The sequence below is a fragment of the Microvirga sp. Mcv34 genome, assembly GCF_024519725.1.
Classification (GTDB): domain Bacteria; phylum Pseudomonadota; class Alphaproteobacteria; order Rhizobiales; family Beijerinckiaceae; genus Microvirga.
Map to the genome: position 1 here is coordinate 1 of NZ_JALJRK010000019.1, position 52,500 is coordinate 52,500.

Consider the following 52,500-nt stretch of genomic DNA (forward strand, 5'->3'; position numbering starts at 1 on the left):
GGGTGCTGTGCATCGCCGCAACTCACGACTGGATCAAGATCTAACAGGGCCTAGAGCATTTTTCGGTGAAGTGGGTCCGGTTCACCGTCAAAAAATGCGGTCAGACAAAGAAGAGAGGTGTTTCCACGTCAGTGGAAACAGCTCTAGCGCATCGGACGGAAAAGTGGACCCGGTTTTCCGGTCCATCCGATGCGCCAGTCAAGAGAAAGAGCATCGGATGAATCCCAAAAGTGGAAGCCACTTTTGGGTCCGAGGTTCTAGCCGTTGCGGCCAACCCGTCCGGCGGCACCAGCGGCGCTCTTGCCCGCCCTGCCTCTCATGGCATCGACAAATTCTGCCCTCCGAGCCTGCTCGGAGGGTTTTCGTTCAGGGGAAAGGGGGTTCGGAAAACGAAAAGCCCGCCTTGCGGCGGGCCTTCGTACAACTCTCGTTTCCGAGAGAAATTGGAGCGGGCGAAGGGATTCGAACCCTCGACCCCAACCTTGGCAAGGTTGTGCTCTACCCCTGAGCTACACCCGCGCTCCGCGATGCCGTGGCATCGTTGCGAGGCCCGTGATGTGCCCCAAAACGCGACGTATTGCAAGAGGGACCTGCCGATCTTTTCGCGGTAGCCCTTGAGCCTGCTTCATCCGGTCGCTAGAACGCGGGCCGGTACGGAGGTTGCAAGCTTGGCCCATCTGTCTCCCCGGGAACTCCTGGATCGCCTATCCTCCCTCGGCATCGCGGCCGAGACGGTGGAGCACGAACCCGTCTTCACGGTGGCCGAATCGGCTTCCGTCAAGGAGCGGATCCCGGGAGCCCATTCCAAGAACCTGTTCGTGAAGGACAAGAAGGGCCGCTTCTTCCTGATTTCCGCCAAGCACGACACCGCCATCGACCTCAAGCGCACCCATGAGGCCATCGGGGCCTCCGGCCGCCTCTCCTTCGGCTCGGCCGAGCAGCTGCGCGCGCTTCTCGGGGTCGAGCCCGGCTCGGTCACCGTCTTCGCGGTGGTGAACGATACGGACGGCAGGGTCACGATGGTGCTCGACGCGAATCTCATGGAGCACGAGCGGGTGAATTTTCACCCGCTGGTCAATTCCATGACCACCGGCATATCCCGGGAGGATCTGGTGACCTTCCTGCGGGCCACGGGGCACGATCCCCTCATCCTGCGCCTGCCGGAACCGCCGGTGGAATTGTCAGACGACGCCTGAGCTCCCATGTAAGGAGCGTTCTTCTCACCTTTCGAGGATCGCATGCTGTCCGATACCCCCGTCCCCTCCTCCGACGACCTCGTGAAGGACACCACCACGGCGAATTTCCGCCAGGACGTTCTGGCCGAGTCCATGCAGCAGCCGGTGCTGGTCGATTTCTGGGCCCCCTGGTGCGGCCCCTGCAAGCAGCTCACCCCGATCCTGGAAAAGGCCGTGCGGGCCGCCGGCGGCAAGGTGAAGCTCGTCAAGATGAACATCGACGAGCATCCGCAGATCGCCGGTCAGCTCGGCGTGCAGTCGATTCCGGCCGTCTTCGCCTTCCAGCGCGGCCAGCCGGTGGACGGCTTCATGGGTGCCCTGCCCGAGAGCCAGATCAAGAGCTTCATCGAGCGCCTCGTCGGACCGCTCGGGCCTGGCGCCGCCGAGGAGATCCTGGCCGAGGCTGACCGCCTGGCGGCGGAGGGCGATATCGGCGGCGCGGCCGAACTCTACTCCGCCGTGCTGGCCCAGGACCCGGAGAACGTCGCGGCCCTCGCGGCTCTCGTGAAGCTGCATGTGGAGGTGAGCGACTTGGAAGGCGCCAAGCGCTTCCTCGCCATGGCGCCGGCCGCGAAAGCCAACGATCCGGCCCTGGCCGGCGCGCGGGCGGCCATCGAGCTCGCCGAGCAGGCGGGCTCCCTCGGCGATCTGGCGGAGCTCCAGCGCAGGGTCGAGGCCGACCCGGTGGACCATCAGGCCCGTTTCGATCTGGCCGTGGGCCTGAACGCCCTCGGGCGGCGCGAAGAAGCTGCCAATCACCTCCTTGAAATCGTCCGCCGCGACCGCAATTGGAACGAGGACGGCGCACGCAAGCAGCTCGTCCAGTTCTTTGAGGCCTGGGGCCCGATGGACGCGATGACGCTGGCAGGGCGGCGGAGGCTCTCCTCGCTCCTGTTCTCTTGACGCTGTCCAACGCGGTTTAGGAGATCGGAATGGGAATGAACGCGGTATACCGAGGGCCGGAGGATTGCCCGTCGGTCATTCCCGTCTTCCCGCTTCCCGGCGCCCTTCTCCTGCCGCGCGGGCAGATGCCGCTCAACATCTTCGAGCCGCGCTACCTCGCGATGGTCGACGAGGCGCTGAAGACCGACCGGATCGTCGGCATGGTGCAGCCGGATGCGGACAACGACCCGCAGGCGAGCGTGCCGAAGCTCTACCGGGTCGGCTGCGCCGGCCGCATCACGCAGCTCGCCGAAACCGGCGACGGGCGGTATCTCATCACGCTCATCGGCATCGCGCGCTTCCGCATCGAGGAGGAACTGCCGGCGGTGAACCTGTTCCGCCAGTGTCGGGTGTCGTTCGATCCCTTCGCCAGCGATTTCACCGCCCGCTCCGGTGAGAACCAGGTGGACCGGGCCGGCGTGGTCAAGGCCCTACGCGACTTCGTCAACGCGGTGCATGTGAAGGTCGATTGGCGCGGCATCGAGGAGGCGCCCAACGAGGCTCTCGTGAATGCTCTGTGCATGATGAGCCCCTTCGGCGTGCGCGAGAAGCAGGCGCTGCTCGAAGCCCCCGACCTGAAGAGCCGGGCGGAGGTGCTCATCGCCCTGACGGAGATAGAGCTCGCCCGCGGCGGCGCCGGCTCCGACTCGACCCTGCAATAGGAAGGACCGCAATGGTTCCGGATACCCCTCAGCCCGAAACGCCCGCGCCCGTCGAGGCGACGCGGATCGACCCCAAGCTCCTGGAGCTTCTCGTCTGCCCGCTCACCAAGGAAACGCTCGAATACGACGCCGCCCGCCAGGAGCTGATCAGTCGCCGCGCCAGGCTCGCCTACCCGATCCGCGACGGCATTCCGATCATGCTGCCGGAAGAGGCCCGGCAACTGACGGATTGAGCGAAGCGCTCCGCTGTCATCCCTGACGCACGCAGTGCGGGAAGGGGATCCAGGATGCGGAGCGTGCCGGTAAATTCCCTTCCCCTCCGCTACGCATCCTCCCGGGAATGACGCTTAAGTGGTTTGCTTCGATATCGCCTCCGCCAGCGCCAATGTCCGCCTCGCCATTTCCGCATGAAGCCGCTCGACCATGCGGCCGTTGAGGCTGATGGCGCCCTTAGCCCTGTTCTCCGGCTGCTCGAAGGCCGCAACGATGGCGCGGGCGCTCTCGATCTCGTCCTCGGACGGAGCGAAGATCCCGTTGGCGGCCGCGATCTGGTCGGGATGGATCAGCGTCTTGCCGTCGAAGCCGCAATCGCGGCCCTGCTCGCATTCGGCGCGAAAGCCGCTTTCATCGGACAGGGTGTTGTAGACCCCGTCGAGAATGTCGATGCCGTGCGCCCGCGCGGCGGCGAGCGCGGTCATGAGCCAGGGCAGCATCGCGGCGCGCCCGGGCAGCAGGCGGGTGCGGGTATCCTTGGCGAGATCGTTGGTGCCCAGGACGAAGCAGGACAGCCGCGTGTCGACGTCATGCGCCGCGCTCGCGATGGATTCCGCCCGCAGGATCGCCTGCGGCGTCTCGATCATGGCCCAGATCCGGGTGCATTCCGCGGCCCCGAGCTTGCGCAGGCGCAGGCCCACCGCCGCGAGCGTTTCGGCCGAGGACACTTTCGGAACGAGGATCGCGTCGGGCGCGGCCGCGACGGCCGCCGCCAAATCGACCGCGCCCCAGGGGGATTCGAGGGCGTTGATGCGAATCACCAATTCCCGTCGGCCGTAGCCTCCGGCCTGAACGGCGGCGCAGACCTGATCGCGCGCCTGCTCCTTCAAATCGGGCGCGACTGCGTCCTCCAGATCGAAGATCACCACGTCGGCGGCCAGCGTCTTCGCCTTCTCGATCGCGCGGGCGTTCGATCCGGGCATGTAGAGGGCGCTGCGGCGCGGGCGAATCGGGATCATGGCTTGCTCCTCCTGCGGCCCACCGGTTTTAGGGGCGCAGCCCCGGGAAGAACAGGGTCGTTTCCGACGCTGGAGCAGCGGTGTACGAAAGAAGACGAGGAGACAACGGGCCATGTGGGTTGCAGGTTTGGACGGCTGCCGGGCCGGATGGATCGCGGTTCTGATGCGGCTGGACGATCCGGACAGCCACCGCATCATGATCGCCCCGTCCTTCGAGGCCGTCGCCGATGCGCCGGAGCAGCCCTCTTTGATCGCCGTCGACATGCCTGTCGGCCTGCCGGACCGAACGGCAGGATCGGGCCGCCTGCCGGAGCAGCTGATTCGCCCCTTGCTCGGTGAGCGGCAATCCTCCGTCTTCGCGATCCCCTCCCGCCGCTCCGTGGAGGCGACCGATTATGGAGAGGCCTGCGCAATCGCCGCCGCCACCTCCGATCCGTCGCGGAAGGTGTCGCGGCAGGGCTTTGCCATCTTCCCGAAGATCCGCGAGATCGACGCGCTGCTGCGGGCCCGGCCCGACCTGGTCCCCCGCGTCCATGAGGTGCATCCCGAGCTCGCCTTCTGGGCCCTGAACGGAGGCCGGGCACTCGACCGGCCGAAGAAGGTGAAGGGAGTACCCTACGGGCCCGGCATGGCGCTGCGCCGCGATCTGCTGAGGCGATCCGCGCTTTGTCCCGACAGCCTGATCGATGCGCCGCCGCCCCGCGGCGCCGCCCAGGACGACCTGCTCGATGCGCTTGCGGGGTTGACCGTGGCGCTGGATCTCGCGAGAGGTGGAGGACAATCCTTCCCCGACCCGCCGGGCCGTGACGCGCACGGCCTGCCGGTCGCCATCTGGACGCTCCGCAAGCAGCCCCAAGGTCGAGCCATGCCCATCACCCGCGCCGAGATCGAAGCGGCCCATGCCCGCATCGCCCCCCATATCCGCCGGACGCCCGTCCTGAACATGGCCAGCGCCTTCGGCCATGACGGGCCGGTGAGCCTGAAGCTCGAGTTCCTCCAGCATGCGGGCTCGTTCAAGACCCGCGGCGCCTTCAACACCCTGTTGTCGATGGACGTGCCGGCAGGCGGCGTCGCGGCCGCATCCGGCGGCAATCACGGGGCAGCCGTAGCCTATGCGGCGAAGCAGCTGGGCGTGAAGGCGCGCATCTTCGTGCCGGAGATCTCGAGCCCCGCCAAGATTGCCGTCATCCGCTCGCATGGGGCCGAGGTGGTGATCGGCGGCGCGCGCTACGCGGACGCGCAGGCCGCCTGCGATCTCTACGTGGCGGAGAGCGGTGCGTTGCGTGTCCACCCCTTCGGAGCCGAAAGCACAATGATCGGCCAGGGCACGGCGGCCCTCGAATGGGAGCAGGATGCACCCGCCCTCGATACAGTTCTCGTGGCGGTCGGCGGCGGCGGTCTCATCAGCGGGGTCGCCAGTTGGTGGGCCGGGCGCGTGAAAGTGGTGGGCGTCGAACCGGAGGGCTCTCGGGCGCTCCACGCCTCGCTCGAAGCCGGGCGGCCCGTCGACGTGGACGTGGATTCGGTGGCGGCCGATTCGCTCGGCGCGAAGAACACCGGCGATCTGGTCTATTCCATCTGCCGGGACACGGTCGATCACGTGGCTCTCGTCACCGATGCGGCGATCCGCGACGCGCAGCGGATGCTGTGGCGCGACTATCGTATCGCGTCCGAACCCGGCGGTGCGGCCGCACTGGCGGCTCTCGTTTCGGGGGCTTATAAACCCCGCTCGGGCGAGCGCGTCGGCGTGCTCCTGTGCGGGGCCAATGTCGAGCTCGCCAAGCTGGCCGAAATTACCCATCCTTGAAGGGAAGGACGCCCATGTTTCCCCAACGTCTGACCGAAGGTTACCGCGCGTTCCTCGATGACCGCCTTCCGCGTGAGAAGAACCGCTATGAGGCACTGGCCGAGAGGGGACAGTCGCCCGAGGTCATGATCATCGGCTGCTGCGACAGCCGCGTCTCGCCGGAAGTGATCTTCGATGCCAGTCCCGGAGAGATGTTCGTCGTCCGAAACGTGGCGAACCTGGTGCCGCCCTTCGAAACCGGCGGCGATTACCACGGCACCTCGGCGGCCCTCGAATTCGCCGTGCAGGCGCTGCGCGTGAAGCACATCGTGGTGCTCGGCCATGCCCGCTGCGGCGGCATCCGGGCCTTTGCCGACGACACGGCCCCCCTGTCGCCGGGTGATTTCATCGGCCGCTGGATGACCCTGATCAAGCCTGCCGGCGACCGCCTGGGCCCTCATGGCGGCAATCTCGACGAATATCTGCCCCGCCTGGAACGCGCCGCCATCGAGAACAGCCTGCAGAACCTGATGACGTTCCCCTGCGTCAGGATCCTCGTGGAGCGCGGCAAGCTGCAGCTCCACGGCGCTTATTTCGGCGTTGCGACCGGCGTCCTGCTCGTGCGCGATCCGGAGACGGGAGAATTCAAGCCGGCCGTCGAGGACGCACCAGGACGCATCTCGGCGTTCCGTGCGGATCCGGTCCGGGAATAAAGCCCGCGGGAACGCGCGGCCGTTCGCACGAAGGCCGATTGTCGCGTCGCATCCGACCTCTATATTCCCATGGGTGGCTCGGCTGTCCTGAGAACTATTCCTGGTTTGGCGCCGTTACCAAGGCAGGATGACCTGATGTCGATGATCCTTCGGACGGCGCAACTGAACCTTCTCGACCTTCTTCTGCGGGATCTTCCTCGAAGGTCCCGGATCGCCCCCCGTGCACGGTAACCTGAGAACGGCACCGGCCGATTTCCTGGCGGGCGGCGAGGAGATGTCGACCCTGATGGAAACGTTCGACTGGGCCGGCACGTCCATCGGGTCCATGGAGATGTGGCCCCAGAGCCTGCGCACCACCATCAGCATCATGCTGCGTTCGCCGATCCCGATGGTCCTTCTCTGGGGGCCGGACGGGATCATGATCTACAACGACGCTTACACGGTCTTCGCTGCCGGCCGGCATCCCCGGCTTCTCGGCTCCAAGGTCCTGGAGGGCTGGGCCGAGGTGGCGGATTTCAACGCCCATGTGATGCGGGTGGGGATGGCGGGCGGCACGCTCTCCTACCGCGACCAGGAGCTCACGCTCCACCGCAACAACGTCCCCGAACAGGTCTGGATGAATCTGGACTACAGTCCCGTCATCGACGAGACCGGCAAGCCCGGCGGCGTCCTTGCCATCGTGGTCGAGACGACCGAGCGCGTACAAGCCGAGCGCCGGATCATGGCCGAGAAGGACCGTCTGAGCGAACTGTTTCACCAGGCGCCCGGATTCATGGTCATCTACCGGGGGCCGGACCATGTCTTCGAGCTCGTGAACGAGGCCTATTACCAGTTGGTCGGCCGTCGTGAGATCATCGGCAAACCGCTTCTGGAAGCCTTGCCAGAGGTGGCCGATCAGGGCTTCGTGGAACTCCTCGACAATGTCTACCGGACCCGGGAGCCGTTCGTCGGCCATGGCATTTCGGTCTATCTGCAGCGCCATGCTGCGAAGGACCCGGAGGAGCGCTTCGTCGATTTCGTCTACCAGCCGATCCGCGATGGCGACGGGCAGATCACCGGCATCTTCGCGGAGGGCAGCGATGTGACCGAGCGCGTCCGCTCCGAAGAACACCAGCGGCTTCTGCTCAACGAGTTGAACCATCGCGTCAAGAACACCCTGGCGACGGTGCAATCGATCACCTCGCAGACCTTGCGCATGGCGGGCTCGACGAGAGCCGCCCAGGAGGCGATCGAATCGCGCCTGTTCGCACTCTCCCGCGCCCATGACGTGCTCACCCGCGAGAACTGGGACGGGGCGTGGATCAAGGAGGTCGTCAAGCACGCGATGCAGCCCTTCCAGACAGCCGGTCACAGCCGCATTCACTGTCACGGGCACGAGGTCAGGCTGCCGCCCAACACGACCCTGGCTCTCGCCATGGCGCTCCAGGAACTCGCGACCAACGCGGTCAAATACGGCTCCCTGTCCAACGAGACGGGCGAGGTCCGGATCAGCTGGCACGTGGACCGCTCCCGGGAACGGCCGCACCTGCTGCTGACCTGGGAGGAGAAGGGCGGACCGCCCGTCGCTCCGCCCTCTCGTCGGGGATTCGGCACGCGGCTCGTCGAGCGCAGCCTGGCGCAAGGCCATCTTGCCGGAGAGGCCAAGATCAATTTCGCTCAGAGCGGTGTCGTATGCACCATCGATGCGCCGCTCCTGGCCGCCCATGAGGAGCTGGCATCACTCACGTCCGAAGAGGCTGGCTTGTAAAAGGCTCACGCGTGTTTCCCTCTCCCTTGAGGGGAGGAATGCACCCGCCCGCTGTGGCCGCCACTCAGGCTGGGACAGCCCAAACAAAAAGGCCGCCCGGAGGCGGCCTTTCGTAACGGCTGGAGCGCTTAGGCCGCCTGCTTCTTCGGCTTCAGCAGGCCGCGATTGGCCATGGCCTCGGCGATCTGCACGGCGTTCAGTGCCGCGCCCTTGCGCAGGTTGTCCGACACGCACCAGAAGGACAGGCCGTTCTCGACCGTGATGTCCTCGCGGATGCGGGAGATGTAGGTGGCGTCTTCTCCGGCCGCCTCGTGGGGCGTGATGTAGCCGCCGGGCTCGCGCTTATCGACCACCATGATGCCGGGCGACGAGCGCAGGATGTCGCGCGCTTCGTCGGCCGTGATCGGGTTCTCGAATTCCACGTTGACGGCTTCCGAGTGGCTGATGAAGACCGGGACGCGCACGCAGGTGGCGGTGAGCTTGATCTTGGGGTCGAGAATCTTCTTCGTCTCGGCCATCATCTTCCACTCTTCCTTCGTGTATCCGTCCTCCATGAACACGTCGATGTGCGGGATCAGGTTGAAGGCGATGCGCTTGGGAAACTTCTTCTCCTGCACATCCTGCAGGGAATAGAGCGCCTTGGTCTGGCGGTCGAGTTCGTCCATGCCGTCCTTGCCGGCGCCGGAGACGGACTGGTAGGTAGCGACGACCACGCGCTTGATGGTTGCGCGGTCATGGAGCGGCTTCAGGGCCACGACGAGCTGGGCGGTGGAGCAGTTCGGGTTGGCGACGATGCCCTTCTTGACCTCGCGCAGCGCCTCGGCATTCACCTCCGGCACCACCAGGGGCACCTCCGGGTCGTAGCGCCAGGCCGAGGAATTGTCGATCACGACCGCGCCCTGGGCGGCGATCTTGGGCGACCATTCCTTGGAGACCTCACCGCCGGCGGACATGAGGCAGAGATCGACGTCGGAGAAGTCGTAGGTGTCGAGCGTCTTCGTCTTCAGGGTCTTGTCGCCGTAGGAAACCTCCGACCCCTGGCTGCGGCGGGAGGCCAAAGCCACCACCTCGTCGGCCGGGAAGGCCCGCTCGGCAAGGATGCTCAGCATCTCGCGGCCCACATTGCCGGTCGCACCGACGACGGCGATCTTGAAACCCATTGATCTTCTCCTGTTGTGGCTCTCCCCGGATGTGTGAAAACCCTATTCGGGTGCTGCCTCTCGCCCCGACGGGAGAGAGGACCGGGGACGACGAGGCTTATTCGGCCGTCGTTTTCACGGCCGTCGTGGCGGTTTTCGTTTTGCTCGTCGTCAGAGTGAGCAGCGCCATTGCCATCGTCCATCCAGAAGCCCGGACAGGGCTTCGATACGCTGCCAGCAACACACCAAAGACACGCTTTCGTCAAGCGTTTCCTCGGCCCCGCAGGCCTTCAATCGTCCGACAGCACGTCGGCCGAGAGATTGAAGCGGTAGAAGACCTTGTCCATCCGCTCGGCTCCCAGGCGCTCGTAGAACATCTGGGCCCGCGTGTTGGTGCCCTCGGTCGTCAGGTCGATGCGGGACAGGCCCTGCGCTCGGGCATGATCGGCAAGCCAGCGCATGAGCACGGCGCCCACAGCCTGTCCTCGGGCCTGATCCTCGACGAAAAGCTCCTTGACGAAGAGCAGGCCCGAGAGCCTGAAGCCGGGCCGCAACACCGCGAAGCAGGCGAGGCCCACCGGGTGGCCGTCCCGGAAGGCCAGGGCATAGCGCGTGCCTTCCGCCTCCCGCATGGAACGCTCGACCATGGCCAAGGTCGAAGCGAGGGACTGGGCGGCCTCCGGGCCCCCGTAATGCAGGTCCAGGGCCTGGACCAAGGCCGCGACCTCGGGGGCGTCGTCCAGGGTGGCGAGGCGAATGACGGTTGGAGGCATGCGGTCCTGGAGCGATTAAGCTTTGGTTTACCTTGCTTAGCAAAACCTTTCGGACCCTGGCCAGTGTCACGGTAGAACATGTTGATGACGTGATCAGCAGGGTTGATTGGTTCAAGCGATGCCGCGGGCGGTTTATGCCGAATGGGATGAGGAGGACGTCGCCGACTGGGTCGACGAACGCCCGGCCCGTCGCCCGCGCCGGAAGCCGCTCGGCTGGCTCCGCGTCATCCTGATGTCGACCTGCAGCATCGCCGGGCTGGTCTATTTCGCCCTGGAGCAGGAGCAGACGGCCGGCCCGCCGGGGCGTCGGACGGAGGTCCCCTCCTCGGTCCTGGTCGCGCCCGCGCCCGCCTGGAGGCCCCTGCCGCCTTCGTCGGCGCCCTACACGCTCGCTGGCGCGTCCAGCGCTGTTGCGTCGGAAGCGCGCGAACATGCGAATGGCGCCCGGGAGGATACCCTGGTCCTCGGGCGCTTCGGCGACTTCCGCTATGCGCAGGTGAGCCTGGTGCAGGGCACGGCCGAGACGGCCGGAAGCTTTTATATCGATATCGTCCGCCGGGCGGCACGCTCCGGCCTCGCGGTGGCGCATCAGGGCCAGAGCCGCATGGTCGAGACCAAGTTCGGCCCCGTGGAGGCGGCCCCCCTCCTCCTGGCGAACAAGGGCGAGCAGGCCTGTCAGGCCTTCCGCCTGCCGGATGCCTCCGCCGAGTTCAGCTTCCAGGGCTGGCTGTGCGGAGCCTCGGCGCCGGACGAGGCGCAGCTCGCCTGCTTCATCGACGGCATCGCCCTTTCGGGAGGCACGAACCCCTCCCTGAAAGCCGTTTTCGCCCGAGCGGAGCGCAGCCGCACGGAGGCCTGCGGGCCGGTTGCCCGCACCGCCGCGGCGCCGGTCAAGCCTCCGGCCCGACCGTGATCGCCACCCGGTGCATGACGTTGCAGCCGTAACCGTTCGGGTTCCAGTTGGCCGCACGGAAGGGCTGGGCGCGGCCCCGTGAATCGGTTGCCCGGGCAAAGATCTCGTAAACACCGTCGCCGGCCAGAGGCAGGGATACGTGCCAGCGCGCCCAGTCGTAGCGATTACGCGGCGGTGTCATCGCGGCTTCCACCCAGGTCGCTCCGCCGTCGATGGTCACGTCGACTCGAGCGACCGTGTCGTCACCCGCCCAGGCGGCGCCCCGGACCTCGATGGAACGTGTGCCGTCCCGGTACCGCGCGCCATCGGCCGGTGCGGTGACGATGCTGCGCACGGGCATCGATTCGAGGACCCGGGTCTCCACGCTCCGTCCATCCGCACCTGGGGCCAGGGGATGGACGGGCAGCCGGTAGGACAGACCCGTCATGCCCGGCCCATCGTGCTCCCGGTCGCGGATCCAGATCCGCGTGAGCCATTTCTGGCTCAAGGAGCCCGGCCAGCCCGGCACGATGAGACGCAGAGGACCGCCATGAATGAACGGCAAGGGCTCGCCATTCATCGCCCAGACCAGGAGCGTGTGCTCCTCCAGGGCCTTGGCGATGGGCATGCCGCGCGACATGGCCTGTTGCTCGTGGCTTCCGTGCTTGTCCGGATCGGCGCCGAAATGCCCGGTGAACAGACCCGTGTCCTTCAGGCCCGCCGCGCGCAGTACGTCGCCCAGGGAGACACCCGTCCATTCGGCGCAGCCGGCGCCGCCATTCGTCCAGGCATTACCCTCGGCCTTGGGCTCGAAGAAGGAGCGCCCGTTGCCCCCGCATTCGAGCACCATGCGGAAGGTCTTGTGCGCAAATCGGCTCTTCAGCTCCGCCACGGACAGGCGCAGCGGATGCTCGACCTCGCCGTCGATCGTGAAGGTCCAGGCCTCGGAATCGCCCACCAGCCGGGGCAGAAGGCCGTTGTTGCGCACGAAGAACCGCGCGATCGGAGTCGTCTCGTCATCGAGAAACTCTTCGGGCGTCTCCGCCACCAGCGGGGTCTCGCCCAGAAGGCTCAGACCCTTTTTTGCCGATAGTGCGAAACCAACCTTGGGTTTATCCTGCATCGGCTGTCGTCCTCCTCACCTCGCGGTGAACGTCACGCTTCGAAGGAACCATTTTATCGGCGTCGCCTTGTTCTGACAGTATTTGCTTGTGTTGACGGCGCACAACAGAAGGTCAATGCGCCATTCTTGGAGGTTTACCCATGCGCCGCATCGCACTTTTGGGTTTGGCTTCAGTGGCTGCGCTCACATCCCTTTCGGTGGTGGCTGATGCGCAGACCCGGGATCGCCCCCTTGTCCTCAGGGTTCAGCCTCGCAGCTTCCTGGACCCGGGACCGGCGGTTCCCGTGGGATCGATCAATCCGGGGATCAGCGGCTACGGGCAAACGCAGTCCTATCTGCTCAGCCCGGATTACGCTCCCAATCGCGATCGCTTCGGCCTCAATCTTCTGCCCGATCCGATCACCAACGGACCCTTCGTCGGCTCGCGCAATCCATTCCCGAGCTACAGCACTCCCACCGTCGAATCGACCGGTTCGATCCGCTGACCCTGTCACGAATGAGCCCCGGACCACGTCCGGGGCTTCTTTCATGGCTTAGGAGAGAGCCTCGAGTTCCTTGACGATGGCATCGCCCACGTCCTGGGTGCCGACCGCATTCGCGCCGGGAGCCGCGATGTCCTTCGTGCGGGTGCCGGAGGCGAGGACGTTGGCGATGGCCTTGTCCAGGCGATCCGCCTCGTCCAGCAGGCCAAAGGAATAGCGCAGGGCCATGCCGAAGGAGCCGATCATGGCGATGGGATTGGCCAGTCCCTTGCCGGCGATGTCCGGCGCGGAGCCGTGCACGGGCTCGTAGAGCGCCTTGCGCTGGCCGGTGACCGGATCCTCCGCGCCGAGCGAGGCGGAAGGCAGCATGCCGAGGGAGCCGGTGAGCATCGCGGCGATGTCGGACAGGATGTCGCCGAAGAGGTTGTCGGTGACGATCACGTCGAACTGCTTTGGCCAACGCACGAGCTGCATGGCACAGTTGTCGGCGAGCACGTGCTCGAGCTCGACGTCCGAGAACTCGCCCTTGTGGATGCGGGTGACGACCTGGCGCCAGAACACCCCGGTCTTCATCACGTTGAACTTCTCGGCCGAAGAGACCTTGTTGCGGCGTTTGCGGGCAAGATCGAAGGCGACACGCGCGATGCGCTCCACCTCGTGCGTGTGGTAAATCTGCGTGTCGACGGCGCGCTGGGAGCCGTCCTCCAGGGTCACGATCTCCTTCGGCTCGCCGAAATAGACGCCGCCCGTGAGCTCGCGCACGATCATGATGTCGAGGCCTTCCACCACCTCGCGCTTGAGCGAGGAGGCATCGGCCAGAGCGGGATAGCAGATCGCCGGACGCAGGTTGGCGAAGAGGCCGAGATCCTTGCGCAGGCGCAGCAGGCCGGCTTCGGGGCGAACCGCATAAGGCACGCTGTCCCATTTCGCGCCGCCGACGGCGCCGAAGAGCACCGCATCGGCCTGCTGAGCGCGATCCATGGCGGCTTCGGAGATCGACGCGCCGTGCGCGTCATAGGCGGCGCCGCCGACGAGATCCGTCTCGGTCTCGAAGCCGACGCCGCGCTTGCGGAACCAGCCCACGATCTTCTCGACCTCTCGCATGACCTCCGGACCGATGCCGTCGCCGGGGAGAAGGAGAAGCTTGTGCGTTGCCATGGGAGGGCCCCTGTTCTGTCGTGATCGAATGCAGGGTTCTTAAAAGACCGAATGCGCGCCTTGGCAAGCTTTTGTCGCGTCGTCCCTTAGGCGGAGACATCCCGGCCGTTTTCCTCACGCCGGTCCTTGGGCGTCCTGACGACCGTTACGGAGCACGGCGCCTCGGCGACCACCTGCGACGAGACGCTGCCGAGATAGCGCCTGAGCGCCGAGGAGGCCCGCGCGCCGATCACGATGTGGTCGACATTGTTGCGGCAGGCGTAGTCGACGAGGGCGGCGGCCGGGTCGGGCGCCTCCAGCACGCTGCAGGTGATCCGCTCCTGCGGAATGTCCAGGGACGCGCCCCAGTGGCGGAGCTGGACGAGCCGCTGGACATGGAGGCTGTTGCCGTCCTGGTCCTCCAGGATGTCCACGGCGATGCGCGACGTCTTCAGGATGTTGACGCAGGCGATGCGCGCTTCGCCCTCGATCGACAGGATGCGGCCGACCATCCTGCGCAGGGCTTCGGCGAGATCCTCGTTACCCGGGGAGAGGTCGATGGCGGCCAGGATGATGGGCGCCCGCGACAGATGACCGGCGATGTCGGGCGTCTCGAGCGGCTGCGCCTTGCGCGCCTTCAGCCAGCGCCGGAAGGTTTTGACGCCACCGTCCCGCTCCATTCGCTCGGCCCGCCCGGTGAGCCGAACTTGGTCCGGGTTCTCCAGGTCGAGGGCGAGCAAGGCCGCCGTTGCGTAACGGTCATCCGGATCAACCTCCAGGCAGCGCAGGATCACCTCCTGCAGCCAGCGCGGGCAATCGGGATTGAGCGCCCGGGGCGGCACCGGATCGCGCCACAGGCGGCGGCGGATCTCGCCGCCGCGCGGGTTGCCGAAGGGGCGCTCGCCCGTGGCGAAAAAGTACATCATCACGCCGAGCGCGAAGAGATCGCTGCGCGGATCGGCCCGGTCCTGCAGCACCTGCTCGGGCGCCATGTAGGGCGTGGTTCCGAAGGGCTCGCGGAACTCCTCGGCCAGGAGGTCGGGCAGATATTCGTGCCGGGCGAAGCCGTAATCGATCAGAACCGCCTCGCCGGTGTCCCGGATCATCACGTTGCTCGGCTTGATGTCGAGATGGATCACGTGCTGGCGATGCAGGTCGTGCAGGGCATGCGCCACCTTGGCCCCGATGGCGGCGACCTCGGACCAGGGCAGAGGCGCCTCATCGAGGCGGCTTTTGAGCGATGCGCCGGGGATACGCTCCATGACGATGTAGGGCATCGGATCGAGCGGGCCCGTGGCGACGAAGCGGGGCACGTGCGGACCCGAGAGGCGCGGCATGATCATCTGCTCGGTTTCGAAGCACACGATGGGCAGCGGGTCGTCGCTGTCGATCAGCATCGGGATCTTCATGATCAGCGGCGTCGGATCGCCTTCGTGGCTCACCGCCCAGAGTTGCGCCATGCCGCCGGTGCCGAGATTCTCCCGCAGCTCGAACCCGTCGATCACCATGCCGGGATTCAGACGCCAGCGCATGCGTCAGCGGCCCTGTTCGAGGCGAAGCGCCAGCTTCTCCGGCAGGCCCGCCTCGCGCACCTTCCGGGCCGCCGTCGCCGTGTCGTAGGGCACGCGCAGGTAGCGCAGGGTCTGGCGGGCGGTGTCGAAGACCGCGTAATTCGCCGCCGCGACCCCGTCCCGCGGCTGCCCGACGGCGCCGATCACCGCCAGCCAGGTGCGGGTCGGCAGGAGCGGGATGTCATTGTTGGCCACCGGCGCGAAGGCCCCGACCTTGGCCGTGGTGCTCATGTGGTAGAGCATCGGCACATGCACATGCCCGCAGAAGGTGATGTGGGCGTCCACCCGGCTGAAATGCCGGACCGCCTCCATGAGACCCGACATGTAGTCCCAGCCGCGGGGGGCATAGCCGTTGGCATGGACGTAGAGGACGTTGCCCTCCTCGTGGGTGAGGGGAAGGCCGGCCAGGAACCGGCGCTGCTCCGACCCGAGCTGCGTGCGGGTCCAGCGGATCGCCTCCTGGGCGATGCTGTTCATGTCCTGGTCGGAGCCGTCGATGGCCGCGTCGTGGTTGCCGAGAAGCGCCACGGCGCCCTGGGCTACGAGCCCCCTGACCGTATCGACCACCCAGGCCGGATCGGCCCCGTACCCGACGTAGTCGCCGAGAAGGACGAAACGGTCGACCTGGAGCAGGCGCGCATGGGCGAGACAGGCCGACAGGGCCTCACGGTTGCCGTGGATGTCGGTAAGGAGGGCGATGAGCATGGTGTCAGTACAATCCCAAACTCATCGTCCCGCAACTAACCTATAGGGCCATGGGAGTCCGCGGGTTTACCCCCGCAGCGCTTCCAGCACCTTTCCGCCGGGCCGTCCGCGCGGCTCGAGGCCGATGCGGCGCTCGACGTCCTTGATGGCCTCGCGGGTCTTCGACCCGATTTTCCCGTCCACTTCGCCGACATCATAACCGCGCGCGGCGAGGAGGCTCTGCAGCTCGCGGCGCTGGGCGCGCGACAGGGGCGGATCGTCGGTCGGCCAGGCGGCCTGGATGCCGGGCAGACCCTTCAGGCGGTCCCCCAGCAGCGCGATGGCGAGACCGTAGGACTCGGCCGCGTTGTAGGAATAGACCGCGTCGAAGTTCTTGGTCACGAGGAAGGCCGGGCCGTTGATGCCGGCCGGGATGATGATGCCGGCCGCGTAATTGCCCGACAGGGGACGCCCGTCGACACGCTGCACGCCCATGGCGGCCCAGGTGGCGAGCGGCTTCTTGTTCTTGCGCCCGGCGAGACCCTGGTTGAAGTTCTGCGGCAGGCGCACCTCGTAGCCCCAGGGCAGGCCGTTCACCCAGCCGGCCTTCTTGAGGAAGTTCGCCGTCGAGTGAACCGCGTCGGGGACCGAATTCATGATGTCGCGACGCCCGTCCCCGTCCCCATCGACGGCGAGGCGCTGGAAGGTCGAGGGCATGAACTGGGTATGACCGAAGGCGCCGGCCCAGGAGCCGCGCAGGTTGGCCGGGTTGATGTCCCCGTCCTGCACGATCTTCAGGGTCGCCATCAGCTCGCCCTTGAAATAGTCGTTGCGGCGCGGCGCATAGCAGACGAGGGTCGACAGCGACTGGATCAGCGGACGCCCGCCGATATCCTTGCCGAAATTGGATTCCACGCCCCACACGCCCGCGATGGCATGGCGGTCGACGCCGAAGCGCGCCTCGGCGGAGGCGAGCGCCTGCCCCCATTGGCGCATGGCCGCGCGGCCGTCCTGCACCCGCTCCTCGTCGACGAGCGCCGAAAGATAGTCCCAGATCGGCGTCTTGAACTCGGGCTGGTTGTTCATGAGGTCGAGGATCGTCAGATCCGGCGTGACCCCGCGGGTGGCGACATCGAAGGCCTGGCCGGAAATGCCCTTGGCGGCCGCCTGCGAGCGCAGGCTGGACAGGCATGAGCTGAAATTCGCCTGGGCCGAGGCCGGGGCGGCCATCGTCACGGAGGCGAGACCGAGGAGCGCGGGAACAATGATGCGTTTCATGCCCGCGACCTTGCAGGCAATTTGGTTAATCTTATGGAAACGGAGCGGCGGCTCACGGATTCGTTAGTACCCGTCGCTCGCTTCCCTTAACCGAGGTCGGGATCGGGCAAGTCCGTCTGGATCCAGCGGTCGCTGACATGGATGTCGGTGGTTTCGAGACGCCCGGGGCCGAGATTGACGAATTTGTGCGGGATGCCGGCCGGTCCGAACACGATCTGTCCGGCCTCGCATTCGAAGCGCTCGTCGCCGACCGTGAAGAGGGCTCGTCCCTCGCGGATGATGAAGATCTCATCATAGGGGTGGACGTGCCATTTCGGCCCGACGCCCACCTCCTCGGTCGCATAGAAGAGCACGGTGGCGCCGGTGCCGAGGGTATGGCCCTCGACCCGGCCCTTCCAGAGCTCGGGATGCGAGGCCCAGTCGCGGCGATCAAGGATGCGTGGCTTTTTGTCGGCCATTGGCTGTCCGTCCGTAGCGCTTCCCCGGTGTCCGTCCCAGCGCGTCGGCAGCCGGGGTGACGTACCAGAGACTTTAAGCCCAGGCGCGCTCGGCGAGCTTCTTCTCGAAGCTGTCGATGGCGGTGCCCTTTTCCATGGTCAGGCCGATGCCGTCGAGGCCGTTGAGCATGCAGTGCTTCTTGAACGGGTCGATGTCGAACTTGACCGTGCCGCCGTCGGGACCGCGGATCTCCTGGTTCTCCAGGTCGATGGTCAGAGTCGCGTTGGCCCCGCGCTCCGCATCGTCAAAGAGCTTCTCCAGGTCTTCCGGAGAGACCTTGATCGGCAGGATGCCGTTCTGGAAGCAGTTGTTGTAGAAGATGTCGGCGAAGCTGGTGGAGATTACGCAGCGGATGCCGAAATCGAGCAGCGCCCAGGGGGCGTGCTCGCGGGACGAGCCGCAGCCGAAATTGTCGCCCGCCACCAGGATCTGGGCATTGCGATAGGCCGGCTGGTTGAGCACGAAATCCGGGTTCTCCGAACCATCCTCGCGATAGCGCATCTCCGAGAAGAGACCCGTGCCGAGCCCGGTGCGCTTGATCGTCTTCAGGTACTGCTTGGGGATGATCATATCGGTATCGATATTGATGATCCGCAAAGGTGCCGCGACGCTTTCCAGCACGGTGAACTTGTCCATGGTCCTCACATCCCTGAAGGCGGCAGCCGGGCCGCTGTCGGGTGCCTCATATCAAAGGGTTGCGAGGACCGCTAGGCCAACGATGGTCGCGGCATTGTCGAACGGTTTCCGAAACCCTCGGCTAAAGCCTCCTGCAGGCACGCGTAGGCCTTTTCGATCCGCTTCGGAATGTCGAGATGGGCAATGAATCCTTTCCCGTTCGGGCCGTATCCATCGGAATCGTCGCGTAAGCGGGGGATCTCCCCTATGACAAGCGCGAGAAAGCGATCCAGGGGCCAGAGTCCGGCTATCCCACCCAAGTTGAACTGCACTTCGTCTTCGACCAGACGAACGCGAGGCGTGAAAGTCGGCCAGTTGAGGAACGACACATCAGGACGGTCGCGCCAGATGTGCCGAAACGTGGCATCCACCCGTCTTTGCATGGTCGGATCCTGGATCAGCAGGATGGTCTTCATGGGCTGACTGGAATCTACATGCAACCTTCGGGAAAATTTGGCATTTTCCCCACTGTTGGTCGAATCCGGTTCGATCAGAAGACTTGAACGATCGATGCCCCAGAAGTTCAATCCAATGTCCGCAAGAATGTGCGCCTCGGCTCGACCTTCGGTGTGGATGGTCTGATAATCGGAATGGGCAGCCACCTTCTGGCGCAGAACCTCGGTCGCGTGTCCGATTCCGCCTGAGATCAGAAGCCTTGTACAGGTTCCTCTCCCTATGAGGCGAAAAGCACCTTCCGCTGTCTCAAGAACACAGTTACCTGCCAGGATAATGCAATCGATTGGACTTGCCGCAATACCCGCTGGCAGTTGGTCGCTTCCCCTCGGACCGAAATCGTTCAAGGCCAAGAAACCCGCGACATCGTTGAGGGCCGTCACAAGCGGTGGGGTAAAGTGGCTAGCCTGATCCATATAACACTCTGTCAAAAGTGACTTGGATGTGCGTGCCGGGTCGCCCGGATGGGCAAAAGGCACAACACTGATCATTCCGCTTTCGATAAGGGTTGCTAAATGGCAGAAGGTCTGCAAACGTTATCTAGTAACATTTGCGAGAGAACTATGTACGCCTTCAAGGATTTCAACAGGCAATACGCTCTTCATATCCGCAATCACAATCTCCTGTCTGGCGGCTTTCTCATCACTATCGGAGTAATTGGCGCCACACTTAATATGAGGCCGATGGTTATCTTCATAGCCCTACTCGGTTCTCTTCTTGCAGGAATGCTTGCCCGAGTGCTTCTTGTTTACGGGGACTATACGGGAGGCCTTCAATTCAGGCACGTATGGCTCATCTTACTGGGTGCGATTTTAAGTTTCTTGCTCTTGCTGTTTGCATATTGGGCTTTAACCCAAAAAGAAGTTCCTGATCACAAAAGAGGTATCTTAGCCTTCTTCATGGCAAATTTCCTTTTGATGCATCTCCCGTTTCTAATTGTACATTGCACAAAGCGATCAGATCTTCATCTTTAACCTACGTGAGAGATTCTTCACCCAGCTGCCGCCTCGATAGCCTCCATGTCCTCGTCGGAGAGGCCGAAATGGTGGCCGATCTCGTGGACGAGCACATGGGTGACGATGCTTCCCAGGCTCTCCTCGTGCTCGGCCCAATAGTCGAGGATGGGACGGCGATAGAGCCAGACCATGTTGGGAAACTGGCCCGTCTGCATCATGGCCCCACCCTGGGCGAGACCGATCCCGCGAAAGAGACCGAGGAGGTCGAAGGGGGTCTCGCAGCCCATCTCCCGCTGGGTCTCGTCATCGGGAAAATCCTCGACCCGGATCACCACGCCCTCGCAGAGCTGGCGGAACTCCTCCGGCAGGCGGGCATAGGCGTCCCGCGCCAGGATTTCGAGATCGTCAAGGCTGGGGGCTTGCAGATCGGCCAGAGCATTCATGGGATCAGAGGATCCTCAGCTGAACGAGAAGCCAGAGGACGAGAATCGCCACGCCCACGAGGGACAGGGCCCGCCCGATGCGGCGGCCCCAAAGTTCGATCGGATCGGTCCCACCGCCCTCACCCGCCCCGATGGCGTCCTTGGCGCCAAAATGCTCGCCGGCGCGCCGACCCATGCGGGCGAGCGCCGAGGAGCCGAGGGTGTCGGTGTCCCTCTGGACGCGCTCCAGCGCCTCGCGGGCCGCGTCGGCTTCGCGGGCGTCCCGGTCCCGATCGCTCATAGATCCCTCCTCCGGCTCCCTTACCTTTGCTTTACCATGGCGATTGCATCGCCTCTTCGCAACGGAACGTCTCGCACGCTTGGCCGTTAACAGGCCCGAACTGTCAACTGTTCATGAGGCAACAATGCGTAAGGTGTTTGGTATCCTGGCTGCGGCCGGGCTGGTGGTTTTCGGTGCCGGTGCGGCATCGGCCCAGGGTGTGGATGTGCGGATCGGCCCGTCGGGCGTCCGCGTCGCGCAGGAACGGCATTACGGCCATGGCTATCGGGACGGCTACCGCGAGCGGGTCGTCGAGCGCCGCGTGGTGCGCCCGGTCCGGTCCCGCACCGTCTGCCGGACGGTCATGGAAGAGCGCGTGCGTCGCAACGGCGTGGTCGTCCGCCGTCCGGTCGAGCGCTGCCGCCAGGTCGTGGCCGGCCGCCGCTACTGAGCTTGGACTCACTTCATGAGAAAGGCCGTGGCTCACCCGAGCCACGGCCTTTCATCTGTCTCTGATTTCGCGGATCAGCCGAAGGTGCGGATGTCCACGAACCGACCGGCGATCGCCGCCGCCGCCGCCATGGCGGGCGACACGAGATGGGTGCGGCCCTTGAAGCCCTGACGACCCTCGAAGTTGCGGTTCGACGTGGAGGCGCAGCGCTCGTGGGGCGCGAGGCGGTCGGCGTTCATGGCGAGGCACATGGAGCAGCCGGGCTCACGCCAGTCAAAACCGGCTTCCTTGAAGATCCTGTCCAGCCCCTCGGCCTCGGCCTGCATCTTCACGATGCCGGAGCCTGGCACGATCATGGCGCTGACGCTCTCGGCCACGCGCTTGCCTTCGACCACATTGGCGACGGCGCGCAGGTCCTCGATGCGGCCGTTGGTGCAGGAGCCGATGAAGACGCGGTCGAGGGTGATGTCGGTGATCTTCGTGCCCGGCGTGAGACCCATATATTCCAGGGCCCGCCACTTGGAGCGGCGCTTGTTCTCGTCCTGGATGTCGTCCGGGTTCGGCACCACGCCGGCCACCGACACCACGTCCTCAGGCGATGTGCCCCAGGTAACGATGGGCGGCAGATTGGCGGCGTCGAGCCGGATCTCGGTGTCGAAGAAGGCGCCTTCGTCCGTGCGCAAGGAGTCCCAGTACCGGACGGCCGCGTCCCAGGCCTCGCCCTTCGGGGCCTTGGGGCGGTCCTTCAGATAGGCATAGGTCTTCTCGTCCGGGGCCACCATGCCGGCGCGGGCTCCGCCCTCGATCGACATGTTGCAGATCGTCATGCGGCCTTCCATCGACAGGGACCGGATGGCCTCGCCCGCATATTCGATCACGTGGCCGGTGCCGCCGGCGGTGCCGATCTCGCCGATGATGGCCAGGATGATGTCCTTTGCCGTGACGCCGGGGGGCAGCTGCCCGTCCACGGTCACGCGCATGTTCTTGGCCTTCTTCTGGATCAGCGTCTGGGTGGCGAGCACATGCTCGACCTCCGAGGTGCCGATGCCGTGGGCGAGCGACCCGAAGGCGCCGTGGGTCGAGGTGTGGCTGTCGCCGCACACGATGGTCATGCCCGGGAGCGTAAAGCCCTGCTCGGGCCCCACCACGTGGACGATGCCCTGGCGGGTGTCGAGCTCGTTATAGTACTCGACGCCGAATTCCTTGGCGTTCTGGGCAAGGGCGGCGACCTGGGTCGCGGCCTCGGGATCCTCAATGCCCTGCGAACGGTCGGAGGTCGGCACGTTGTGATCGACCACCGCGAGGGTCTTCTGGGGCTGGCGCACCTTGCGGCCGGTCATGCGCAGGCCCTCGAAGGCCTGGGGGCTCGTCACTTCATGGACGAGGTGACGGTCGATGTAGAGAAGGCACGTCCCGTCAGCCTGCTGATCGACGACGTGGTCGTCCCAGATCTTGTCATAGAGGGTGCGGGGCTTGGCCATAGATCTCTTCCAACAGTCGAAAATAGTGGTCCAGCGTGTTTAGCGGCCTCTGGCGCCAACGGGAAGATGCCCTGAGCGCACACAGCCTTGAAACGATCGCATAGCAGAAGGCAGATGACGCGCAATTATATTTTTGTCGCGCCGGGCCATGGGCGGCTGGGGAGGGCCGTCTCAGCAAAAAGGCGCGGTTTGGAGCCGCGCCTTCGTGAATTCTGCCTGTGAGACGAGCCTTACTCGGCGGCAGCCGGGGCCACAGTCTTCTTCTCGGCGCGCTCGGCGATACGGGCCGACTTACCGCGACGGTCGCGCAGGTAGTACAGCTTGGCGCGGCGGACGGCACCACGGCGAACGACCTTGATGGATTCGACGTTCGGCGAATAGACCGGGAACACGCGCTCGACGCCTTCGCCGTAGGAGATCTTGCGGACCGTGAAGCTCTCGTGGAGGCCGCCGCCGGAACGGGCGATGCAGACGCCCTCATAGGCCTGCACGCGGGTCCGCTCGCCTTCCTTCACCTTCACGTTGACGATGACGGTATCGCCGGGCTGGAAGTCGGGAATGGTCTTGGCGAGCTTGGCAATCTGCTCCTGCTCGAGCTGCTGGATGAGGTTCATCGTTGTACTCCTGCCGTTGCGTGGCCCTGAGCGATCTCAAAACCCGCGGGATTTCGGCGTCCTGTTTTAAGTTGAGGCCGCGCCTATACAGGATATCAGGAGGATTGTCGAGCCAGTCTCGCGCATCTGCCCTTTTCCAACAATTTAGGGTTTAGGGAAGGTTCTAAAAGGAGAATCCTGGCTATACCCAAGAGCATTGAATCGCGACAGATCACCAAAATTGAATAGGTTTCGACGATACTTGGTTGGCACTACTCGCAAAGGTCCATCTGCCGATGGTGGTACTTCTTGTTCTCGCTCTGTTTTCAAAGGCAAATCCGTATCTTGAGAGATCCACATCGCTCCAAATGATAATTTTCCCTTATACTGCTCTTGATAGGTCCAGATATCTGCAAACTCCTTGTCCATCATTTCTGTAGAAAAATGCACGCATGAAGAAAGATTGCGCTCTTCTATGTCAGCAAAAATCGCTTCCCTTTCTGAGCTTACGGGGCCATGGTATCTCATATAAGTAACAGTATTCTTAGAAACTTTCCGTATCAATCGTGTCGGATTCCATGAGAAACTTCTAATTTCTCCCAAGAATGTTTCAGACGTGGCATGCAATTCTACCCATAGAAACTCTTCGGCTTTATCTAATTTACGCATAGCGTCCCGGACTATCTCACAAGCGTCCGCGCTACGAGATTCAGCGTTGCCTCGCACGGGTAAAGCAATGACAGCTGATCCAAGGACAGCTGCTAGCATCCATTGGCGGCTCACTCAGCCCTCCCAGTTTTACGTTATTAAATGTCGTTATTAATGAACGGAACAATTAAAGTGAAAACCGCAATTTTCACAACCCAGAGTCACAAATAAGGGTAATTTACGGACCGCTTCAGGCTTTGGTATTCATCTGACAGGGCCAAACCTGCAAATCTGGCTACTAGCCCATGAGATCCTCTCGAATTACCCTCTAACTGCTGAAGCGATCTCGGCGAACAGGTATCGCTCGAACCAATTCGGGAAGGCTCGCGCGAGCGCCTTGGGACCTTCCACCTTGAGCCCCAACCGCTGCGCCTCGGCGAAACTCATGTCACCGCGCCACCAGGCCACCAGCAGGGCAAGGCTGGCGCGGACGCGGAGCGGCTCGGGAAAGCCGGGGTTCTGCGTGCAATGGGAGGCTTCGGATGCCTTCAACAGCAGGAAGTGCGGTCGGTGCTGCCCTTCGATCTCGAAGCGGACGACCAGGGGCTCCGGCGGCAGGGCCTCTGGGCGGACGCGCCGCTGCATGTCCACGAGGAGCGGTTCGAGATCCAGGTCCTCGGTCTCGGGATGGCGCGGCAGCCAGCGCTGGCCCCAGGCGCCGATGGCGCCTACGATGCCCATCAGCTCCCGGCCCGCGTCCGTCAGGGTATATTCGGGCCCATGCTCACCCTCGATGCGCGCGACGGCGCCCACATGGACCAGCTCCTGCAGGCGCTCCGACAGCATGGTGCGGGAGATGCGCGGGATGCCGCGGCGGATGTCGTTGAACCGCCGGCTGCCGCACAGCAATTCCCGCACGACGAGAAGGGTCCAACGCCCGCCGATGGCCTCGTGGGCGCGGGCCACGGAACAGAACTGACCGTAATCTGCCATGGACCATGGGCTAGCATGATCGGGGACGCGGCAGAAGTCCGGATTCCGGACCTGACGGGTGTCTGGTCCCGGTCTACAAGGCGGAACTTCACGGACAAGGCCCATGACAGAGCATTCCGCCACTATCCTCGACCGCATCGGCAACACCTCCCTCATCGCCCTGCGCACTATCGGCCCAGCCGATGGCGCCCGCATTCTTCTGAAGCTGGAGAACGAGAACCCCACCGGCAGCATGAAGGACCGGATGGCGCTTGCCATGATCGACGCCGCGGAGGCGGACGGGCGCCTCGGGCCGGGAGGCGCGGTGGTCGAATATACCGGCGGCAGCACCGGGGTGTCCCTGTCGCTCGTCTGCGCCGTGAAGGGATACCCGCTCGACATCGTGACCTCGGATGCCTTCGCCCAGGAGAAGCGCGACCACATGGCGCTTCTAGGCGCGAGGCTGCATATCGTGCCGAGCGACGGCGGGCGCATGACGGAAAGACTAACGAAGGCCATGATCGAGGAGGCCCGCGTCATCGCTGAGGCGAAGGGCTCTTTCTGGACCGACCAGATGAAGAACCGGGACCAGATCGCCGCTTATCACCGGATGGCGGACGAGATCTGGCAGCAGACGGGAGGCCGGATCGACGGCTTCGTGCAGAGCGTCGGGACGGCCGCCTCCTTGCGCGGGATCGCCGAGGGGCTGCGGCGCCATCGCGATGCCTTGGAGATCGTCGCTGTGGAACCTGCGGAATCCCCGGTCCTGTCGGGTGGCCCATCGGGCGCTCACAAGATCGATGGGATCGGCGCGGGCTACGTGGTGCCGCTCTGGCAGGAGAGCGTGGCCGACGACATCGAGCGCGTGTCGACCGAAGACGCCACCGCGATGGCGTTCAGGCTCGCCCGCGAGGAAGGCCTGTTCGCCGGCACGTCGACCGGCGCCAACGTGGTCGCGGCCCTGCGTCTCGCCGAACGGCTGGGGCCGGATGCCACCATTGTCACAGTGATGTGCGATACGGGCATGAAATACCTGAAGACGTTCGGGGCAAGGCTCGCGGCTAACCTTCAGCCCGGATGACCCTCACACGCGCTCCAGGAACTCGACGATGATGCCGTCCGGATCCTTGCAGAACGCCACCTTGCGGATCAGTTCGGCATTCGCGGCCTCGCGCGGCGGCACGGTGAAGTCCACGCCAGCGGACCGAAGCTTGTCGTAGATTGCCTCGACGTCGTCGACCCGGAAGGTGATGTGACGGATACCGGCCTCGGTGACGGGAACCTCGCGGGCCGGCCCCTGGATCGATGCGGCCGGCTCGACGATCTCGAGCATGACGCCGCCGGTCTCGAGAAACGCGATGCGCCCGCCCTCGCCCGTGCGCTTGACCAGGATCTCCTTCAGCCCCAGCAACCCGCAATAGAACCCGATGGTCCTGTCCAGGTTGCTGCTGGTCATGCCCACATGCTCGAAACCCTGCACCATCGAAGCGATCACCTTATCCCTCTTGAATAAGTTCAGGCAGAGCGGAGCACATATGCCCATGAACCGCAATGCCGCTGCGACACAAGCCGGCGGCATTGCGGCAGCTCCCGCTGATGGCGTTTGGCCTTACTTGGTGGCAGGGGGAGCCATGGCACCAATCCTGGTCGCCATATCCATGCATTCGGCCTCCTTGCCCTGCTGATCAAGCTGCTTGGCCTGCTGAATCATCTGCATGGTCTGGTTGTTACTTTGGTTTTGAACCGTCGTGGCCTGCCCCGAGGGAGGTGAACCCTGAACCGCCGAACCTGTCGTCGCGGGCGTATCCAGCGTTGGTCCGGCCCCCTCCTGCCTGGCCGAAACAGACTTCTCCAGATCGGCAATCCTTTGTGTGCATGGCCCTGCGATGCCGGGGCTGGCGAAGAGGAACGCGAGGATCGTGCCAAGAATGATGCGGCTGATCATGTCGATCTCCCAGGATCGAGAGCCCCGCTGCGTTAAACCTTCTGCGGTGGCCGACGTTCCAGCATCAGGTCGGCTGTTCTTGTCCGAAGCATCAGCAGCGGAAGCGTTCTATCGCTCCAGCAGATCCGGTCGCCGCTCCCGGGTGATGCGTTCCGATTCCTCGCGGCGCCAGCGCTCGATCATCGCATGATTGCCGGAGAGGAGCACGTCGGGAATGGGCCGCCCCTCCCATTCGCGGGGCCTTGTGTAATGCGGGTATTCGAGCCGGTTCGATTCGAAGCTCTCCTCGGTACCGGAGGCTTCCTTGCCCATGACGCCGGGCAACAGCCGCACGCAGGCATCGAGCACGATCATCGCGGCCATCTCGCCGCCGGAGAGCACGTAATCGCCGATGGAGACTTCCCTTAAGCCCCGCCCCTCGATGACGCGCTCGTCCACGCCCTCGAAACGGCCGCACACGATGACCACGCCGGGACCCGCCGCGAGTTCGCGCACATAGCCTTGAGTCAGCGGCTTCCCACGCGGGCTCATGAGCAGCCGGGGGCGCGGATCCTCGGCCGGAACATTGGCGTCAATGGCGGAGGCCAGCACGTCGCAGCGGATCACCATGCCGGGACCGCCACCGGCCGGCGTATCGTCCACCGTGCGGTGGCGGCCGAGGCCATGGTCGCGTATGTTCCTCGCCGTCAGGGACCACACGCCCCGCGCGAGCGCATCGCCCGACAGGGACATGCCGAGCGGGCCTGGGAACATGTCGGGATAAAGGGTGAGAATGGTGGCGGAAAAGCTCACGCCTCGTCCTCGGAATCGGGTGCGGATTTCGCCGGCTCGAACAGGTCGTCCGGCGGGTTGGCGACGATGCGCCTGCCGGCCAGATCGACCTTTGGCACGAAAACCTTGGTGAACGGCAGAAGCGCCGTCGGGCCTGTCTGCGCGGGCGCAATTTCCAAGAGATCGCCGCCGCCGTAATTGGGAACATCGACCACAGTGCCGATGATCTCGCCCGCCTCGTTGGACACGGCGATGCCGATCAGATCCGCGAGCAGGAATTCGTCCTCCTCGTCGGGCGGCGGAAGCTTGTCGCGCTCGACATAGAGCTGAACGCGGTTGAGGGCCTCGGAGGCCTCGCGGGTCGTCACGCCGTCGACGACGGCGACGAGAAGATCGGGCGCCGCGCCGGGAACGGGCCGCACGCTCTTGAGAGAGAAGGTTTTGCCGTTGGAGGCGATCAACGGCCTGTATCGGGCGATCGCCTGCGGGTCGCCCGTATGGGATTTCAGCCGCACCTCGCCCTTGAGGCCATGGGCGCGACCGAACTCGCCCACGAGGACGATGTCGTCCCGGACAGGCATAGCGCCGCTCCCTCCCCCCTTCGCGGGGGAGGGTGGCGAGCGGAGCGAGCCGGGAGAGGGGGCGTTCGACGGGTGAGCGCGGCCCCTCTCCCGACCCTCGCTGACGCGAGGGCCACCCTCTCCCGCGGCGGGGAGAGGGCGAAGGTCCTGCTTGTTTGAACGCCCCCGCTTCATCGTTATGCTTTAAGCGGCTTCGCCGCCGGCAGCCTCGGCCGCAGCGGCCTTCTCGGCAGCGCGCTCCTGGGCCTTCTTGCCCGGGACGGCCTTCTGCGGGTTGCTGCGGGCCGGACGCTTCAGGAGGCCGGCGGCATCGAGGAAGCGCAGGACGCGGTCGGTCGGCTGGGCGCCCTTGGCAAGCCAGGCCTGGATCTTCTCGGTCTCGAGAACGACGCGGCCGGCATCGTCCTTCGGCTTCATCGGGTCGTAGGTGCCGACCTTCTCGATGAAGCGGCCATCGCGCGGGGAGCGCGAATCGGCCACGACGATGCGGTAGTAGGGACGCTTCTTCGCACCACCACGGGTGAGACGGATCTTCAGGGACATGGGTTTCTCCTTTGGTGTCCTGTGATCAAACTTGCCTTAGCGTCATCCCCGCCGAAGCGGGAATGACGAAACCTATTTCTTCTTGCCGAACGGGAAGCCGCCGATGCCGGGCAGGCCCGGGATCTTGCCGGCGCCGAGACCCGGCAGGCCCTTGGGCATGGGAGGCAGAGCGCCGCCGGCGCCGCCGGGGAAATCGGGCAGCTTGCCGCCCATCTGCTTCTGCAGCGCCTCGATCTGCTCCGGCGTCGGCTGGGGCATGCCGCCGCCACCGCCGATGCCGAACATCTTGCCGAGCGCGCCCGCCATGCCCTTGCCCTTGCCGCCGCCCATCATCTTCATGACATCGGCCATCTGGCGGTGCATCTTGAGCAGCTTGTTGATCTCCTCGACCTTGGCGCCCGCACCCGCCGCGATACGCTTCTTGCGCGAGGCCTTGAGGATGTCCGGGTTGCGGCGCTCGGCCGGGGTCATGGAATCGATGATGGCGCGCTGGCGCTTGATGATCCGGTCGTCGAGATTGGCGTTCTCGAGCTGCGACTTCATCTTCGCCACGCCCGGCAGCATGCCCATCATGCCGGAGAGGCCGCCGATCTTCTCCATTTGGCTAAGCTGGTCGCGCAGGTCTTCGAGGTCGAACTTGCCCTTGCGCATCTTCTCGGCCATGCGCTGGGCCTGCGCCTGGTCGAAATTCTCTGCCGCCTTCTCGACCAGGGAGACGATGTCGCCCATGCCGAGAATGCGGTTGGCGACGCGGCTCGGGTGGAATTCCTCCAGCGCGTCGACCTTCTCGCCCGTGCCGATGAGCTTAATCGGCTTGCCGGTGACGGCGCGCATGGACAGGGCGGCACCGCCGCGGGCATCGCCGTCCATACGGGTCAGCACGATGCCGGTAACGCCGAGACGCTCGTCGAAGGCGCGTGCGGTGTTGACCGCATCCTGGCCAGTGAGCGCATCGGCCACGAGGAGCACCTCGTGCGGGTTGGTGGTGGCGCGCACATCCGCCGCCTCCACCATGAGCGCCTCGTCCACGGTCACGCGGCCGGCGGTGTCGAGCATCACCACGTCGTAGCCGCCGAGGCGGGCGGCCTCCATGGCGCGGCGAGCGATCTGCACGGCCGATTGGCCGGCAACGATGGGCAGGGTGTCGACGCCGACCTGCTTGCCGAGCACCGCGAGCTGCTCTTGTGCCGCCGGGCGGCGGGTGTCGAGGGAGGCCATGAGGACGCGGCGGTTCTCGCGGTCCTTCAGGCGCCGGGCGATCTTGGCCGTGGTGGTCGTCTTGCCCGAGCCCTGGAGGCCGACCATGAGAATGCCGACGGGCGGAACCGCGTTGAGGCTGATCACCTCCGCGTCCGCGCCGAGCATCTCCACCAACTGGTCGTGGACGATCTTGACCACCTGCTGGCCGGGCGAAACCGACTTGACCACCTCGGCGCCGACCGCGCGGGCGCGCACCTTGTCCGTGAAGGAGCGTACGACCTCGAGCGCCACGTCGGCCTCGAGCAGGGCACGGCGGACCTCACGCAGGGCCGCGTTGACATCTTCCTCGGTGAGCGCGCCGCGGCGCGTCAGCGAATTCAGGATGTTGGAGAGCTTGTCGGAAAGGCCTTCGAACATGATCACTCAATTCCTTTTGCGATGAGTGGTACATCGCGATCCGCGATGGCCTTTTCAAAGTGGCGGATGGCCGCCTCGAACTTGTCGCGGCAACCGGGATTGCAGAAGCCGACGACCTCGCCGCGATAACGGGTGAGCGAATCCGCCGCGATCGGTTGTCCCGACCACGGGCAGGTCTCGTTGACCGCGTCCTCGATGCGCAATGTGTCGTCCGACATTCCCTATCCTCTTCGTCACGACTGGACTTGTCCCAGTCATGACGGCGCAGAGAAACCCCAAAGAGAAACGCGCCCGAGGGCGCATCGCGCTGTCGGACGTTGACCTCCAGCCTCTCGGGCTGGTCGGCGGCTCATAAGGGCTCGCTCTACAGATTTGCGGCCAGCCGATAGAGGAAATGAGGCGTGGAGTCAAGAAAAAGGCCCGAAAGGGCGTATTTCAATGCGTTTACGGCCGGTCGCGGAGGACTTGCAGCGCCTCCCCGATCGTCATAGCCGGGACAAGCCCGGCCATGACGGAGAGGCTCAGCGCGTCACATCACTTAACCCTTGCCGATCCGCGTCTGCATCCCCACGCTTAGGGCCTCACCACTGACGATCGTCTCATGAACCGCCGCATCCTTCTCAAGACTTTGGGCCTTCCCGTCATCGCAGCCACCAGCGCCGTGGGCTGGATGAAGGCAGCCCGCGCGACGAACCGGTACTATCAGGGGCCGGCCACCGACCATTTCGACGGGGTGCGGTTCTTCCTGGCCGACCAGCCGCAGGATAAAGGCTTCATGGAGCTCGCCCGCTGGCAGTTCGGGGGCGGGCGCAAGGATTGGCCGGAGAGCTTTCCGAGCCCCTTCCAGGACAAGCCGCCGGCCGAGGTGCAGGACCTGCGAACGACGCTGATCGGCCATGCCTCGTTCCTGGTCCAGGTGGCGGGGCTCAACATCCTGATCGACCCTGTGTTTTCGGAACGGGCGAGCCCGGTCTCCTTCGCCGGGCCAAAGCGCGTGAACCCGCCGGGCATCGCCTTTCAGGACCTGCCGCCGATCCACGCGGTGCTGATCACCCACAACCATTACGACCATCTCGACACCAGGACCCTTGGCCGTCTCTGGCAACAGCATCGTCCGAAATTCGTCGCTCCCCTCGGGAACGACGCGGTGATCCGGGCGGAGCATCCGGAGATCCCGGTCGAGACCCGGGACTGGGGCGGAGCCGTCGATCTCGGCCATGGCGTCACGGCCCATTTCGAGCCCGCCTATCACTGGTCGGCGCGAGGCATCAACGACCGGCGCATGGCGCTCTGGTGCGCCTATGTGCTCACCACGCCGGCCGGCACGATCTACCATATCGGCGATACGGGCTTCGGCGACGGCAAGATTTTTCATGCTGTGCGCGAGCGCTTCGGTCGCCTGCGCCTCGCGCACCTGCCCATCGGGGCCTATGAGCCGCGCTGGTTCATGAAGCCGCAGCACATGAACCCGGGGGATGCCGTGAAGGTGCTGCGGATCGTCGAGGCCGAACAGGCGCTCGGCCACCATTGGGGCACGTTCCGGCTCACCAACGAGGGCGTCGACGAGCCCCCGCAGGAGCTGGCCGCAGCTCTTCAGGCGGCCGAGATCCCGGAAGATCGGTTCAGGCCTTTGCGGCCCGGGGAAGCGTGGACGCCGTCAGGGTGAAAAGTGGTTCCTCCAGGCCCCGAGGTTCATCCACGAGGCAGGCCGCGCCGGCCTCGGACAATTCCTGCCGCGATCCGTAACCCCAGGTGATCCCGATGGCCGCGACGCCGTTGGCCCGGGCACCGATAACGTCGTGCTTCCGGTCGCCGATCATGACGGCGCGCGCGGGATCGAAGCGCTCCTCATCGAGGATGTGGCGGATCAGGTCGCGCTTGTCGGCATTCCGGTTGTCGGGTTCCGAGCCGTAGACCTCGACGAAGAACCGCGACAGGTCGAAATGGTCGATGATCCGCCGGGCGAAAGCCTGAAGCTTCGACGTCGCGACATAGAGGCGGACGTCCTTCTCCCGAAGCTCCTGGAGCAGGGCCGGGATGCCGGCATAGACCTCGTTCTCGAACAGGCCGATATCGCCGTACCGCTCGCGGTAGAAGCGCACCGCGTCCTGAACTTCGCCGGCCCCGCCCAGAAGCTCCGCGAAGCCTGCGGTCAGCGGCGGGCCGATCATCCAGGTCAGCTCGTCCGCATCCGGCACGGGACGGCCCAGCCGTTCTAGCGCATATTGCACCGAGCGGGTGATGCCGGCTTTCGGGTCCGTCAGAGTCCCGTCGAGGTCGAAGAGAGCGATCATGGCTTCGGCTGAACGTAGATGTTCACCTCGAAATCGGTGTCCTGCGAATCGGTGAAGTCGCTCACGTATTCCTCGATGAAGGCGTCCTTCGCGACGATCTCCTTGAGGTCGAGATAGGCCGTGATCGTCTCGTAGGTGCCGTCGATCTCGTCATAGGCGTCCTTGTGCACGAAGCGGAAGGACTTGCCCTCCGGGGTCTTGCCGAACTTGATCTCGGGGGTCAGCTCGGTCTTGCCCTCGGGAACCTGGGCGATCGGCACCATCGCTTCGTATTTGAAGCCGTTGTCGTCCGTATCGACGAAGATCGTCAGCGGCCGGCCCGTCGGGGCGATTCCGGCCTTCTTCAGCTCGCCCTCGATCTTGGCGAAGGCGTTCTTGAGGTTGGTAAAGGCCTCGTCCCAGGTGCTGGTGCCCGAGATCATCACGGTCGGCTTGGAGACCAGAACGCCCTGCTCGACACCGGTCGGGTCGCTCGGATTCGGGAACAGAGTCGTGCGGCCGGCCTGCTGGGCGGGCGCCGGGCTGGCAGGAGCGGCCGGCGCCGGTGTCGCGGGAGCCGGCTGCCCGGGCGCCTGAGGAGCCGCGGGCGTCTGGGGTTCGGCCGGAGCGGGGCTCGGTGTGCTCTGGGCCTGCGGCGCGGGCTGTGGTGCTGCCGGAGGCGTGGCCGGGGCTGCGGGAGCCGCCGGAGCCGGAGCCGGATCGGCCGCCGGGGGCGTCTGCGCGAGGGCGACGCTCGAGCAGAGGGCGAGAACGAGAAGAAGACCTGAAGAGCGCAGCCGCATGGGAAAGACGCCTCACCCGCGAATCAAAATGGGATATCGGGCAGCACCATAGGGGGGATTTGTTGCAGCCGCGAGGCCGTCGACGGGATCCTGTGGAGGACGGATTGCAGCAGGTCCGCGCCCGGACATCTCCCTCTCGGACGATATTGCCGCATCCGGGCGTGATCCCCCTCGCGATTTCCGGGATTTTCGGCCATATAGCCCCCCATGAATGCCCTTTCGAACAGCCGTTTCCTCAAAATGAACGGTCTCGGCAACGAGATCACCGTGCTCGACCTGCGCGGCTCCCCCCATCGGGTGAGCGCGGCGGAAGCGCGCGCAATCGCGGCGGATCCGCGCTCGCGCTTCGATCAGCTCATGGTGCTGCACGACCCGGTCACGCCGGGTACCGACGCCTATATGCGCATCTACAACACGGACGGCTCGGAATCCGGCGCCTGCGGCAACGGCACCCGCTGCGTCGCCTGGGCGATGACGGCGGATCCGGCCATGAGCCGCCCGGTCGAGGGCGACCTCGTGCTCGAAACCAAGGCGGGCCTGCTGCCGGTGGAGCGCGTCTCGGACAGAGTCTTCACCGTCGACATGGGCCCGCCGCGTCTCGCCTGGAACGAGATTCCCCTGAGGGACCCTTATCCGGACACCCGCACGATCGCGGTCGACACCCTGCTCCCCGAGGCTCCCGAGCTCCAAGGTCCCTCGGCTGTCGGCATGGGCAATCCGCACGCCGTCTTCTGGGTCGAGGATGCCGAGGCCTATGACCTCGCGACCATCGGCCCGGTCTTCGAGCACGATCCGGTCTTCCCGGAGCGGGCCAACATCTCCTTCGCCCAGGTCACCGGCCCCGACCGCATCATCCTGCGCGTGTGGGAGCGCGGCGCCGGCGCCACCCGCGCCTGCGGCTCGGCCGCCTGCGCGACCCTGGTGGCGGCCGCCCGCAAGGGGCTGACCGGCCGCAAGGCCGTGGTGACGCTCCCCGGCGGCGACCTCGTGATCGAATGGCGCGAGAGCGACGGCCACGTGCTCATGACCGGCCCGACGGAGCTGGAGCACGAGGGCACCTTCTCGCCCGCCCTCTTCAGCGAGGTGGCCTGATGGCGGTCGAAGTCGTCACCTTCGGCTGCCGGCTCAACACCTACGAGTCGGAGGCCATGCAGCGCCACGCGGAGGAGGCGGGGCTCGGCGAGGTCATCATCGTCAACACCTGCGCGGTCACCGGAGAGGCGACCCGCCAGGCGCGCCAGTCCATCCGCAAGCTCGCCCGCGAAAAGCCAAATGCCCGTATCGTCGTGACGGGCTGCGCCGCTCAAGTCGAGCCCGAGACCTTCGCGGCCATGCCGGAAGTGTCTCAGGTCGTGGGCAACCACGAGAAGATGAAGGCCGAGACCTGGGCCGGGCTGCGCGATTTCGGCGTGGGCGCGAGCGAAAAGGTTCTCGTCAACGACATCATGGCCGTGAAGGAAACGGCCGTGCATCTCATCGACGGGATGCGCGGGCGCACCCGTGCCTTCGTGCAGGTGCAGAACGGCTGCGACCATCGCTGCACCTTCTGCATCATTCCCTACGGCCGCGGCAATTCCCGCTCCGTGCCCATGGGCGCGGTGGTGGAACAGGTGCGCACCCTCGTGGAGCACGGCTCCCGTGAGGTGGTGCTGACCGGCGTCGATATCACCAGCTACGGCAAGGATCTGCCGGGCGAGCCGAAGCTCGGCACCCTGGTGAAGGGCCTTCTGCGGCACGTACCGGAACTGGAGAGGCTTCGCATCTCGTCCATCGATTCCGTGGAGGCGGACGACGACCTTCTCGACGTGATCGCCTCCGAGCCCCGCCTGATGCCGCATCTGCATCTCTCGCTGCAGGCGGGCGACGACATGGTGCTGAAGCGCATGAAGCGCCGCCACCTGCGCGCCGACGCCATCGCGTTCTGCGAGCAGGTCAGGCGCCTGCGTCCCGACATGGTCTTTGGCGCCGACATCATTGCGGGCTTCCCGACCGAGACCGAGGAGATGTTCGCCCGCTCCCTCGCCATTGTGGAGGAATGCAGCCTGACCCATCTCCACGTCTTCCCCTTCTCGCCCCGTCCCGGCACGCCGGCCGCCCGCATGCCGCAGGTGGCACGGGACATCGTGAAGGACCGGGCGCGGCGCCTGCGCGCAAAAGGCGAGGCGGCCTTGCTGAAGCACCTCGCCGGTGAAGTCGGCGCGCGGCGCAACGTGCTGATCGAGACCAATCAGCTCGGCCGCACAGAGGGGTTCACGCTCGTGCGCTTCGCCGGCGCGGTGACGCCGGGCACCATCGTGCCGACCACCATCGCCGGGCACGACGGCAAGGACCTGCTGGCGGCCTAAACGCCGCCGCCGCACATGCTCACCCGCTCCCGCATATGCTCCGGCACCGGCGCCTCGACCGTGATCGGCGGCTTCTTGGGATAGAGCGGCACGCTCACGCTGCGGGCATGCAGGTGAAGGCCTGGGCCGTGAAAACGCGGGGCCGTGCCGTAGATCGGATCGCCGAGGATCGGGAAATTCATCGCCGCACAATGGACCCGCAGCTGATGGGTACGGCCGGTGACGGGGCGCAGTTCGAGGAGGCACAGACCTTCGCCCCGCCCCATCACGCGCCATGTCGTCAAGGAAGGCTGGCCCTTCGGGTCCACCTTCATCCACCAGCCGCGATCCGGCGATTTCGGTGCGAGGGCCAAGTCGATCTCGCCCTCGTCGTCCTGCGGCCCGCCCTCGACCACGGCCCAGTAAACCTTATCGACCTCGCCCTTGCGAAAAAGCTCGTTCAGGCGCGCGATAGCCTTGGGATGGCGGCCCAGCACGAGGCAACCGGAGGTATCCTTGTCGAGGCGGTGCGCGGCCTCCGGGCGGCGCGGCAAACCGAAGCGGAGGGCGTCGAGGTGATGAAACAGGGTCTCGCCGCCCTTGGGGCCGGGATGCACCGGCAGGCCGGCGGGCTTGTCGATCACGAGCATCAGGGCATCGCGATACAGCAAACGGTTGACTATCTCTTCCGCATTCATGATGCCTCCGCTATCGAGGCAACTGCGTTAAATCAAGCACAGCGTTCATAAGGCAAAGCGACACTCATGGCCGAAACGAAGCCCGACAAGCCCGGATTTTTCTCCCGTCTGTTCGGGCGCAAGGCTGAAGAAGCCCCGGTCGCACCGGCGCCGGAAACCCCGAAGGCCGGCGGCGAGCCGGAGGCGATGCCCTCTCCGCCCGCAACGGCCGCGGACGATCTTACGGCCGCCCCCCCGAGCGTGACCACCGCCTCCCCGGATACCCCGGAGGAGGACAAGGTGCCGCCGGAGCTGGCGGGAGCCGACCTTCAGCCGGTGGAGGGCTTGGATCCAGAGGGCACCAACCCGCAGGAGCCGCTGCCTCGCATCGCCACCGAGGCCGGACCAGCGCTACGCGCCGACATCGCGGCGTCTGATCTGCTCACCCCCGAGCCCGCCCCCGCCGAGGTTCTTCCCGTTCCCGAGCCGGCGCCCGCCGCGTCCCGCGGCTGGTGGCAGCGCCTGACGGACGGGATGCGCCGCACCTCCTCCTCCCTGTCTGAGAGCGTGACCGGGCTGTTCACCAAGCGCAAGCTCGACGACGCCACCCTGGAGGAACTGGAGGACGCCCTGGTTCAGGCCGATCTCGGCGTGCCCACGGCCATGAAGATCACGGAGGCGATTGCATCCGGCCGCTACAACAAGGAAATCTCGCCCCAGGAGGTGAAGACCATCCTGGCCGGCGAGGTCGAGAAGGCGCTCCAGCCCGTCGCCCAGGCGCTCTCCATCGACCGATCGAAAAAGCCCTTCGTCATCCTCATGGTCGGCGTGAACGGGGCGGGCAAGACCACGACCATCGGCAAGCTCTCCCAGAAATTCCGGCAGCAGGGCCTGACGGTGATGCTGGCGGCCGGCGACACCTTCAGGGCCGCCGCCATCGAGCAGCTGAAGGTCTGGGGCGAGCGGGTCGGCGCGCCGGTGCTGGCCCGCGCACAGGGCGCCGATGCGGCGGGGCTCGCCTATGACGCGTTGCAGGAGGCCAAGGCCAACGGCACGGATGTGCTCCTCATCGATACGGCCGGCCGCCTGCAGAACAAGGCCGGGCTCATGGCCGAGCTCGAGAAGATCGTGCGCGTGGTCAAGAAATTCGACCCGAGCGCGCCTCATGCCACCCTGCTCGTCCTCGACGCGACGGTGGGCCAGAACGCCATCAGCCAGGTCGAGCTGTTCCAGAAGACGGCGGGCGTCACCGGGCTCGTCATGACCAAGCTCGACGGCACGGCCCGCGGTGGCATTCTGGTGGCATTGGCTGCCAAATTCGGCCTGCCGGTGCATTTCATCGGCGTCGGCGAAGGAGTCGAAGACCTGGAGCCTTTCACCGCACGGGATTTCGCAAAGGCCATCGCCGGGTTAGAAGCAACCTCATGACAGACGAAAAACGCCTCCCTCCCCTCCTCAAGCTCGCCCTCGAACTCGGGCCGCTGGCCCTGTTCTTCCTCGGCAACGCCTATGGGGACCGGTTCGGCTTCGCGGAGAACCATCGCATCTTCGCCGCCACAGGCATCTTCATCGTGGCCACGGTGATCGCCCTGGGGATCAGCTATGCGCTGACCCGCAAGCTGCCGATCATGCCCCTGGTGTCGGGCATCGTCGTGGTGGTCTTCGGCGGGCTGACCCTGTTCCTGCAGGACGAGACCTTCATCAAGCTCAAGCCCACCATCGTGAACACCATGTTCGGGATCGTGCTGCTCGGCGGGCTCTATTTCCGCAAGCCCCTGCTCCAGATCGTGCTCGACAGCATGTTTGAGCTCGACGAGGAAGGCTGGCGCAAGCTCACCCTGCGCTGGGCCCTGTTCTTCTTCGCCCTCGCCGCCCTGAACGAGATCGTCTGGCGCACGCAGACCACGGATTTCTGGGTCAGCTTCAAGGTCTTCGGCATCATGCCGCTCACCATCGCGTTCGCCTTGGCGCAGACGCCCCTGCTGCTGAAGCACGAGATCAAGAAGGCAGGAGAGGCCTAGACCTCTCCCGCTCTTAGACATTTCCCTTGAGACCGGCTAAGCCGCGAGGGCATGTCGCTCATCCGCTCCTCGCTCCTGGTCGGCCTCGGCTCGATGGCCTCGCGCGTCCTCGGCTTCGTCCGGGACATGCTGTTCGCGCAGGCCCTGGGGGCGGGCCCGGTGGCGGATGCATTCCTGGCCGCCTTCCGCCTGCCCAACCTGGTGCGCCGGATCGTCGGCGAGGGTGGGCTCAATCCGGCCCTAATCCCGGCGCTGAGCGCCCTGGAGCCCGATGAGGCGGCGGCGACCGCCGGCGACGTGCTGAGCGTGTTCGGACTGGCGTTGCTGGGCCTCACGGCGCTCGTGGAGATCGGCGCCGGGCTGCTCGCCCTCGTGCTGGCGCCGGGCCTGCACGACGACGGCGGGACGCTCGCCCTGGTGGCGCTCTATACGCGCCTCTCCTTCCCGATCGTCCTGTCCGTGACGCTCGCCTCCGTCGGGGCCACGCTCCTGAACATGCGCGGACGCTTTGCCGCCACAGCCCTTGCGCCGCTTGCGGTCAATGGTGGCCTGATCCTGGCACTGGTCGCGATGGAGGCCGGCCTTTCCCTGCCGCTCGCCGAAAAGGCCGCATGGCTGGCCCTGGCGTCGAGCCTCGCCGGCCTGATCCAGCTCGCCCTCGTGGCCGCGGCCCTGTGGTGGGGCGACGTCCCGCTGGTCCGCTTCCGGAGGCCCCGCTGGACCCCCCTCCTCAAGAATCTGCTACTCGCGGGCTTTCCCGTCCTCGTGGCGAGCGGCGCCGTGCAGCTCTTCATCCTGGCAGCGACCCAGATCGCCTCGTTCTGGCCCTCCGGCGTGTCGTGGCTCTATTATGCCGAGCGCGTGATGCAGTTGCCCCTCGGCCTGATGGCCGCGCTCGGCTCGGGCCTGCTCCTGCCGGAACTCGCCCGCCGCCACCGGGCCGGCGAGACCGTGGCCATCGTGGCGGCGCAGAACAGGGCCCTGGAGGTGGCGCTCCTGCTCGCCCTGCCGGCCAGCGCGGCCCTGATCCTTCTCGCCCGCCCCATGAGCAGCGTGCTGTTCGAGCGCGGCGCGTTCCAAGCCTCCGACGCCGAGGGCACGGCCTTCGTGCTGATGGCCCTGAGTGTGGGCCTGCCCTTCGCGACGGCCGCCAAGGTGCTGAGCCAGACCCTGTTCGCGCGCGGCTCGCTCAAGGTGGTTCTCGTCGCGGCGATGCTCGGCCTCGCCCTTACCGTCCTGGCCTGCCCGCTGCTCGCCTGGCCCTTCGGCCCGACCGGGATCGCACTCGGCGTCAGCATCGGCTGCATCGGCCATGCGGCGGCCGTGGTCGCGGGCCTGCATCGGATCGGCCTCTGGGCGCCGGATCGTGCCCTGGCCAACCGGGCCACGCGGATCGTCCTGGCGGTTCTCGCCATGAGCCTGGGTCTCGTGGGCGCGGGGGCCTTTCTCCCGCAGGCGGGCGCTGCGTCCCTAGCGGTCCTCTGCCTGGGCGGCCTGACGCTTTATGTGCTCGTCGCCTGGGCCATCGGCGCCGTCACCCGCGACGATTGGGCCGCGCTGACGAAAAAAGCGTGAGAACCCTTGCATCGTGGCGCGGCCCTGTCATAACGCGCGCCTCAATGGAGCATCGTCGCGCCGACCGGCCTCCGGTTCGCTGCCGAACGATGCGGACTTACAGACTATCTGGGGCGGTCGGCGGTTCGGCCTTGCGCGTGCACCCCGTGGGAGTTCAAGACGATGGCGCAGTTCAAGGAGCTGGTGTTCTCGGGCGTTCAGCCCACCGGCAATCTCCACCTCGGGAATTATCTCGGCGCCATCAAGCGCTTCGTCGCCATGCAGGAGAACTTCGACTGCATCTATTGCGTCGTGGACATGCACGCGATCACCGTGCCGCAGAACCCGACCGACCTGACCCGCCAGATCCGGGAAGTGACGGCCGCGTTTCTCGCGGCCGGCATCGACCCCAAGCGTCACATCGTCTTCAATCAGTCCCAGGTGCCCCAGCACGCGGAGCTCGCCTGGGTGTTCAACTGCGTCGCCCGCCTCGGCTGGCTCAACCGCATGACCCAGTTCAAGGACAAGGCGGGCAAGGACCGGGAGAACGCCTCGGTCGGCCTCTACGCCTATCCGAACCTGATGGCCGCCGACATCCTGGTCTACCGCGCCACCCATGTGCCGGTGGGCGAGGACCAGAAGCAGCATCTGGAGCTGACCCGCGACATTGCTCAGAAGTTCAACAACGACTGGGCCGAATCGATTGCCGCCCATGGCTTCGGCGAGGCGTTCTTCCCCCTGACCGAGCCGATGATCCAGGGACCCGCCACGCGGGTCATGTCCCTGCGCGACGGCTCGAAGAAGATGTCGAAGTCGGATCCGTCCGACTATTCGCGCATCAACCTGACGGACGACGCCGACACCATCGCCCAGAAGGTGCGCAAGGCGAAGACCGACCCCGAGCCGCTGCCGAGCGAGGTCGAGGGCCTGAAGGCCCGCCCCGAGGCGGAAAACCTCGTGGCGATCTATGCAGCCCTCATGGACACCACCCCGGAAGAGGTGCTGCGCCAGCACGGCGGCTCGCAGTTCTCCGGCTTCAAGGCGGCCCTCGTGGACGTGGCGGTGACGAAGCTCTCGCCCGTGGCCGACGAGATGCGCCGCCTCATGGCCGATCCCGGCCATATCGACGCGGTGCTGGCGGACGGCTCGGCCCGCGCCCGCGCCCTGGCCTCCGTGACCATGGATGCGGTGAAGGACATCGTGGGCTTCGTGCGCGCGCGCTGATGCCTGGATTTCGCGCAGGGCCCGGGCTTGCTCTTGTCGTAACGGCAGGGCAGCATCTTTCGTGATGCAGGAGAGCATGCTGTGAGCGGCAAGCGCCGATCCTACGAATCCGGCCACCGGCCGAAATTCATGGTGGTGGTCGACCAGACGCCGGAATGCGCCCGGGCGGTGCATTTCGCCTCGCGGCGCACCGCCCGCACGGGCGCGAGCATGATCATGCTCGCGGTCGTGGACCCGCCCGACAACTTCGAATGGCTCGGCGTCGGCGAGGCCATGATCGAGGAAGCGAGCGAGGAAGCGCAGAAGCGGCTCGATGCCGCCGCCCGCGAGGCCCGGAGCGCCGCGGGCGTGGAGCCGGAACAGGTGATCCGCGTCGGCAACCGGGCCGACGAAATCATCAAGCTCATCAACGAGGACGAGGACATCTCCTTCCTGGTCCTCGCGGCCGGCAGCGCCAAGGACGGACCAGGGCCTCTCGTCTCGACCCTGGCGGGCAAGGCCGCCGCCTCCTTCCCGGTTCCGATCGTCATCGTGCCGGGCAGCCTGACGGACGAGGAGATCGACGCCCTGGCAGGCTGAGCCGGCATGTCCGGCGGCTATTGCCCCTGGCCGAGGGAGTAGCCGGGTACGCCGTCGAACGTGAAGAGGTGCTCGGTCTTCACGAACTCGACCCCGGCCGCGGCCAACCGGCCGAGAAGCTGCGCCAGGGTGGCCTTGTTGGGGACCTTCCCCGGCAGTGCCTCGAAGCGGCAGCGCCAATGATCCGTGCAGAAGGTTTCCGGCAGGCCCTCCGGCCAGACCTTGACGCCGCGATTGGTGATCAGCGTCAGCGAGACCAAGCCGTCCTCTGCGCCCTTCAGGCGCACGGCCAGATCCTCGGCCGTGCCGCGCCATTCCACAAAAACGTCCATCCCGACCAGATCCTTGCGGGCCGGTGCCTTGCGCTCATAGGCTGGGATCGGGATCGCCCCGTGCGCCGTGTCGTATCGCGCAGCTTTGAGCCTTTTCGGGGTCTCGCCGAGCCGGGCGATCACCGCATCGGCAAAGGCTTGCGTGCCCACCCGCTTCCTGGACGTGGCGGGCGTGTAGATGTCGGGCGTGTGGATCCCGTCCTCGATCGTCGCGAGCCACGCATTGTGCAGCCGTTGCGCGGCCTCCGCCTGCCCCACATGCCGCAGCATCATCACGCCTGCGAGGATGAGCCCGGACGGGTTTGCGACGCCTTGGCCCGCGATGTCGGGCGCGGAGCCGTGGATCGCTTCGAACATCGCCCCATGGATGCCGATATTGGCGGAGCCCGCAAGGCCGACGGAGCCCGCGACTTCGGCGGCGATGTCGGAGATGATGTCGCCGTAGAGATTGGGCGTCACGATCACGTCGAAGCTTTCAGGCGCATCGGCGAGGCGCGCTGCGCCGATGTCGATGATCATGTGCCGCTTCTCGATCTCGGGGTACTCGGCCCCGATCTCGTCGAAGACCTTGTGGAAGAGCCCGTCCGTCAGCTTCATGATGTTGTCCTTCGTGAAGCAGGTGACGCTCCGGCGGCCTGTGGCGCGGGCATAGTCGAAGGCATAGCGCACGATGCGTTCGGTGCCGGGCCGCGAGATCAGCTTCAGGCATTGATAGACCTCGTCCGTCTGCCGATGTTCGATCCCGGCATAGAGGTCCTCTTCGTTCTCCCGCACGATCACCACATCCATGGCCGGGTGCTTCGTTGCGACGAAGGGTGCGTAGGCCTGAGTCGGGCGCACATTGGCGAAGAGGCCAAGGCCCTTGCGGATCGTCACGTTGAGGCTCTTGAAGCCGCCGCCCTGCGGCGTGGTGATCGGGGCCTTCAGGAATAGCCCCGTCCGGCGCAGGCTCGCCCAGGCCTCCGGCCCGATCCCGGCGGACAGGCCCTTGCGATAAACCTTCTCGCCGATCTCGATTTCCTCGATGGCGAGTTGCGCTCCCGATGCTTCGAGAACACGCAGAGCCGCATCCATGATCTCGGGACCAACGCCATCCCCTCGGGCAACAGTCACCGGCGTTGCGGTGGGAAGGGTCAGGAAGGTCTGGGTGTCGAGATGGAAGTTCATGATTTTCTCCGAGATGGCGGCGCCACCATGGGAGAGACCCATCCCCTTTTGAAATTAATAATAAAACTTGTTATCATTGAATTCGGAAATGGTGATTTCATGCTGCCCCGCCTCGACTTCGATCTCCTCAGAACCTTCGTGACCGTTGCCGAGACCGGAAATCTGACCCGGGCCGGAGAGCGGCTCCTGCTGAGCCAGCCCACGGTCAGCCTTCAGATCAAGCGGCTCGAGGAACAGCTGGGCCGTCCTCTGATGGAGCGGACGCCGCGCAGCCTGTCCCTCACGTCCGAGGGAGAAACCCTGCTGTCCTACGCGCGCCGGATCCTGTCCTTGACCGACGAGGCCGTGGCCCGCCTGGTGGAGCCCACCATGGAAGGCTTGGTGCGATTGGGGACGCCGGAGGATTTCGCCACCACTCACCTTTCGGGAGTGCTGGCCCGGTTCGCGGAGGCCCATCCGAACGTAGCCTTGGAGGTGACGACCGACCTCACCCTCAACCTGATCGAGCGCTTCAAGGATGGCGAATTCGACCTTGTGCTCATCAAGCGGGAGCCGATGGGCCCGACCGAGGGGGTCCGCGTCTGGCGCGAACCCCTGGTCTGGGCTTCGACCCGGCCCGATCCCTTCGAGCGAGCCGGGCCGCTGCCGCTGGTGGTCTCGCCGCACCCTTGTGTCTACCGCAAGCGGGCAACCCAGGCCCTCGACCGGGCCGGGCGGCCATGGCGCATCGCCTACACCTCCACGTCGCTGGCGGGCGCTCAGGCGGCCGTGCGGGCGGGGCTTGGGCTGACGGTCCTGCCCAAGGAGATGGTGCCCGAAGACTTCTTCATCATCGACACGGCCGCCGGGGCGCCCGACCTATCCGATACGGAGATCGCCCTGATGACCGTGCCGTCCCTGTCGGTTCCGGCCGAGCGCCTGGCCGCCCACATGGTCCGGTCCCTGGAACGACGGGACGGGGCAGGCTCGTCACGGGCTTGGAATTCCCATAAGACGATCCACATTTCCGACTGAACCTGTTAGAACGGTTCTAACACCCCACTCGGCCGGCCTTGAACCGGCGCAGAGGACGACAGAAGCGATGTTCATCCAGACCGAAGCCACTCCCAATCCCGCCACCCTGAAATTCCTGCCCGGCCGCGTCGTGATGCCCGAAGGCACTTTCGAGGCGAAGAACCCCGAGCAGGGCGAAGTCTCCCCTCTGGCCCAGCGGCTCTTCGCCGTGCCGGGCGTCACGGGCGTGTTCTTCGGCTACGATTTCGTCACCGTGACCAAGGCGGACGGCGAATGGCAGCACATGAAGCCGGCCATCCTCGGAGCGATCATGGAGCATTTCATGACCGGCGCACCGCTCTTCGCCAACGGCTACGGCGCTAGCCAAGAGGACGGCGAGGAGTTCTTCGACGACGCGGACGCGGCCACGGTCGAGACCATCAAGGAGCTGCTCGAGACCCGGATCCGCCCAGCGGTGGCGGGCGACGGCGGCGACATCACGTTCCGCGGCTTCAAGGACGGCACCGTGTACCTCGTCATGAAGGGCGCCTGCTCGGGCTGCCCGTCCTCGACCGCCACCCTGCGCCATGGCATCCAGAACCTGCTGCGCCACTTCCTGCCGGACGTGCGCGAGGTACAGGCGGTCTGATAAGCCGTTTGGTCCGATCTTAAGAATTCCGTTAGGAAAGCGCGGCTTTGTTCAGCCGCGCTTTTTGTTTGGAGACCGTTCGTTGCCCGCTTTGTCCGATATCGCCCTGGACCAGCTCTTCCGCGAGGCCCGCACCCATCGCTGGTGGGAGGATCGCCCGATCCCGGACGCGACCCTGCGCGAGATCGCCGACCTCGCCAAGCTTGGGCCGACGAGCGCCAATTCCACGCCGGGCCGCTTCGTCTTCGTGGTATCGCGGGAGGCCAAGGAGAAGCTCAGGCCCCATCTCGACGAGGGCAATGTACGCCAGACCATGAGCGCGCCCGCGACGGTGATCGTGGCCTACGACACCGAGTTCTACGAAAAGCTCGCCACCCTCGCGCCGAACAGCCCCGATGCGCGCAGCTGGTTCGCCGGTAAGCCCGACGCCATCGAACGGACGGGGTTTCAGGGCTCATGCCTCCAGGGCGCCTATCTGATGATGGCCGCCCGGGCGCTCGGGCTCGATTGCGGACCCATGGGGGGCTTTTCGCGCCAGGGGGTCGACGAAACCTTCTTCCCCGACGGCCGGACCCGGTCGAATTTCCTGATCAATCTCGGCTACGGCCTTCCCGAGAAGCTCCACCCGCGCCAGCCGCGCCTCTCCTTCGAGGAGTTCTGCTCCATCGCGTGAATTTTCGTCGTCGGTCGCTCTCACAATGTCCACTGGCCGATGGCGCTCAGCGCGATGGCCATGGAGGCGATCTGCATCGCATTCGTGAGGGTTCCGTCGGCCGCCAGCCGGGCGGCATCCCGGACCGGCACCCGCACCACGGCGATCCGCTCGGTCGGGTCGTTCAGCGTCCTGCCGGTCGGGCGCGCCCCTAGCGCCAGCACGGTGTGGCAGAAATTCGTGTGCGTGGCGGGGTTGGGCGAGTGCTTGCCGAACGAGCGCCATTGCTCCGCGACATAGCCGGTCTCCTCTTCGAGTTCGCGGGCCGCCGCCGCCAGGACGGAGGGGTCTTCCCGGTCGATCGCCCCGGCCGGCACCTCGAGGGAGATGCCCCCGAAGGCGTGGCGATATTGCTCGATCAGGATGAGATGATCCTCGTCGTCGATGGCCACGACATGGACCCAATCGGGATATTCCAGCACGTAATAGGGCGCGATCTCCACGCCCTCGGCGGTCACGCAATCGTCGGCGCGAAGCGTGACCCAACGGTCGCGAATCACGTCCCGCGAGTGCTTCACGGTCCAGGGCCTGATGTCGGAGGGATGATCGTCGGGTGTCGATGCCATGAGTCGATCATCTAACCGGTCCCGATCGACACTCAAGCCGAAAATGTCCCGGCGGCCGGGAACGGACGATGCAGGAATCCGGGTTTCTCCGGGTCGTTTCATGTTCTAAGAATGCCGCAGACCTGACGGAGACGAATGTTGCGCGTCCTTGCCATCGATACCGCCCTTGGCGCCTGCTCGGCCTGCATCGTCGAGGCCGGAGAGACCGTGCCGCTGGCGGCCGAATCCATCCCCATGGATCGCGGCCACGCGGAGGCCCTGATGCCGCTCCTGGACCGGCTCTCCGCCCAGGTGGAGGGCGGCTTCGAGAGCCTGGACCGGGTCGCCGTCACGGTCGGTCCGGGCAGCTATACGGGCCTGAGGGTCGGCATCAGCGCCGCCCGCGGCATCGGCCTGGCGGCCGGGATCCCGGTGGTCGGGGTCGCGACCCTGTCGGCCTTTCTCGCCCCGATGATGGTGGGCGACAGGCGCGGGCTCTTCACCGCCGCCATCGACGCCAAGCACGGACATATCTACATCCAGGCCATCGCGCCAGGCGGGCGCACGATCATCCCACCGGGTCTCATGACCTATCGTGACGCCATCCGGCTTCTCGGCTCCGGCCCGATCCTGGTCTCCGGCTCCGCCTCGGCCATGCTGGCCGCCGAGGCGCGTGCCCAGGGGGTCGAGGCCCATATCAGCGACGTCTCGGGCTTTCCCGACATCACCTGGGTGGCCCGCCTCGGGGCCCTGGCCGATCCGACCCAGGCCCTGCCGAAGCCGCTCTACCTGCGCGAGCCCGACGCCAAGCCGCAGGATGGGGCCCGAATCGCCAGGCAGTAAGACATCTCGCCGTGAGCATCCTCGACCGCTTCCTTCAGCCCCCCGCTCCTCGCGTCGAAGCCGTCGGATCCGAGGCCGCCGCCCGGCTCTCGGCCATCCACGCCTCGGCCTTCGCGCGCGCCTGGAGCCCGCTGGATTTCGAGCGCCTGCTGGGCGAACGCGGCGTCGTGGCCGATGGGCTTTTTCTCGGACGGGCGACGAAACCCGTCGGCTTCGTCCTGTCGCGGACCGTCCTCGACGAGGCGGAGATCATCACGGTCGCCATCGCGCCGGAGGCCCGGGGCAAGGGCCATGCGCGCCCGCTCCTCGCGCACCATCTCGACGCGCTCTCCCGGCGGGGCGTCGCGCAAGTGCATCTGGAGGTCGAGGAGGGCAACGCACCCGCCATCGCCCTCTACCGGAGGGCCGGCTTCCGGGATGTCGGACGGCGGGAGGGCTATTACCGGAAAAGCGATGGAACGAAGGTCGCGGCACTCACCATGGCTTTGAGCCTATAGCCCGCTCCGCTCCCCTCACCTATAAGCGTCCCAAGGAGTGATTAAGCCTTGGTCACACGAAACAGCCCCTCCGCCAAACCACGCCGGCCGGATGCCATTGAGCGCGCCTGCCGCGACAAGGGCCTGCGCATGACGGGCCAGCGCCGGATCATCGCGCGGGTTCTCGATTCCGCCGATGACCATCCGGACGTGGTGGAGCTGCACCGGCGCGCCGCTGAGGTGGACGACAGGATCTCGCTCTCCACGGTTTACCGCACGGTCAAACTGTTCGAGACCGAGGGTATCCTGGATCGGCTCGACTTCCGCGACGGGCGCTCGCGCTACGAGCAGGCGGCCAGGGAGCACCACGACCACCTCATCAATCTCGAGACGGGCGACGTGATCGAGTTCCGCTCGGAGGAGATCGAGGCGCTGCAGAACGAGATCGCCAAGCGGCTCGGCTACAAGGTCGTCTATCACCGGCTCGAGCTCTATGCGGTGCCGCTGGACAAGGATGACGCGTGACGACACCCGGCGGTGCCATCCGGCTTCTGCTGCTCGGCCTGTGCAGCCTCGTGCTCGTGCCGCTGCAGATGCTGGCCCTGCGGTTCGGCTGGTCGGCGTTGCTGCATGTCCTGCCCGTGTGGTTTCACAGGATCCTGATGCGGCTCTTCAACGTGCGCGTGATCGAGCGCGGAACGCCGCCGGGCAGGACGCCCACCATCGTGCTGGCGAACCATGTCTCCTGGCTCGACATCCCGGTCATCGGCTCGCTGCATCCGCTCTCGTTCATCGCCAAGTCGGAGATCGAGACTTGGCCGGTGGTCGGCCTGCTGGCGAGGCTCCAGCGTTCGGTCTTCATCGACCGGCAGCGCCGCAAGGCCACCGCGGAGGTGAACGACGCCCTCGCCCACCGGCTGGTGAAGGGCGAGGCGATCGTGCTGTTCGCGGAGGGCACCACCGGCGACGGCAACCGCCTCCTGCCCTTCCGCTCCTCCCTCGTGGGCGCGGCCCAGACGGCCCTCATGCACGACGACGTCGAGCACGTTTCTCTCCAGCCGCTCGCCATCTCATACACACATCGTCACGGCCTGCCGGTGAGCCGCCGTGAGCGCCCCTTCATCGCCTGGTACGGCGACATGGATCTCGGCCCCCATCTCAAGATGTTCGTCCGGGGCATCCCGCTCGACGTGGTGGTCACCTGGGGCGAGCCGATCCCTTTCAACGGCAACCGCAAGCAGGCCACGGCCTCCGCCGAGGCCGAGGTGCGCCGGGCGTTGAAGGCGGCGTGATTGTGCTCACCCCCGCCCTGCCTCGACGCCATGCCGTGCCGCCTCCTCCAGGAGCCAGCTCCGGAAGGCCGCGAGGGCCGGCCGGTCCGCGGTGGCGTCCGGGCAGACCACATAATACTGGTAGGAGCCCTTCACCTGCTGCGGGAACGGTTGAACGAGGCGCCCGGCCTGCAGGTAGTCGCCGATCAGAACGTTGGTCGCGAGGGCCACGCCCTGACCGGAGGCCGCGGCCTGGAGGCAAAGATAGGTATGGGGAAAGTGCGGGCCACGGGAGATATCGACCCCGGTGACGCCGACGGCGGCGAGCCAGCGGTCCCAGGTGGTGTAGTCGGGGATGCTATAGACGCTCTCGTGCAGCAGGGTGTGATGGCGCAGATCCGCGGGTTCATTCAGGGGGCGTGCCGGATCGCCCAGCAGAGATGCGCTGCAGACGGCGAAGAAATACTCCTCCATCAGCAGGTCCGAGCGGAGCCCCGGATAATTTCCCCGGCCGAAGCGGATCGCCACATCCACATCCTCGCGGGCAAAGTCCGTTAGCCGCGTATCGACGGAGACCCTCACCTCCAGGTCGGCGTGTTTCTCCTTCAGGGAACCCAGTCGCGGAATCAGCCAACCCGATGCGAAGCTCGGCATGGAACTCACCGTGATCACGTTCGACCGGTCGGAGCGCAGGGCCTGCGCCGTCGCGTTGTCCAGCCGGTCGAGGATGTCGGACAGGGAGGCTGCGTAATGCTCGCCGAGCGGCGTCAGCGCCACGCCGCGGCTCTTCTGGCGCAGGAAGAGCGGACGCCCGAGCCAGGCCTCCAGGGTTTTGACCTGCTGACCCACGGCGCTCGCCGTGACGGCGATCTCGTCGCCCGCCTTCTCGAAATTCAGGTGACGCGCGGCGGCCTCGAAGGCGCGCAGGGCATTGAGCGGAGGAAGACGTCTGCGGGACATGGCAGGCCCTGGGTTTACCCAAGTTTTCCTTGGGCACAAAGCAAGAACTTCTCGTTTGCTCAAACCCTATCACAGGCGCACATTATCCTCAACGAAACGCCGTTGACGGAGACTCGACATGGCAATCGGATATGCCGCAGGAAATCTTGGGCTGACATGGGCTCGTCGCGAACGCAAGACCGGGCTGCTGCAGCTTCTGCTCAGGTTTGAGGCCTGGCTTGACGCGCGCAGGAACGCCAGGGCCTTGTACACGATGGATGACCGGGCACTCGCCGATATCGGGTTGTCGCGGTCCGACGTGGAAGGCTTGAATGTGGCCTCCTGGCAGGATCGCCTGCCCACCCCCTTCAGCCGATAAAGTCTCGAAAGGCACCCCGATGAAGCTCTATTCCGGTCCGGTGAGCCTCTTCTCCCGCAAGGTGGAGATTGCCCTGCACGAGAAGGGGCTCCCCTTCGAGCAGATCCTGGTGCCGTTCACGCAGACGAGGGGCTACAGCCCCAGGAACCCGGACGTGCTTGCCATCAACCCCAAGGGACAGGTTCCGGTCCTCGTCGACGGCGACCTGTCCCTCTATGATTCGACCGTCATCCTCGAATATCTGGACGAGGCCCATCCCGATCCCGCGCTCTACCCGAAGTCCCCGCAGGAGCGCGCCCGATGCCGGCTCTTCGACGTGTTCGGCGACGAGGTCATGCTGGCGCCCCTGCGCTCCCTGATGCACCGCACCGAGCCGAAGCCCGCGGATTCGGGGCGCTGGGACGCACAGGAAGCGAAGGCCCGGGAGGCCGAACCGATCCTCGCCGGCCATTTCGCCGAGATCGACCGCGCGCTCCAGGACCGAGATTATCTCTGCGGCGCCTTCTCGGCCGCCGACATCGCCGTCTTCATGGCTGTCTTCTGGACCCGGCGCCTGGGCGGCCCGTCCCTGAAAGGTCATGAGGCCCTGGTCGCGTGGTACGGAAGGCTTGTTGCGCGGCCGGCCTTCGCTAGGGTCATCGAGGAAATCCGCGCGGCGGATGCGGATTTGTCGGCTCCGGTCGAGGGGGCGTTTCGGGACTGAAGCGCTTCAGGCGCATCTCGCGCCCGACGGCCGTCCTCACCCGCCCGTGCGCCCGAACCAGATGCTGAACAGGGCCGCCAGGGAGACGAGTGCCAGGAAGCCGTTGAAGGCGATGAGCAGGAAGGGCGGAAGGCGCTGCACGTCGGGCTGCGGCGGCTGAGATCCGGTGAAGACCTGACGCCAGACGGCGGCCGCGAAGCAGAAGGCGCTGAACAGGATCAGGATCGACCCGGTGATGACGATCATCCAGTCCGGCACGACGCCCTCCAGGAGCTTCTTCGCCCCGATGCCGGAGGCGAGCGACGCCAGGCCCGTTCGCACCCAGGCGGCATAGGTGCGCTCGGCGGCGAAAACGGTCCGGTTGGCCGCGAGTTCCGTGCGCCGGTCGGCGCTATCCTTCATCTGCACACTGGCCTTGGCAGTCGTCCGGGCCGCCGCTTGCGTGTGCTCGGCCGCCTCCTGCGTCTGAACAGCGGCCTCGTTCGCGTGCTCGGCGCTGTGCTTAAGTTTTTCGTCCACCGGCTGCGTCGTCATGCGTCCTCCATCCCTGTGGAGGCACAACGCTGTCTCACGCGAAATGGTTGAACAGCCGTCATTATATGTTAATACATAACATCATTTTAGTAAGATTGAGAAACACGTTGATCGATTGGGTTTGGCTTCTCGCGCTTCCCGTTGCAGTCATCATGGTCCTGCCGGCCTCGACCGCTCGCAGCCGTCTGTCCCGCTACGTGCTCTGTACCGGCAGATTTCTGACGATCGGAGCCTGGCTGCCGCTGCTGTCGGCTGTCCTCTTCGGATGGGCTGGCGACAACCCGATCGGCCTCGGCCTCCTCGCCGTCTTCGGCAGCGGATTCGGACTGCTCCTGATCGGCTGCGGCGCGTGGCTGCGCCGGCACGAATGAGCCGGCCTGGACGGGATTGAAGAATTCGCGGGAATTCCAGCGCGCGCTTACAGCCTTCTCAGCGCCACCGTCTCGATCCGGTGGCTCGGGCCCTTCGTCAGGATCAGGCTCGCCCGCTGGCGGGTTGGCACGATGTTTTCCTGCAGGTTCACCAGGTTGATGCGGTTCCACAGGCCCTCGGCGATGGCGATGGCGTCCGCTTCCGCGAGTTCCGCATAGCGCCGGAAATAGGACAAAGGATCCCGGAAGGCGGTGTGGCGCAGGCGGAGGAAGCGGTTCACGTACCAGCGGTGCAGGTCCGCCTCGTCGGCGTCGATATAGACCGAGAAGTCGAAGAAATCGGACACGAAGGGAATGGCCGTGCCGTCCTTGGGCATGCGCGCGGGCTGGAGCACGTTGAGCCCCTCGACGATGAGGATGTCCGGCCGGTCGACATTCGTCTCCTCGCCGGGCACCACGTCATAGACCAGGTGCGAATAGAGCGGCGCCTTCACGTTGCGCTTGCCGGCCTTGATGTCGGCAAGGAAATGCAGGAGCTTTCCCGTGTCGTAGCTCTCCGGAAAGCCTTTTCGCTCCATGAGGTTGAGCCGCGTCAGCTCCGCATTGGGCAAGAGGAACCCGTCCGTGGTGACGAGGTCGACCTTCGGGGTGTTGGGCCAGCGGGCGAGAAGGGCCTTCAGCACGCGGGCCGTGGTCGACTTGCCGACCGCCACCGAGCCCGCCACGCCGATGATGTAGGGCACCTTCTCCTGATGCTCGGCCAGAAGGAAGCGCTGGGTCGCCTTGAACAGGCCTTGCGTCGCCGCGACGTACAGCGACAGGAGGCGCGAGAGCGGCAGATAGATCGCC

Annotated in this window: 62 protein-coding genes and 1 tRNA gene (1 of these 63 only partly in view); 30 read left to right on the forward strand and 33 right to left on the reverse strand. The window is 65.8% G+C overall.

Annotated features, from left to right (window positions below; genetic code table 11):
• Window positions 1-444 precede the first annotated feature (444 nt).
• Window positions 445-519, reverse strand: a tRNA-Gly gene (locus OC446_RS12265).
• A gap of 149 nt (window positions 520-668) precedes the next feature.
• On the opposite strand from OC446_RS12265, the gene OC446_RS12270 reads away from it, so the two are divergent.
• Genes OC446_RS12270 through OC446_RS12285 form a run of 4 tightly spaced genes read left to right on the forward strand, consistent with a single transcriptional unit; the run spans window position 669 to window position 3,072 of the window.
• Complete coding sequence (locus OC446_RS12270) at window positions 669-1,196, forward strand: prolyl-tRNA synthetase associated domain-containing protein (protein WP_262029312.1); 528 nt, start codon at window positions 669-671, stop codon at window positions 1,194-1,196.
• A 42-nt stretch (window positions 1,197-1,238) separates the two neighbouring features.
• Entirely contained in the window at window positions 1,239-2,138 is a 900-nt protein-coding gene (gene trxA / locus OC446_RS12275) for a thioredoxin (RefSeq protein ID WP_262029313.1), read from the forward strand.
• Window positions 2,139-2,167: 29 nt separating this feature from the next.
• Window positions 2,168-2,839, forward strand: a complete 672-nt coding sequence (locus OC446_RS12280) for an LON peptidase substrate-binding domain-containing protein (protein WP_262029314.1) — start codon at window positions 2,168-2,170, stop codon at window positions 2,837-2,839.
• An 11-nt stretch (window positions 2,840-2,850) separates the two neighbouring features.
• A complete protein-coding gene (locus OC446_RS12285; protein ID WP_262029315.1) occupies window positions 2,851-3,072 on the forward strand; it encodes a Trm112 family protein in 222 nt (73 codons plus the stop codon).
• Between the two features lie 114 nt (window positions 3,073-3,186).
• Here the strand turns inward: OC446_RS12285 and OC446_RS12290 are convergent, their stop codons facing one another.
• The gene (locus OC446_RS12290) at window positions 3,187-4,071 is read right to left on the reverse strand and encodes an HpcH/HpaI aldolase/citrate lyase family protein (RefSeq protein WP_262029316.1); all 885 of its coding nucleotides are present in this window, start codon (window positions 4,069-4,071) and stop codon (window positions 3,187-3,189) included.
• Between the two features lie 112 nt (window positions 4,072-4,183).
• Between OC446_RS12290 and OC446_RS30855 the strand changes: the two genes are divergently transcribed.
• The 3 genes from OC446_RS30855 (at window position 4,184) to OC446_RS12310 (ending at window position 8,317) form a co-directional block, all read left to right on the forward strand.
• Complete coding sequence (locus tag OC446_RS30855; protein WP_315986500.1) at window positions 4,184-5,878, forward strand: serine/threonine dehydratase; 1,695 nt, start codon at window positions 4,184-4,186, stop codon at window positions 5,876-5,878.
• A 14-nt stretch (window positions 5,879-5,892) separates the two neighbouring features.
• Window positions 5,893-6,570 carry a carbonic anhydrase gene (locus OC446_RS12305; RefSeq protein ID WP_262029317.1) on the forward strand — a complete coding sequence of 226 codons (678 nt, stop codon included), beginning with the start codon at window positions 5,893-5,895 and terminating at the stop codon, window positions 6,568-6,570.
• Between the two features lie 220 nt (window positions 6,571-6,790).
• The gene (locus tag OC446_RS12310; protein WP_262029318.1) at window positions 6,791-8,317 is read left to right on the forward strand and encodes a sensor histidine kinase; all 1,527 of its coding nucleotides are present in this window, start codon (window positions 6,791-6,793) and stop codon (window positions 8,315-8,317) included.
• A 128-nt stretch (window positions 8,318-8,445) separates the two neighbouring features.
• On the opposite strand, the gene OC446_RS12315 is transcribed toward OC446_RS12310, so the two are convergent.
• Both OC446_RS12315 and OC446_RS12320 read right to left on the reverse strand, forming a co-directional pair.
• Complete coding sequence (locus OC446_RS12315; RefSeq protein WP_262029319.1) at window positions 8,446-9,477, reverse strand: aspartate-semialdehyde dehydrogenase; 1,032 nt, start codon at window positions 9,475-9,477, stop codon at window positions 8,446-8,448.
• A 269-nt stretch (window positions 9,478-9,746) separates the two neighbouring features.
• Window positions 9,747-10,229, reverse strand: coding sequence for a GNAT family N-acetyltransferase (locus OC446_RS12320; RefSeq protein WP_262029320.1), 483 nt, complete (start codon window positions 10,227-10,229; stop codon window positions 9,747-9,749).
• A gap of 118 nt (window positions 10,230-10,347) precedes the next feature.
• Between OC446_RS12320 and OC446_RS12325 the strand changes: the two genes are divergently transcribed.
• Entirely contained in the window at window positions 10,348-11,142 is a 795-nt protein-coding gene (locus OC446_RS12325; protein ID WP_262029321.1) for a hypothetical protein, read from the forward strand.
• Here the strand turns inward: OC446_RS12325 and OC446_RS12330 are convergent.
• Window positions 11,120-12,244 (reverse strand): sulfite oxidase, encoded by a 1,125-nt coding sequence (locus OC446_RS12330; RefSeq protein ID WP_262029322.1) that lies wholly within the window; start codon window positions 12,242-12,244, stop codon window positions 11,120-11,122. The genes OC446_RS12325 and OC446_RS12330 overlap by 23 nt on opposite strands.
• Window positions 12,245-12,384: 140 nt before the next feature.
• Here OC446_RS12330 and OC446_RS12335 point away from each other — a divergent pair, with 140 nt between their 5' ends.
• The gene (locus OC446_RS12335; RefSeq protein ID WP_262029323.1) at window positions 12,385-12,729 is read left to right on the forward strand and encodes a hypothetical protein; all 345 of its coding nucleotides are present in this window, start codon (window positions 12,385-12,387) and stop codon (window positions 12,727-12,729) included.
• Window positions 12,730-12,777: 48 nt separating this feature from the next.
• Here the strand turns inward: OC446_RS12335 and leuB are convergent, their stop codons facing one another.
• The 7 genes from leuB to OC446_RS12370 all read right to left on the reverse strand — a co-directional run bounded on the left by leuB (window position 12,778) and on the right by OC446_RS12370 (window position 19,513).
• Window positions 12,778-13,884, reverse strand: coding sequence for a 3-isopropylmalate dehydrogenase (gene leuB / locus OC446_RS12340; protein WP_262029324.1), 1,107 nt, complete (start codon window positions 13,882-13,884; stop codon window positions 12,778-12,780).
• 86 nt (window positions 13,885-13,970) lie between these two features.
• A complete protein-coding gene (locus OC446_RS12345) occupies window positions 13,971-15,395 on the reverse strand; it encodes a bifunctional serine/threonine-protein kinase/universal stress protein (RefSeq protein ID WP_262029325.1) in 1,425 nt (474 codons plus the stop codon).
• Window positions 15,396-15,398: 3 nt separating this feature from the next.
• Window positions 15,399-16,139 carry a metallophosphoesterase family protein gene (locus OC446_RS12350; protein ID WP_262029326.1) on the reverse strand — a complete coding sequence of 247 codons (741 nt, stop codon included), beginning with the start codon at window positions 16,137-16,139 and terminating at the stop codon, window positions 15,399-15,401.
• A 66-nt stretch (window positions 16,140-16,205) separates the two neighbouring features.
• On the reverse strand, window positions 16,206-17,396 hold the full coding sequence (locus OC446_RS12355; RefSeq protein WP_410055067.1) for a lytic murein transglycosylase: 1,191 nt from the start codon (window positions 17,394-17,396) through the stop codon (window positions 16,206-16,208).
• An 86-nt stretch (window positions 17,397-17,482) separates the two neighbouring features.
• Window positions 17,483-17,854, reverse strand: coding sequence for a cupin domain-containing protein (locus OC446_RS12360; RefSeq protein ID WP_262029327.1), 372 nt, complete (start codon window positions 17,852-17,854; stop codon window positions 17,483-17,485).
• Between the two features lie 73 nt (window positions 17,855-17,927).
• A complete protein-coding gene (gene leuD, locus OC446_RS12365; RefSeq protein ID WP_262029328.1) occupies window positions 17,928-18,530 on the reverse strand; it encodes a 3-isopropylmalate dehydratase small subunit in 603 nt (200 codons plus the stop codon).
• Window positions 18,531-18,601: 71 nt separating this feature from the next.
• On the reverse strand, window positions 18,602-19,513 hold the full coding sequence (locus OC446_RS12370) for a YdcF family protein (RefSeq protein WP_262029329.1): 912 nt from the start codon (window positions 19,511-19,513) through the stop codon (window positions 18,602-18,604).
• Window positions 19,514-19,585: 72 nt separating this feature from the next.
• On the opposite strand from OC446_RS12370, the gene OC446_RS12375 reads away from it, so the two are divergent.
• The gene (locus OC446_RS12375) at window positions 19,586-19,996 is read left to right on the forward strand and encodes a hypothetical protein (protein ID WP_262029330.1); all 411 of its coding nucleotides are present in this window, start codon (window positions 19,586-19,588) and stop codon (window positions 19,994-19,996) included.
• 17 nt (window positions 19,997-20,013) lie between these two features.
• Here OC446_RS12375 and OC446_RS12380 read toward each other — a convergent pair whose 3' ends face one another.
• On the reverse strand, window positions 20,014-20,421 hold the full coding sequence (locus OC446_RS12380) for a metallopeptidase family protein (protein ID WP_262029331.1): 408 nt from the start codon (window positions 20,419-20,421) through the stop codon (window positions 20,014-20,016).
• Window positions 20,422-20,425: 4 nt separating this feature from the next.
• On the reverse strand, window positions 20,426-20,701 hold the full coding sequence (locus OC446_RS12385; RefSeq protein WP_262029332.1) for a hypothetical protein: 276 nt from the start codon (window positions 20,699-20,701) through the stop codon (window positions 20,426-20,428).
• A gap of 124 nt (window positions 20,702-20,825) precedes the next feature.
• On the opposite strand from OC446_RS12385, the gene OC446_RS12390 reads away from it, so the two are divergent.
• Window positions 20,826-21,131 carry a hypothetical protein gene (locus tag OC446_RS12390; RefSeq protein WP_262029333.1) on the forward strand — a complete coding sequence of 102 codons (306 nt, stop codon included), beginning with the start codon at window positions 20,826-20,828 and terminating at the stop codon, window positions 21,129-21,131.
• A 74-nt stretch (window positions 21,132-21,205) separates the two neighbouring features.
• On the opposite strand, the gene leuC is transcribed toward OC446_RS12390, so the two are convergent.
• The 4 genes from leuC to OC446_RS12410 form a co-directional block, all read right to left on the reverse strand.
• A complete protein-coding gene (leuC, locus tag OC446_RS12395) occupies window positions 21,206-22,612 on the reverse strand; it encodes a 3-isopropylmalate dehydratase large subunit (protein ID WP_262029334.1) in 1,407 nt (468 codons plus the stop codon).
• A 230-nt stretch (window positions 22,613-22,842) separates the two neighbouring features.
• Entirely contained in the window at window positions 22,843-23,226 is a 384-nt protein-coding gene (rplS, locus tag OC446_RS12400) for a 50S ribosomal protein L19 (RefSeq protein ID WP_262029335.1), read from the reverse strand.
• Window positions 23,227-23,370: 144 nt separating this feature from the next.
• Window positions 23,371-23,988 (reverse strand): hypothetical protein, encoded by a 618-nt coding sequence (locus tag OC446_RS12405; protein ID WP_262029336.1) that lies wholly within the window; start codon window positions 23,986-23,988, stop codon window positions 23,371-23,373.
• A gap of 186 nt (window positions 23,989-24,174) precedes the next feature.
• Window positions 24,175-24,846: a winged helix-turn-helix transcriptional regulator gene (locus OC446_RS12410; RefSeq protein ID WP_262029337.1), complete on the reverse strand. Its 672-nt coding sequence runs from the start codon at window positions 24,844-24,846 to the stop codon at window positions 24,175-24,177.
• Between the two features lie 103 nt (window positions 24,847-24,949).
• Here OC446_RS12410 and OC446_RS12415 point away from each other — a divergent pair, with 103 nt between their 5' ends.
• The gene (locus tag OC446_RS12415; RefSeq protein ID WP_262029338.1) at window positions 24,950-25,906 is read left to right on the forward strand and encodes a PLP-dependent cysteine synthase family protein; all 957 of its coding nucleotides are present in this window, start codon (window positions 24,950-24,952) and stop codon (window positions 25,904-25,906) included.
• 3 nt (window positions 25,907-25,909) lie between these two features.
• Here the strand turns inward: OC446_RS12415 and OC446_RS12420 are convergent, their stop codons facing one another.
• The 7 genes from OC446_RS12420 to OC446_RS12450 all read right to left on the reverse strand — a co-directional run bounded on the left by OC446_RS12420 (window position 25,910) and on the right by OC446_RS12450 (window position 30,500).
• Window positions 25,910-26,308: a VOC family protein gene (locus tag OC446_RS12420; protein ID WP_262029407.1), complete on the reverse strand. Its 399-nt coding sequence runs from the start codon at window positions 26,306-26,308 to the stop codon at window positions 25,910-25,912.
• Between the two features lie 126 nt (window positions 26,309-26,434).
• Window positions 26,435-26,770, reverse strand: a complete 336-nt coding sequence (locus OC446_RS12425; protein WP_262029339.1) for a hypothetical protein — start codon at window positions 26,768-26,770, stop codon at window positions 26,435-26,437.
• Between the two features lie 108 nt (window positions 26,771-26,878).
• On the reverse strand, window positions 26,879-27,562 hold the full coding sequence (gene trmD, locus OC446_RS12430) for a tRNA (guanosine(37)-N1)-methyltransferase TrmD (protein ID WP_262029340.1): 684 nt from the start codon (window positions 27,560-27,562) through the stop codon (window positions 26,879-26,881).
• Window positions 27,559-28,296: a ribosome maturation factor RimM gene (rimM, locus tag OC446_RS12435; RefSeq protein ID WP_410055068.1), complete on the reverse strand. Its 738-nt coding sequence runs from the start codon at window positions 28,294-28,296 to the stop codon at window positions 27,559-27,561. The genes trmD and rimM overlap by 4 nt, the downstream gene beginning before the upstream one ends.
• Window positions 28,297-28,305: 9 nt before the next feature.
• Window positions 28,306-28,665 (reverse strand): 30S ribosomal protein S16, encoded by a 360-nt coding sequence (gene rpsP / locus OC446_RS12440; RefSeq protein ID WP_262029342.1) that lies wholly within the window; start codon window positions 28,663-28,665, stop codon window positions 28,306-28,308.
• Window positions 28,666-28,737: 72 nt separating this feature from the next.
• On the reverse strand, window positions 28,738-30,282 hold the full coding sequence (gene ffh / locus OC446_RS12445) for a signal recognition particle protein (RefSeq protein ID WP_262029343.1): 1,545 nt from the start codon (window positions 30,280-30,282) through the stop codon (window positions 28,738-28,740).
• A gap of 2 nt (window positions 30,283-30,284) precedes the next feature.
• Entirely contained in the window at window positions 30,285-30,500 is a 216-nt protein-coding gene (locus OC446_RS12450; protein ID WP_262029344.1) for a glutathione S-transferase, read from the reverse strand.
• A gap of 383 nt (window positions 30,501-30,883) precedes the next feature.
• On the opposite strand from OC446_RS12450, the gene OC446_RS12455 reads away from it, so the two are divergent.
• Window positions 30,884-31,948, forward strand: a complete 1,065-nt coding sequence (locus tag OC446_RS12455; RefSeq protein WP_262029345.1) for an MBL fold metallo-hydrolase — start codon at window positions 30,884-30,886, stop codon at window positions 31,946-31,948.
• Here OC446_RS12455 and OC446_RS12460 read toward each other — a convergent pair.
• Together OC446_RS12460 and OC446_RS12465 are read right to left on the reverse strand one after the other, a co-directional pair.
• Window positions 31,905-32,576 (reverse strand): HAD family hydrolase, encoded by a 672-nt coding sequence (locus OC446_RS12460; RefSeq protein ID WP_262029346.1) that lies wholly within the window; start codon window positions 32,574-32,576, stop codon window positions 31,905-31,907. The two genes, OC446_RS12455 and OC446_RS12460, sit on opposite strands and share 44 nt — an antisense overlap.
• Window positions 32,573-33,358 (reverse strand): GyrI-like domain-containing protein, encoded by a 786-nt coding sequence (locus OC446_RS12465; RefSeq protein ID WP_262029347.1) that lies wholly within the window; start codon window positions 33,356-33,358, stop codon window positions 32,573-32,575. The genes OC446_RS12460 and OC446_RS12465 overlap by 4 nt, the downstream gene beginning before the upstream one ends.
• A 207-nt stretch (window positions 33,359-33,565) precedes the next feature.
• Between OC446_RS12465 and dapF the strand changes: the two genes are divergently transcribed.
• Both dapF and mtaB read left to right on the forward strand, forming a co-directional pair.
• Window positions 33,566-34,450: a diaminopimelate epimerase gene (gene dapF / locus OC446_RS12470; RefSeq protein WP_262029348.1), complete on the forward strand. Its 885-nt coding sequence runs from the start codon at window positions 33,566-33,568 to the stop codon at window positions 34,448-34,450.
• On the forward strand, window positions 34,450-35,703 hold the full coding sequence (gene mtaB, locus OC446_RS12475; RefSeq protein ID WP_262029349.1) for a tRNA (N(6)-L-threonylcarbamoyladenosine(37)-C(2))-methylthiotransferase MtaB: 1,254 nt from the start codon (window positions 34,450-34,452) through the stop codon (window positions 35,701-35,703). The genes dapF and mtaB overlap by 1 nt, the downstream gene beginning before the upstream one ends.
• Here the strand turns inward: mtaB and OC446_RS12480 are convergent.
• Window positions 35,700-36,380 (reverse strand): RluA family pseudouridine synthase, encoded by a 681-nt coding sequence (locus OC446_RS12480; protein ID WP_262029350.1) that lies wholly within the window; start codon window positions 36,378-36,380, stop codon window positions 35,700-35,702. The two genes, mtaB and OC446_RS12480, sit on opposite strands and share 4 nt — an antisense overlap.
• Before the next feature lie 66 nt (window positions 36,381-36,446).
• On the opposite strand from OC446_RS12480, the gene ftsY reads away from it, so the two are divergent.
• From ftsY to OC446_RS12505, 5 genes are all read left to right on the forward strand, one after another.
• Window positions 36,447-37,787 (forward strand): signal recognition particle-docking protein FtsY, encoded by a 1,341-nt coding sequence (gene ftsY, locus OC446_RS12485; protein WP_262029351.1) that lies wholly within the window; start codon window positions 36,447-36,449, stop codon window positions 37,785-37,787.
• The gene (locus tag OC446_RS12490) at window positions 37,784-38,380 is read left to right on the forward strand and encodes a septation protein A (protein ID WP_262029352.1); all 597 of its coding nucleotides are present in this window, start codon (window positions 37,784-37,786) and stop codon (window positions 38,378-38,380) included. Before ftsY ends, OC446_RS12490 begins: the two co-directional genes overlap by 4 nt.
• 51 nt (window positions 38,381-38,431) lie before the next feature.
• Complete coding sequence (murJ, locus tag OC446_RS12495) at window positions 38,432-39,955, forward strand: murein biosynthesis integral membrane protein MurJ (protein WP_262029353.1); 1,524 nt, start codon at window positions 38,432-38,434, stop codon at window positions 39,953-39,955.
• A 162-nt stretch (window positions 39,956-40,117) separates the two neighbouring features.
• On the forward strand, window positions 40,118-41,158 hold the full coding sequence (gene trpS, locus OC446_RS12500; RefSeq protein WP_262029354.1) for a tryptophan--tRNA ligase: 1,041 nt from the start codon (window positions 40,118-40,120) through the stop codon (window positions 41,156-41,158).
• 81 nt (window positions 41,159-41,239) lie between these two features.
• Window positions 41,240-41,737: a universal stress protein gene (locus tag OC446_RS12505; RefSeq protein ID WP_262029355.1), complete on the forward strand. Its 498-nt coding sequence runs from the start codon at window positions 41,240-41,242 to the stop codon at window positions 41,735-41,737.
• 17 nt (window positions 41,738-41,754) lie between these two features.
• On the opposite strand, the gene OC446_RS12510 is transcribed toward OC446_RS12505, so the two are convergent.
• The gene (locus OC446_RS12510) at window positions 41,755-43,236 is read right to left on the reverse strand and encodes an NADP-dependent isocitrate dehydrogenase (protein WP_262029356.1); all 1,482 of its coding nucleotides are present in this window, start codon (window positions 43,234-43,236) and stop codon (window positions 41,755-41,757) included.
• Between the two features lie 99 nt (window positions 43,237-43,335).
• On the opposite strand from OC446_RS12510, the gene OC446_RS12515 reads away from it, so the two are divergent.
• The 3 genes from OC446_RS12515 (at window position 43,336) to OC446_RS12525 (ending at window position 45,551) form a co-directional block, all read left to right on the forward strand.
• Window positions 43,336-44,250 carry a LysR substrate-binding domain-containing protein gene (locus OC446_RS12515; protein ID WP_262029357.1) on the forward strand — a complete coding sequence of 305 codons (915 nt, stop codon included), beginning with the start codon at window positions 43,336-43,338 and terminating at the stop codon, window positions 44,248-44,250.
• Window positions 44,251-44,317: 67 nt separating this feature from the next.
• Window positions 44,318-44,878 (forward strand): NifU family protein, encoded by a 561-nt coding sequence (locus tag OC446_RS12520; protein WP_262029358.1) that lies wholly within the window; start codon window positions 44,318-44,320, stop codon window positions 44,876-44,878.
• Between the two features lie 82 nt (window positions 44,879-44,960).
• Entirely contained in the window at window positions 44,961-45,551 is a 591-nt protein-coding gene (locus OC446_RS12525) for a malonic semialdehyde reductase (RefSeq protein WP_262029359.1), read from the forward strand.
• A gap of 20 nt (window positions 45,552-45,571) precedes the next feature.
• On the opposite strand, the gene OC446_RS12530 is transcribed toward OC446_RS12525, so the two are convergent.
• On the reverse strand, window positions 45,572-46,156 hold the full coding sequence (locus OC446_RS12530; protein ID WP_262029360.1) for an NUDIX hydrolase: 585 nt from the start codon (window positions 46,154-46,156) through the stop codon (window positions 45,572-45,574).
• 138 nt (window positions 46,157-46,294) lie between these two features.
• Between OC446_RS12530 and tsaB the strand changes: the two genes are divergently transcribed.
• From tsaB to OC446_RS12550, 4 genes are all read left to right on the forward strand, one after another.
• Entirely contained in the window at window positions 46,295-46,978 is a 684-nt protein-coding gene (tsaB, locus tag OC446_RS12535; RefSeq protein ID WP_262029408.1) for a tRNA (adenosine(37)-N6)-threonylcarbamoyltransferase complex dimerization subunit type 1 TsaB, read from the forward strand.
• 11 nt (window positions 46,979-46,989) lie between these two features.
• The gene (locus OC446_RS12540) at window positions 46,990-47,475 is read left to right on the forward strand and encodes a GNAT family N-acetyltransferase (RefSeq protein WP_262029361.1); all 486 of its coding nucleotides are present in this window, start codon (window positions 46,990-46,992) and stop codon (window positions 47,473-47,475) included.
• 129 nt (window positions 47,476-47,604) lie between these two features.
• Window positions 47,605-47,979 carry a Fur family transcriptional regulator gene (locus OC446_RS12545; RefSeq protein WP_262029409.1) on the forward strand — a complete coding sequence of 125 codons (375 nt, stop codon included), beginning with the start codon at window positions 47,605-47,607 and terminating at the stop codon, window positions 47,977-47,979.
• A complete protein-coding gene (locus OC446_RS12550; RefSeq protein WP_262029362.1) occupies window positions 47,976-48,746 on the forward strand; it encodes a lysophospholipid acyltransferase family protein in 771 nt (256 codons plus the stop codon). Before OC446_RS12545 ends, OC446_RS12550 begins: the two co-directional genes overlap by 4 nt.
• Before the next feature lie 6 nt (window positions 48,747-48,752).
• On the opposite strand, the gene OC446_RS12555 is transcribed toward OC446_RS12550, so the two are convergent.
• Entirely contained in the window at window positions 48,753-49,685 is a 933-nt protein-coding gene (locus OC446_RS12555; RefSeq protein ID WP_262029363.1) for a transcriptional regulator GcvA, read from the reverse strand.
• A gap of 118 nt (window positions 49,686-49,803) precedes the next feature.
• Between OC446_RS12555 and OC446_RS12560 the strand changes: the two genes are divergently transcribed.
• Both OC446_RS12560 and OC446_RS12565 read left to right on the forward strand, forming a co-directional pair.
• Window positions 49,804-50,043: a DUF1127 domain-containing protein gene (locus OC446_RS12560; protein WP_262029364.1), complete on the forward strand. Its 240-nt coding sequence runs from the start codon at window positions 49,804-49,806 to the stop codon at window positions 50,041-50,043.
• 19 nt (window positions 50,044-50,062) lie between these two features.
• Window positions 50,063-50,746, forward strand: a complete 684-nt coding sequence (locus OC446_RS12565; protein WP_262029365.1) for a glutathione S-transferase family protein — start codon at window positions 50,063-50,065, stop codon at window positions 50,744-50,746.
• A gap of 36 nt (window positions 50,747-50,782) precedes the next feature.
• Here OC446_RS12565 and OC446_RS12570 read toward each other — a convergent pair whose 3' ends face one another.
• A complete protein-coding gene (locus tag OC446_RS12570; RefSeq protein ID WP_262029366.1) occupies window positions 50,783-51,280 on the reverse strand; it encodes a YidH family protein in 498 nt (165 codons plus the stop codon).
• A gap of 107 nt (window positions 51,281-51,387) precedes the next feature.
• Between OC446_RS12570 and OC446_RS12575 the strand changes: the two genes are divergently transcribed.
• Window positions 51,388-51,651 (forward strand): hypothetical protein, encoded by a 264-nt coding sequence (locus OC446_RS12575; protein WP_262029367.1) that lies wholly within the window; start codon window positions 51,388-51,390, stop codon window positions 51,649-51,651.
• Between the two features lie 47 nt (window positions 51,652-51,698).
• On the opposite strand, the gene coaA is transcribed toward OC446_RS12575, so the two are convergent.
• Window positions 51,699-52,500: the 3' portion of a type I pantothenate kinase gene (gene coaA, locus OC446_RS12580; protein WP_262029368.1), read on the reverse strand. 176 nt of this gene lie beyond the right edge of the window; 802 of the gene's 978 nt are visible here — the last part of the coding sequence; its start codon lies off the right edge, out of view; it ends in the stop codon at window positions 51,699-51,701.

Bases quoted from the DNA above. Each gene is read 5' to 3' on its own strand.
- trxA (WP_262029313.1), top strand. From the start codon at position 1,239: ATGCTGTCCGATACCCCCGTCCCCTCCTCCGACGACCTCGTGAAGGAC.
- OC446_RS12280 (WP_262029314.1), top strand. From the start codon at position 2,168: ATGGGAATGAACGCGGTATACCGAGGGCCGGAGGATTGCCCGTCGGTC.
- OC446_RS12285 (WP_262029315.1), top strand. From the start codon at position 2,851: ATGGTTCCGGATACCCCTCAGCCCGAAACGCCCGCGCCCGTCGAGGCG.
- OC446_RS12290 (WP_262029316.1), bottom strand. From the start codon at position 4,071: ATGATCCCGATTCGCCCGCGCCGCAGCGCCCTCTACATGCCCGGATCG.
- OC446_RS30855 (WP_315986500.1), top strand. From the start codon at position 4,184: ATGTGGGTTGCAGGTTTGGACGGCTGCCGGGCCGGATGGATCGCGGTT.
- OC446_RS12305 (WP_262029317.1), top strand. From the start codon at position 5,893: ATGTTTCCCCAACGTCTGACCGAAGGTTACCGCGCGTTCCTCGATGAC.
- OC446_RS12315 (WP_262029319.1), bottom strand. From the start codon at position 9,477: ATGGGTTTCAAGATCGCCGTCGTCGGTGCGACCGGCAATGTGGGCCGC.
- OC446_RS12320 (WP_262029320.1), bottom strand. From the start codon at position 10,229: ATGCCTCCAACCGTCATTCGCCTCGCCACCCTGGACGACGCCCCCGAG.
- OC446_RS12325 (WP_262029321.1), top strand. From the start codon at position 10,348: ATGCCGCGGGCGGTTTATGCCGAATGGGATGAGGAGGACGTCGCCGAC.
- OC446_RS12330 (WP_262029322.1), bottom strand. From the start codon at position 12,244: ATGCAGGATAAACCCAAGGTTGGTTTCGCACTATCGGCAAAAAAGGGT.
- OC446_RS12335 (WP_262029323.1), top strand. From the start codon at position 12,385: ATGCGCCGCATCGCACTTTTGGGTTTGGCTTCAGTGGCTGCGCTCACA.
- leuB (WP_262029324.1), bottom strand. From the start codon at position 13,884: ATGGCAACGCACAAGCTTCTCCTTCTCCCCGGCGACGGCATCGGTCCG.
- OC446_RS12345 (WP_262029325.1), bottom strand. From the start codon at position 15,395: ATGCGCTGGCGTCTGAATCCCGGCATGGTGATCGACGGGTTCGAGCTG.
- OC446_RS12350 (WP_262029326.1), bottom strand. From the start codon at position 16,139: ATGCTCATCGCCCTCCTTACCGACATCCACGGCAACCGTGAGGCCCTG.
- OC446_RS12355 (WP_410055067.1), bottom strand. From the start codon at position 17,396: ATGAAACGCATCATTGTTCCCGCGCTCCTCGGTCTCGCCTCCGTGACG.
- OC446_RS12360 (WP_262029327.1), bottom strand. From the start codon at position 17,854: ATGGCCGACAAAAAGCCACGCATCCTTGATCGCCGCGACTGGGCCTCG.
- leuD (WP_262029328.1), bottom strand. From the start codon at position 18,530: ATGGACAAGTTCACCGTGCTGGAAAGCGTCGCGGCACCTTTGCGGATC.
- OC446_RS12370 (WP_262029329.1), bottom strand. From the start codon at position 19,513: ATGATCAGTGTTGTGCCTTTTGCCCATCCGGGCGACCCGGCACGCACA.
- OC446_RS12375 (WP_262029330.1), top strand. From the start codon at position 19,586: ATGTACGCCTTCAAGGATTTCAACAGGCAATACGCTCTTCATATCCGC.
- OC446_RS12380 (WP_262029331.1), bottom strand. From the start codon at position 20,421: ATGAATGCTCTGGCCGATCTGCAAGCCCCCAGCCTTGACGATCTCGAA.
- OC446_RS12385 (WP_262029332.1), bottom strand. From the start codon at position 20,701: ATGAGCGATCGGGACCGGGACGCCCGCGAAGCCGACGCGGCCCGCGAG.
- OC446_RS12390 (WP_262029333.1), top strand. From the start codon at position 20,826: ATGCGTAAGGTGTTTGGTATCCTGGCTGCGGCCGGGCTGGTGGTTTTC.
- leuC (WP_262029334.1), bottom strand. From the start codon at position 22,612: ATGGCCAAGCCCCGCACCCTCTATGACAAGATCTGGGACGACCACGTC.
- rplS (WP_262029335.1), bottom strand. From the start codon at position 23,226: ATGAACCTCATCCAGCAGCTCGAGCAGGAGCAGATTGCCAAGCTCGCC.
- OC446_RS12410 (WP_262029337.1), bottom strand. From the start codon at position 24,846: ATGGCAGATTACGGTCAGTTCTGTTCCGTGGCCCGCGCCCACGAGGCC.
- OC446_RS12415 (WP_262029338.1), top strand. From the start codon at position 24,950: ATGACAGAGCATTCCGCCACTATCCTCGACCGCATCGGCAACACCTCC.
- OC446_RS12420 (WP_262029407.1), bottom strand. From the start codon at position 26,308: ATGGTGCAGGGTTTCGAGCATGTGGGCATGACCAGCAGCAACCTGGAC.
- OC446_RS12425 (WP_262029339.1), bottom strand. From the start codon at position 26,770: ATGATCAGCCGCATCATTCTTGGCACGATCCTCGCGTTCCTCTTCGCC.
- rimM (WP_410055068.1), bottom strand. From the start codon at position 28,296: ATGAAGCGGGGGCGTTCAAACAAGCAGGACCTTCGCCCTCTCCCCGCC.
- rpsP (WP_262029342.1), bottom strand. From the start codon at position 28,665: ATGTCCCTGAAGATCCGTCTCACCCGTGGTGGTGCGAAGAAGCGTCCC.
- ffh (WP_262029343.1), bottom strand. From the start codon at position 30,282: ATGTTCGAAGGCCTTTCCGACAAGCTCTCCAACATCCTGAATTCGCTG.
- OC446_RS12450 (WP_262029344.1), bottom strand. From the start codon at position 30,500: ATGTCGGACGACACATTGCGCATCGAGGACGCGGTCAACGAGACCTGC.
- OC446_RS12455 (WP_262029345.1), top strand. From the start codon at position 30,884: ATGAACCGCCGCATCCTTCTCAAGACTTTGGGCCTTCCCGTCATCGCA.
- OC446_RS12460 (WP_262029346.1), bottom strand. From the start codon at position 32,576: ATGATCGCTCTCTTCGACCTCGACGGGACTCTGACGGACCCGAAAGCC.
- OC446_RS12465 (WP_262029347.1), bottom strand. From the start codon at position 33,358: ATGCGGCTGCGCTCTTCAGGTCTTCTTCTCGTTCTCGCCCTCTGCTCG.
- dapF (WP_262029348.1), top strand. From the start codon at position 33,566: ATGAATGCCCTTTCGAACAGCCGTTTCCTCAAAATGAACGGTCTCGGC.
- mtaB (WP_262029349.1), top strand. From the start codon at position 34,450: ATGGCGGTCGAAGTCGTCACCTTCGGCTGCCGGCTCAACACCTACGAG.
- OC446_RS12480 (WP_262029350.1), bottom strand. From the start codon at position 36,380: ATGAATGCGGAAGAGATAGTCAACCGTTTGCTGTATCGCGATGCCCTG.
- ftsY (WP_262029351.1), top strand. From the start codon at position 36,447: ATGGCCGAAACGAAGCCCGACAAGCCCGGATTTTTCTCCCGTCTGTTC.
- OC446_RS12490 (WP_262029352.1), top strand. From the start codon at position 37,784: ATGACAGACGAAAAACGCCTCCCTCCCCTCCTCAAGCTCGCCCTCGAA.
- murJ (WP_262029353.1), top strand. From the start codon at position 38,432: ATGTCGCTCATCCGCTCCTCGCTCCTGGTCGGCCTCGGCTCGATGGCC.
- trpS (WP_262029354.1), top strand. From the start codon at position 40,118: ATGGCGCAGTTCAAGGAGCTGGTGTTCTCGGGCGTTCAGCCCACCGGC.
- OC446_RS12510 (WP_262029356.1), bottom strand. From the start codon at position 43,236: ATGAACTTCCATCTCGACACCCAGACCTTCCTGACCCTTCCCACCGCA.
- OC446_RS12515 (WP_262029357.1), top strand. From the start codon at position 43,336: ATGCTGCCCCGCCTCGACTTCGATCTCCTCAGAACCTTCGTGACCGTT.
- OC446_RS12520 (WP_262029358.1), top strand. From the start codon at position 44,318: ATGTTCATCCAGACCGAAGCCACTCCCAATCCCGCCACCCTGAAATTC.
- OC446_RS12530 (WP_262029360.1), bottom strand. From the start codon at position 46,156: ATGGCATCGACACCCGACGATCATCCCTCCGACATCAGGCCCTGGACC.
- OC446_RS12545 (WP_262029409.1), top strand. From the start codon at position 47,605: ATGACGGGCCAGCGCCGGATCATCGCGCGGGTTCTCGATTCCGCCGAT.
- OC446_RS12555 (WP_262029363.1), bottom strand. From the start codon at position 49,685: ATGTCCCGCAGACGTCTTCCTCCGCTCAATGCCCTGCGCGCCTTCGAG.
- OC446_RS12560 (WP_262029364.1), top strand. From the start codon at position 49,804: ATGGCAATCGGATATGCCGCAGGAAATCTTGGGCTGACATGGGCTCGT.
- OC446_RS12565 (WP_262029365.1), top strand. From the start codon at position 50,063: ATGAAGCTCTATTCCGGTCCGGTGAGCCTCTTCTCCCGCAAGGTGGAG.
- OC446_RS12570 (WP_262029366.1), bottom strand. From the start codon at position 51,280: ATGACGACGCAGCCGGTGGACGAAAAACTTAAGCACAGCGCCGAGCAC.